The sequence below is a fragment of the Pseudomonas sp. CAN1 genome (genome assembly GCF_030462585.1).
Classification (GTDB): domain Bacteria; phylum Pseudomonadota; class Gammaproteobacteria; order Pseudomonadales; family Pseudomonadaceae; genus Pseudomonas.
Map to the genome: position 1 here is coordinate 1 of NZ_JASMRU010000027.1, position 56930 is coordinate 56930.

The 56930-nt window shown below is 66.5% G+C and carries 48 protein-coding genes (1 of these 48 running past the window's edge); 28 read left to right on the forward strand and 20 right to left on the reverse strand.

Translation table 11 applies throughout. The features are described from left to right. The coding region (locus QO207_RS25000; RefSeq protein ID WP_301534958.1) for a LysR substrate-binding domain-containing protein at nucleotides 1–651 on the forward strand (651 nt) is incomplete at its 5' end. 319 nt (nucleotides 652–970) lie between these two features. On the opposite strand, the gene QO207_RS25005 is transcribed toward QO207_RS25000, so the two are convergent. Then, nucleotides 971–1879, reverse strand: a complete 909-nt coding sequence (locus QO207_RS25005) for an MBL fold metallo-hydrolase (protein ID WP_301534959.1) — start codon at nucleotides 1877–1879, stop codon at nucleotides 971–973. 306 nt (nucleotides 1880–2185) lie between these two features. On the opposite strand from QO207_RS25005, the gene QO207_RS25010 reads away from it, so the two are divergent. The 3 genes from QO207_RS25010 to fos all read left to right on the forward strand — a co-directional run bounded on the left by QO207_RS25010 (nucleotide 2186) and on the right by fos (nucleotide 6343). Next, on the forward strand, nucleotides 2186–4864 hold the full coding sequence (locus tag QO207_RS25010; protein ID WP_301534960.1) for an autotransporter outer membrane beta-barrel domain-containing protein: 2679 nt from the start codon (nucleotides 2186–2188) through the stop codon (nucleotides 4862–4864). Nucleotides 4865–5168: 304 nt separating this feature from the next. Further along, nucleotides 5169–5864, forward strand: coding sequence for a B3/4 domain-containing protein (locus QO207_RS25015; protein ID WP_301534961.1), 696 nt, complete (start codon nucleotides 5169–5171; stop codon nucleotides 5862–5864). A gap of 68 nt (nucleotides 5865–5932) precedes the next feature. Further along, nucleotides 5933–6343 carry a fosfomycin resistance glutathione transferase gene (fos, locus tag QO207_RS25020; protein WP_301534962.1) on the forward strand — a complete coding sequence of 137 codons (411 nt, stop codon included), beginning with the start codon at nucleotides 5933–5935 and terminating at the stop codon, nucleotides 6341–6343. A gap of 18 nt (nucleotides 6344–6361) precedes the next feature. Here the strand turns inward: fos and QO207_RS25025 are convergent, their stop codons facing one another. Then, the gene (locus QO207_RS25025; RefSeq protein ID WP_301534963.1) at nucleotides 6362–7006 is read right to left on the reverse strand and encodes a TetR family transcriptional regulator; all 645 of its coding nucleotides are present in this window, start codon (nucleotides 7004–7006) and stop codon (nucleotides 6362–6364) included. Nucleotides 7007–7102: 96 nt separating this feature from the next. On the opposite strand from QO207_RS25025, the gene QO207_RS25030 reads away from it, so the two are divergent. Further along, nucleotides 7103–7768 (forward strand): O-methyltransferase, encoded by a 666-nt coding sequence (locus QO207_RS25030; RefSeq protein WP_301534964.1) that lies wholly within the window; start codon nucleotides 7103–7105, stop codon nucleotides 7766–7768. Nucleotides 7769–7779: 11 nt separating this feature from the next. On the opposite strand, the gene QO207_RS25035 is transcribed toward QO207_RS25030, so the two are convergent. Continuing rightward, nucleotides 7780–8703, reverse strand: coding sequence for a LysR family transcriptional regulator (locus QO207_RS25035; protein WP_301534965.1), 924 nt, complete (start codon nucleotides 8701–8703; stop codon nucleotides 7780–7782). Between the two features lie 164 nt (nucleotides 8704–8867). Between QO207_RS25035 and QO207_RS25040 the strand changes: the two genes are divergently transcribed. Next, nucleotides 8868–9266: a RidA family protein gene (locus QO207_RS25040; RefSeq protein ID WP_301534966.1), complete on the forward strand. Its 399-nt coding sequence runs from the start codon at nucleotides 8868–8870 to the stop codon at nucleotides 9264–9266. Here QO207_RS25040 and QO207_RS25045 read toward each other — a convergent pair. Continuing rightward, nucleotides 9263–10219: a LysR family transcriptional regulator gene (locus QO207_RS25045; protein ID WP_367620489.1), complete on the reverse strand. Its 957-nt coding sequence runs from the start codon at nucleotides 10217–10219 to the stop codon at nucleotides 9263–9265. The genes QO207_RS25040 and QO207_RS25045 overlap by 4 nt on opposite strands. A 56-nt stretch (nucleotides 10220–10275) precedes the next feature. On the opposite strand from QO207_RS25045, the gene QO207_RS25050 reads away from it, so the two are divergent. Continuing rightward, nucleotides 10276–10776 (forward strand): GNAT family N-acetyltransferase, encoded by a 501-nt coding sequence (locus QO207_RS25050; protein ID WP_301534967.1) that lies wholly within the window; start codon nucleotides 10276–10278, stop codon nucleotides 10774–10776. A gap of 25 nt (nucleotides 10777–10801) precedes the next feature. Here QO207_RS25050 and QO207_RS25055 read toward each other — a convergent pair whose 3' ends face one another. Further along, complete coding sequence (locus QO207_RS25055; RefSeq protein ID WP_301534968.1) at nucleotides 10802–11221, reverse strand: transcriptional regulator; 420 nt, start codon at nucleotides 11219–11221, stop codon at nucleotides 10802–10804. A gap of 236 nt (nucleotides 11222–11457) precedes the next feature. Between QO207_RS25055 and QO207_RS25060 the strand changes: the two genes are divergently transcribed. Further along, on the forward strand, nucleotides 11458–11841 hold the full coding sequence (locus tag QO207_RS25060; protein ID WP_301534969.1) for a hypothetical protein: 384 nt from the start codon (nucleotides 11458–11460) through the stop codon (nucleotides 11839–11841). A gap of 434 nt (nucleotides 11842–12275) precedes the next feature. Beyond that, entirely contained in the window at nucleotides 12276–13970 is a 1695-nt protein-coding gene (locus QO207_RS25065; protein ID WP_301534970.1) for an amidase, read from the forward strand. A gap of 336 nt (nucleotides 13971–14306) precedes the next feature. On the opposite strand, the gene QO207_RS25070 is transcribed toward QO207_RS25065, so the two are convergent. Beyond that, the gene (locus QO207_RS25070) at nucleotides 14307–15308 is read right to left on the reverse strand and encodes a trans-aconitate 2-methyltransferase (protein WP_301534971.1); all 1002 of its coding nucleotides are present in this window, start codon (nucleotides 15306–15308) and stop codon (nucleotides 14307–14309) included. A 121-nt stretch (nucleotides 15309–15429) separates the two neighbouring features. Between QO207_RS25070 and QO207_RS25075 the strand changes: the two genes are divergently transcribed. Next, nucleotides 15430–16332, forward strand: a complete 903-nt coding sequence (locus tag QO207_RS25075; RefSeq protein WP_301534972.1) for an AraC family transcriptional regulator — start codon at nucleotides 15430–15432, stop codon at nucleotides 16330–16332. A 40-nt stretch (nucleotides 16333–16372) separates the two neighbouring features. Here QO207_RS25075 and QO207_RS25080 read toward each other — a convergent pair whose 3' ends face one another. From QO207_RS25080 to QO207_RS25090, 3 genes are all read right to left on the reverse strand, one after another. Continuing rightward, nucleotides 16373–17377, reverse strand: a complete 1005-nt coding sequence (locus QO207_RS25080; protein ID WP_301535011.1) for a GlxA family transcriptional regulator — start codon at nucleotides 17375–17377, stop codon at nucleotides 16373–16375. 63 nt (nucleotides 17378–17440) lie between these two features. After that, a complete protein-coding gene (gene gabP, locus QO207_RS25085; protein ID WP_301534973.1) occupies nucleotides 17441–18853 on the reverse strand; it encodes a GABA permease in 1413 nt (470 codons plus the stop codon). Nucleotides 18854–19128: 275 nt separating this feature from the next. Then, complete coding sequence (locus QO207_RS25090) at nucleotides 19129–19626, reverse strand: MarR family winged helix-turn-helix transcriptional regulator (RefSeq protein WP_301534974.1); 498 nt, start codon at nucleotides 19624–19626, stop codon at nucleotides 19129–19131. 115 nt (nucleotides 19627–19741) lie between these two features. On the opposite strand from QO207_RS25090, the gene QO207_RS25095 reads away from it, so the two are divergent. Together QO207_RS25095 and QO207_RS25100 are read left to right on the forward strand one after the other, a co-directional pair. Further along, nucleotides 19742–20911 carry an MFS transporter gene (locus tag QO207_RS25095; protein WP_301534975.1) on the forward strand — a complete coding sequence of 390 codons (1170 nt, stop codon included), beginning with the start codon at nucleotides 19742–19744 and terminating at the stop codon, nucleotides 20909–20911. Between the two features lie 64 nt (nucleotides 20912–20975). Continuing rightward, on the forward strand, nucleotides 20976–21635 hold the full coding sequence (locus QO207_RS25100; RefSeq protein WP_301534976.1) for a glutathione S-transferase family protein: 660 nt from the start codon (nucleotides 20976–20978) through the stop codon (nucleotides 21633–21635). Nucleotides 21636–21850: 215 nt separating this feature from the next. Here the strand turns inward: QO207_RS25100 and QO207_RS25105 are convergent, their stop codons facing one another. Further along, entirely contained in the window at nucleotides 21851–23344 is a 1494-nt protein-coding gene (locus QO207_RS25105; RefSeq protein WP_301534977.1) for an aldehyde dehydrogenase, read from the reverse strand. Between the two features lie 374 nt (nucleotides 23345–23718). Continuing rightward, entirely contained in the window at nucleotides 23719–25392 is a 1674-nt protein-coding gene (locus QO207_RS25110) for an MFS transporter (protein WP_301534978.1), read from the reverse strand. Between the two features lie 489 nt (nucleotides 25393–25881). Between QO207_RS25110 and ccsA the strand changes: the two genes are divergently transcribed. From ccsA to peaD, 5 genes are all read left to right on the forward strand, one after another. Continuing rightward, entirely contained in the window at nucleotides 25882–28065 is a 2184-nt protein-coding gene (gene ccsA, locus QO207_RS25115; RefSeq protein ID WP_301535012.1) for a cytochrome c biogenesis protein CcsA, read from the forward strand. A gap of 198 nt (nucleotides 28066–28263) precedes the next feature. Further along, nucleotides 28264–29835, forward strand: a complete 1572-nt coding sequence (gene peaA, locus QO207_RS25120; protein ID WP_301535013.1) for a quinohemoprotein amine dehydrogenase subunit alpha — start codon at nucleotides 28264–28266, stop codon at nucleotides 29833–29835. Nucleotides 29836–29911: 76 nt separating this feature from the next. Next, on the forward strand, nucleotides 29912–31342 hold the full coding sequence (peaB, locus tag QO207_RS25125; protein WP_301534979.1) for a quinohemoprotein amine dehydrogenase maturation protein: 1431 nt from the start codon (nucleotides 29912–29914) through the stop codon (nucleotides 31340–31342). A 1-nt stretch (nucleotide 31343) separates the two neighbouring features. Continuing rightward, nucleotides 31344–31667 carry a quinohemoprotein amine dehydrogenase subunit gamma gene (qhpC, locus tag QO207_RS25130; RefSeq protein WP_015477047.1) on the forward strand — a complete coding sequence of 108 codons (324 nt, stop codon included), beginning with the start codon at nucleotides 31344–31346 and terminating at the stop codon, nucleotides 31665–31667. 59 nt (nucleotides 31668–31726) lie between these two features. Beyond that, on the forward strand, nucleotides 31727–32860 hold the full coding sequence (gene peaD, locus QO207_RS25135) for a quinohemoprotein amine dehydrogenase subunit beta (protein ID WP_301534980.1): 1134 nt from the start codon (nucleotides 31727–31729) through the stop codon (nucleotides 32858–32860). 66 nt (nucleotides 32861–32926) lie between these two features. On the opposite strand, the gene QO207_RS25140 is transcribed toward peaD, so the two are convergent. Then, nucleotides 32927–33079 (reverse strand): PSPA7_2676 family Cys-rich small protein, encoded by a 153-nt coding sequence (locus tag QO207_RS25140; RefSeq protein WP_301534981.1) that lies wholly within the window; start codon nucleotides 33077–33079, stop codon nucleotides 32927–32929. Nucleotides 33080–33416: 337 nt separating this feature from the next. Between QO207_RS25140 and QO207_RS25145 the strand changes: the two genes are divergently transcribed. Then, nucleotides 33417–34223, forward strand: coding sequence for an SDR family oxidoreductase (locus QO207_RS25145; RefSeq protein ID WP_301534982.1), 807 nt, complete (start codon nucleotides 33417–33419; stop codon nucleotides 34221–34223). Between the two features lie 313 nt (nucleotides 34224–34536). Here the strand turns inward: QO207_RS25145 and QO207_RS25150 are convergent, their stop codons facing one another. From QO207_RS25150 to pbpG, 4 genes are all read right to left on the reverse strand, one after another. Beyond that, nucleotides 34537–35103, reverse strand: a complete 567-nt coding sequence (locus tag QO207_RS25150) for a TetR/AcrR family transcriptional regulator (RefSeq protein ID WP_301534983.1) — start codon at nucleotides 35101–35103, stop codon at nucleotides 34537–34539. A 210-nt stretch (nucleotides 35104–35313) separates the two neighbouring features. Then, nucleotides 35314–36447 carry a thiolase family protein gene (locus QO207_RS25155; RefSeq protein WP_301534984.1) on the reverse strand — a complete coding sequence of 378 codons (1134 nt, stop codon included), beginning with the start codon at nucleotides 36445–36447 and terminating at the stop codon, nucleotides 35314–35316. Nucleotides 36448–36464: 17 nt separating this feature from the next. Then, nucleotides 36465–36941, reverse strand: coding sequence for a PaaI family thioesterase (locus QO207_RS25160; protein ID WP_301535014.1), 477 nt, complete (start codon nucleotides 36939–36941; stop codon nucleotides 36465–36467). A 226-nt stretch (nucleotides 36942–37167) separates the two neighbouring features. Further along, nucleotides 37168–38100: a D-alanyl-D-alanine endopeptidase gene (gene pbpG / locus QO207_RS25165; protein ID WP_301534985.1), complete on the reverse strand. Its 933-nt coding sequence runs from the start codon at nucleotides 38098–38100 to the stop codon at nucleotides 37168–37170. Nucleotides 38101–38624: 524 nt separating this feature from the next. On the opposite strand from pbpG, the gene QO207_RS25170 reads away from it, so the two are divergent. The 7 genes from QO207_RS25170 (at nucleotide 38625) to QO207_RS25200 (ending at nucleotide 48854) form a co-directional block, all read left to right on the forward strand. Continuing rightward, the gene (locus QO207_RS25170; RefSeq protein WP_301534986.1) at nucleotides 38625–40304 is read left to right on the forward strand and encodes an AMP-binding protein; all 1680 of its coding nucleotides are present in this window, start codon (nucleotides 38625–38627) and stop codon (nucleotides 40302–40304) included. A 51-nt stretch (nucleotides 40305–40355) separates the two neighbouring features. Continuing rightward, nucleotides 40356–41372 (forward strand): AraC family transcriptional regulator, encoded by a 1017-nt coding sequence (locus QO207_RS25175; RefSeq protein WP_301534987.1) that lies wholly within the window; start codon nucleotides 40356–40358, stop codon nucleotides 41370–41372. Nucleotides 41373–41454: 82 nt separating this feature from the next. Beyond that, on the forward strand, nucleotides 41455–43602 hold the full coding sequence (locus tag QO207_RS25180; RefSeq protein ID WP_301534988.1) for a methyl-accepting chemotaxis protein: 2148 nt from the start codon (nucleotides 41455–41457) through the stop codon (nucleotides 43600–43602). A gap of 459 nt (nucleotides 43603–44061) precedes the next feature. Next, nucleotides 44062–45726 carry an acyl-CoA synthetase gene (locus QO207_RS25185; protein ID WP_301534989.1) on the forward strand — a complete coding sequence of 555 codons (1665 nt, stop codon included), beginning with the start codon at nucleotides 44062–44064 and terminating at the stop codon, nucleotides 45724–45726. A gap of 18 nt (nucleotides 45727–45744) precedes the next feature. Next, complete coding sequence (locus QO207_RS25190) at nucleotides 45745–46515, forward strand: 3-hydroxyacyl-CoA dehydrogenase (RefSeq protein ID WP_301534990.1); 771 nt, start codon at nucleotides 45745–45747, stop codon at nucleotides 46513–46515. A gap of 16 nt (nucleotides 46516–46531) precedes the next feature. After that, a complete protein-coding gene (locus QO207_RS25195) occupies nucleotides 46532–47716 on the forward strand; it encodes an acetyl-CoA C-acyltransferase (protein WP_301534991.1) in 1185 nt (394 codons plus the stop codon). Nucleotides 47717–47726: 10 nt separating this feature from the next. Then, a complete protein-coding gene (locus QO207_RS25200) occupies nucleotides 47727–48854 on the forward strand; it encodes an acyl-CoA dehydrogenase family protein (protein ID WP_138216671.1) in 1128 nt (375 codons plus the stop codon). Between the two features lie 537 nt (nucleotides 48855–49391). On the opposite strand, the gene QO207_RS25205 is transcribed toward QO207_RS25200, so the two are convergent. Further along, on the reverse strand, nucleotides 49392–50324 hold the full coding sequence (locus QO207_RS25205; RefSeq protein ID WP_301534992.1) for a LysR family transcriptional regulator: 933 nt from the start codon (nucleotides 50322–50324) through the stop codon (nucleotides 49392–49394). Between the two features lie 167 nt (nucleotides 50325–50491). Here QO207_RS25205 and QO207_RS25210 point away from each other — a divergent pair, with 167 nt between their 5' ends. Beyond that, nucleotides 50492–51721 carry an acyl-CoA dehydrogenase gene (locus QO207_RS25210; protein WP_301534993.1) on the forward strand — a complete coding sequence of 410 codons (1230 nt, stop codon included), beginning with the start codon at nucleotides 50492–50494 and terminating at the stop codon, nucleotides 51719–51721. Between the two features lie 310 nt (nucleotides 51722–52031). Here QO207_RS25210 and QO207_RS25215 read toward each other — a convergent pair whose 3' ends face one another. Continuing rightward, entirely contained in the window at nucleotides 52032–52232 is a 201-nt protein-coding gene (locus QO207_RS25215; RefSeq protein WP_301534994.1) for a hypothetical protein, read from the reverse strand. Then, nucleotides 52198–53241, reverse strand: coding sequence for a TerC family protein (locus QO207_RS25220; RefSeq protein WP_301534995.1), 1044 nt, complete (start codon nucleotides 53239–53241; stop codon nucleotides 52198–52200). Before QO207_RS25220 ends, QO207_RS25215 begins: the two co-directional genes overlap by 35 nt. A 343-nt stretch (nucleotides 53242–53584) precedes the next feature. Between QO207_RS25220 and QO207_RS25225 the strand changes: the two genes are divergently transcribed. Together QO207_RS25225 and QO207_RS25230 are read left to right on the forward strand one after the other, a co-directional pair. Further along, nucleotides 53585–54487, forward strand: a complete 903-nt coding sequence (locus QO207_RS25225) for a hypothetical protein (RefSeq protein ID WP_301534996.1) — start codon at nucleotides 53585–53587, stop codon at nucleotides 54485–54487. Between the two features lie 27 nt (nucleotides 54488–54514). Then, nucleotides 54515–56152 (forward strand): tetratricopeptide repeat-containing glycosyltransferase family protein, encoded by a 1638-nt coding sequence (locus QO207_RS25230; protein ID WP_301534997.1) that lies wholly within the window; start codon nucleotides 54515–54517, stop codon nucleotides 56150–56152. Between the two features lie 58 nt (nucleotides 56153–56210). Here QO207_RS25230 and QO207_RS25235 read toward each other — a convergent pair whose 3' ends face one another. After that, on the reverse strand, nucleotides 56211–56930 hold the 3' portion of the coding sequence (locus QO207_RS25235) for a substrate-binding domain-containing protein (protein WP_301534998.1). Its footprint extends 663 nt past the window's final position; 720 of the gene's 1383 nt are visible here — the last part of the coding sequence; its start codon lies off the right edge, out of view — the gene reads right to left on this strand; it ends in the stop codon at nucleotides 56211–56213.

The window sequence follows — 56930 nt, forward strand, 5'->3', positions numbered from 1 at the left end:
ACCGAAGCCGTCCAGGCATTGCAGGCGGGAGCCCGGCTGGAAGAGGAGCGGGTGGACATCTGCCTGTCGATCCCGCCGGCCGAAGGTGTGGAATGGCTGACCCGGCCGCTGCTGCGCTTCATGGAGGAATCGCGCTCGGTGCGGGTGAGCGTGATCACCGCGCCGGGCATGCCCCAGGTGGACTGGCGCCGCGCCGACGTGGCGGTGATCTACGGCACGCCACCGTGGCCGGGAGTCTGGTGGAGCCTGCTGCATGGCATCCGCATGACGCCGGTGTGCAGCCCGCAGTACCTGCGCGGACCGCTGGCCATCGCCGAGGCCGCCGACCTGGCGCAGCACCGGCTGCTGCACGAGGACGACGGCAGCCAGTGGCAGCAATGGCTGGCCGAGGCTGGATACAGTCGAGTTGGTGCCGAGGACATCCATTTCGAGGATTTCGGCATGGTCCTGCAGGCGGCGCGCGATGGTTTCGGCGTGGCGCTCAGCGACGAGACGGTATCCCAGCGGGACCTCGACGAAGGCCGGCTGGTGCGCCCGCTGCCGATTTCGGTGGCGGCGGTGCACAACTACTACGTGGTCTGCCCCGAGGCGAAGCGCGAACGCCCGGAGGTCCGGGCGTTCATCGAGTGGTTGTTGTCGATTGGCGAGTAGGGGGCGACGGGCTCGGCATGAGCCTGTAGGAGCGAGCTTGCTCGCGAACCCGAGTCAACCCGACGCGCCAGTGCAGATTGATCGGTCGTTGTTCGCGAGCAATGACGATGGTGTCCCCCTCGCTCCTACAAGGATCAGGTGACTCCGTGCCTGGGTTTCCCTCTCCCTAACCCTCTCCCTGAAGGGAGAGGGGACCGTTCGGTGCAGGCGGGAACCATGGCGTCAGCCGGTGCGAACAGCTCCCTCTCCCTTCGGAGCGGGGCGCGCAGCCAGGGCGGGGGGAGAGGGCCGGGCGTGCGCCGGGCGCCACCTGGAACCATCAATACCCGTAACCCCGCCCATCGGTGAACTGGATGTCGGTCAGGATGCTGATGTCCTTCTCCACCTTGTACAGCTCCGAGCTCCTGATCAGTTCCGGATCGCTGAAGGCTTCGCCCTTGGCGCGGCCGGCCTGGATCTGCTGCATCTTGTCGCGCACCGCGACGACATCGGAGTAAGTCATGGCTGGCACCTTGCTCGGGTCCTCGTCGGCGTGGGCGCCGTAGAGGGTGGTCTGCGGGTTGATCACCTTCAGCGTGGAGTCCAGCGAGGCGACGTAGTCCTTGAGGTTCCCGGCCAGCAGCCAGGACGGGTAGAGGTGGTCGCCGGAGAGCAGGATGTTGTGTGCTTCGTCGTACAGCGCGACTTCGTCCGGGGTGTGGCCGGGCATGCTCAGCAACCGTAGCTTGAGGCCGCCCAGGTCGATTACCTCGTCGGGCTTGACCAGCCGCGAGACCTTGAAGGGCGGCAGGGTCATGTGGTCGATGTTGCCCAGGTAGACCGGCTCGGGCACATGGTAGAGGCCATCGGCGCGGCGGAATTTCGCGGTGAACGGCGTATCCACCAGGTAGATGCTCTGGAAGTTGTGCAACCCGCCCAGGTGGTCGAAGTGCAGGTGCGAGGGCAGCACCGAAAGCGGCTTGTCGGTGATCTGCCGGGCGACCTGGGTGATGTCTTCCTTCTGGTTGGCGCCCGAGTCGAACATCAGCGCCTGGTTCGCGCCCACCAGCAGGTACGAATAGTTCTTCTGGTAGTAGTTCGGCTCGCCGATGGCGTAGAGGAAGTCCGACAGCTTGTGCACCACGAAGGCCTGTTTCTCAACATTGGGCGCCTCGGCGGCAGTGGCGGCGAGCGGGGCGCCGAGCAGGGTGGTGGAAGCCAGGGCCAGGACTTTGATCAGCGTGCGCATGGGGCGCGAACCTCTTTCTCGTTGTTGTCGGTGACGGGTCGGCGGCGCTGTGGCCGCCCGCTCATCTCAACGCCGAGAAGGGGGCAGTTCAATCGACGATTTCTAAAGCCTGGGGCTTCAGCCTGGCTAAAGTTTCCCGTCCGGTGAGTGTATCGCCTGCGTTACATGGCTCTAGCACGGGCCTGTGCGGCTCGTCGGAGCAGCGTGATATCGATTTGGCTATATCCGATCAATCAACTAAGACTTTCAGGGAGCCCCTACCAGGATTCGGACAGAACCATGGCATGGCAACGCTTGCGGTGCGCATTGAATGCGGTACTCCCGCTCACGTTTCTGCTGCCGGGTAGCGAGCCTCGCGCCGACTGCAGTCTCTCCCCGGGGCCGGGGAACGATGCCCATGTCTGCAGTTCCGGCACTGCCACATCACTGACCGACCCTTCCGGCGACAACAGCCTGAGCTTCCCCGCAGGCGGCACCGGCACCATCACCGGCAGCGTCACCTTCGGCAACGGCGCTGATAGCGTGGTCATGGACTCGGGCAACATTGGCGGCGGCCTCAGCCAGGGCGGCGGCGCCGACAGTTTCCGCATGAGCGCCGGGATCATCCAGGGCGCGGTCAGCCAGGGCGATGGCGTCGATGACTTCGTCATGACCGGCGGCAGCATTGGCTCGCTGGCCCAGGGCGACCAGCGCGATTTCTTCAGCATGAGCGGCGGCATCATCATCGGTGCCTTCGAGGATGGCGACACCGCGCGCATGAGCGGCGGCACCATCGGCCGGGTCGACATGAAGCTGGACAACAACCTGTTCGACATGTCCGGCGGCGCAATCATCGGCAACCTGGTCACCGGCTTCGGCCAGGACACCGTCATCCTCTCCGCCGGCAGCATCGGTGGCAACGTCAGCCTGAGCGGCGGCGACGACAGCATGACGATCACCGGCGGCGGTATTCGCGGGCAGGTCCTGCTGAGCTTCGGCAACGACCGCCTGACCTGGGACGGTGGTGGCACCGTGCGTAGCGCCATCTTCATGGGCGATGGCGATGATACGGCGCTGCTGCGCAACCTCAGCGAAACCCAGCTCTCCAGCACACCTTCCGTCGATGGCGGGCCGGGCAACGACAGCCTCACCTTCGTCAGCACCCGCACCAACCGGGGCGGGCGCTACGTCGGCTGGGAAAATATCGCGCTGACCGGAGGCTCGCGGCTGGACCTCAACGACATCCTCGGGCTGGGCGACGCCGGCAGTGGTACCGGCAGCCTGCTGATCGACTCCAGCAGCCTGCTGACTTCCAGCCGCGGACGCATCCTGCCGTTCACTGCATCTTCCCATGCGCGGCTGGTGAATGCCGGCGTCATCGACCTGACCGCCTCCGGCGCACGAGTTGACGACCGGCTGACGATCAACGGTGACTACCAGGGCGAGAACGGCACCCTGCGCCTGCAGAGCGTGCTGGCCGGTGACGATGCGCCGTCGGATCGCCTGGTGGTCAACCAGGGCAGCATCTCGGGCAACACCCAGCTGGCAATCAGCAACCTCGGCGGTGCCGGCGCGCTTACCGAACTCAACGGCATCCAGGTGGTGGAGGCCGGGCAGGGCGCGGTCAGCAGCAACGATGCGTTCCACCTGGCCCAGGGGCTTTCCGTCGGGCCTTATCAGTACTACCTGTTCAAGGGCGGCTATACCGCGGGTTCGGAGAACAGCTGGTACCTGCGCTCCAGCGTGGCCAATACGCCGGAGCCGCCGGTCGCGCCGCCCGAGCCGCCGGTGTCTCCGCCGGAACCGCCCGTAGCCCCGCCCGAACCGCCGGTGGAGCCGCCGGCGATCCTGCCGGAGCAGCCGGAAAACCCGCCCGGCACGCCGCCAGAGCCGCCGCCGACAGCCGCCGTGACCGCGCCGCCGGAACCGCCCGTCGCACCACCGGCCCAACCGGGCACCCCGCCAGCACCGCTGGAGCCAGCGGCCACGGCACCGGTGGCCGCGCCGGGCACGCCTGCGCTGCCAACGCCGAGTGTGGGCGAAGCCATCACTATCTACCGCCCGGAGGTGCCGCTCTATTCCGCCGTACCGCCGGTGGCTGCGCTGCTGGTCAGCAGCGCCATCGGCACCTTCCACGAGCGCCAGGGCGAGCAGAGCCTGCTCGGCGAAACCGGCGCAGTACCCGCCGGCTGGGTGCGGGTGATGGGGCAGAGCCTGCGGCAGAGCTGGGCCGGCACCGTCTCGCCGAGCTTCGACGGCAACCTCGACGGCTTCCAGGTCGGCCATGACCTGTTCGGCCTGGCCATGGACAACGGCTACACCCAGCGTGCCGGCCTGTTCGTCGGCCATTCCAGCCTCGATGGCGACGTGAAGGGCTTCAGCCTCGGCTTCGAGAACCGCCACAGCGGCGACCTCGACCTGGATGGCGACAGCTTGGGCGCCTACTGGACCTTGAGCAGCCCCACCGGTGGTTACCTCGACCTGGTCGCCATGGGTACACGCCTGGACGGCCGCAGCCGCTCCGACCGTGGTTACAAGATCGACCTCGACGGCCACGCCTGGGCGGTATCCGCCGAGGCTGGCCAACCGTTCCCGGTCAGCCCGCGCTGGGTGGTCGAGCCGCAGGCGCAGCTGATCGTGCAGAAGGTCTCGCTGGACAGCGACAACGACGGCATCTCGCACATTGCCTTCGACACCCAGGAGCAATACACCGGCCGCGTCGGCGCGCGCCTCAAGGGCCGCTACCTGGTCAACGGCACGGCGCTGGAGCCCTGGCTGCGGACCAACCTCTGGCACAACTTCGGTGGCCGCGACGCGGTGGTCTACGACCATGCCGATGCCATTCGCACCGACCACCAGAGCAGTTCCATGGACATCGGTGGCGGCGTCGCCGCGCGCCTGTCCGAAGCGGTCGCGCTGTACGCGTCGGCCACTTACAGCGGGAACATCGACAGCGAGAACCAGGAGTCGCAGAGCGGCAGCATCGGCTTGCGGATCAGCTGGTGAAAGCCATTAGCGGAAGTGATTCCAGCGATTCTCCATAAGGGCCGCTAATCCTTCATTCGGGGATTTCATGGCAGCCACCGGGCCATGCCGGTAGAACTGTATGGGTCGGGCGCGCTGTTCGTGCCCATTCCCACCCTTCCCGGAGCTATTCCAATGACGTCCAGATGGACCGCCTTGCTGTGTGTGCTGAAAACCCTGTCCGTCGCCTGGGGCGACTACAACAAGCGCAACTTCGTCCGCCGCTGAGGCCGGCGATTTGCCCAACTGCTCCACCTCGTTTCCGCCGTACCCCAAGGATTCCGCCATGCAAGCTGTCACCCCGCAGATCGCCCCCGCCATTGCCACCATCGCTCCCGGTTTTCGTGCCCTGAGCATCACCGTGGAAGCCGCACCGATCCTCCATCCGGAGGTGGCCGCGCAGGCCCTGCAGCGAGCCTGTGCGGCACTGGCGGCTGGCGAACCGGCCTGGGGCGACACGCACCTGGCGGCCTGGGCCGAAGTGTTCCGCCGCTTCGGCGCCAAACCCCAGCGCACGCCCTGTTCGGCGGAGGCGCTGCGCAAGCGCGCGTTGCGCGACGGCGGCCTGCCGAGCATCGATCCTGTGGTGGACCTGTACAACGCCATCAGCGTGCAGTTCGCCATTCCGGTCGGCGGGGAAAACCTCGCCGCCTACGCCGGCACTCCGCGTCTGCTGATCGCCGACGGCAGCGAGACCTTCGACACCATGAAGGACGGCGCGCCGGCCCATGAATCCCCCGATGCCGGCGAAGTCATCTGGCGCGACGATTTCGGCGTCACCTGCCGCCGCTGGAACTGGCGCCAGGGCGTGCGCACCCGCCTGGACGCCGAGGCGCAGCGCATGTGGTTCATCCTCGAAAGCCTGCCGGAGATGCCGCTGGAAGCCCTGCATGAAGCCGGCGACCAGCTCGTCGCCGGGTTGTTGGCGATGATGCCGGGTGCACGGGCCGAAACGCTGTTGGTGGGAACGGACGCTCGATAGACGGGTGAAGGCAACCGGCGCCGCGAAACCTCTGGCATGCTCGACGTTCTCGATTACGGATGCCTGCCATGCTCGCCGGACTGAATCACCTCACCCTGGCCACCGCCGATCTTTCGCGCAGCATCCGGTTCTACCAGGAGGCTCTGGGGGCTCGGCTGCGAGCGCGCTGGGCGGCTGGGGCCTATCTGGCCGTGGGGGATCTGTGGCTCTGCCTGTCCCTGGATGAAGCTCGCCAGCAGGGAGCGGGCCGGGATTACACCCATTACGCCTTTTCCGTTGCGCCAGCTGATTTCGCCGCCCTGCGTGAGCGCCTGCTCGCCGTCCCGGTCCAGGCCTGGAAGGACAATTCCAGCGAAGGCGACTCCTTTTACTTCCTCGACCCGGACGGCCACCGCCTGGAAATTCACGTTGGCACCCTGGAGTCGCGTCTCGCCGAGTGTCGGCGACACCCCTACCGCGACATGCAGTTCTTCGACTGATTCAGTAGGGGAGCGCGGTCAGGCTGTGCGCGCCGTGTCGGTCAGCTTTTCCAGATACGCGCAGAACATGTCCGCCATGGCCTCGCTGAAGGCCTGGATTTCCTCCGCGCTGCGTGGGCTTTCCGAGAACTGCTTGCCCACCGAACCCAGTGTCGTGGTGATCAGTTCGCGGGCCAGCGTGCGCTGTGCATCGCTGGCGTGCGGCAGGACCTCGGCGATGAACGCCTGGAAGATGCCTTCGCTGGCGGCCTTGGCTTCCCTGGCCTCGGGGGCGTCGCGGTAGAGCGGGGCGGCGTCGCTCAGGGCGATGCGCATGCGCGCTTCCTCGCACTCGGAGCGGACGAAGGCGTGTACCAGGTTGCGCAGGCGTTGCAGCGGCGCCTGGGCCGTATCGCTGAGCAGGCCGCAGAGCATTTCGGTGGTCTGCCGCCACTCGTCGCTCTGCAGGCGGAAGAGGATCGCGGCCTTGTTCGGGAAGTACTGGTACAGCGAGCCGACACTGACGCCGGCGCGCTCGGCGACCCGTGCGGTGGTGAAACGCTGGGCGCCTTCCTTCTCCAGAACCTGAACAGCGGCGTCGAGAATGGCCGTCACGAGGTCGTTGGAACGGGCCTGTTTCGGCTCCTTGCGCGTGGAAATACGCGGGCTGCGGCGTTCGCTCATGGCTGGCTCCGGCAATGCGAATAGTAAAACCTGACGAAAAGATCGCATTCTAGTCGGGAGCTGTTTCGCACTCAAATGCCACAAGGAAAACCCAGCATGACGACTCTCACTTCCGCCCCCATCGCACCCTTGCTGCAACACCTGTTCGAGGAGGCCGACGCGGCTTCTCCGCAGTCCAGCCCGGCGTTCGCCAATCTCGACCAGGCCGCGCTGACCCGCCTGATGCAGAGCAAGACCCAGTACCGCGAACTCTACGGCCAACTGAAGGACCAGCCGCTGCCGGTATCGCGGGAAACCGGTGCGCTGCTGTACATGCTGGCGCGCAGCATCGGCGCGAAGCACATCGTCGAGTTCGGCACTTCGTTCGGCATCTCCACGTTGCATCTGGCCGCAGCGCTGCGCGACAACGGCGGCGGCCGGCTGATCACCAGCGAGTTCGAGTCTTCGAAGGTGGCTCGGGCCCAGGCCAACCTGGTGGCCGGCGGTGTCGCCGACCTGGTGGAGATCCGCCAGGGCGACGCGCTGCAGACCCTGGCCCGCGACCTGCCGGAGAGCATCGACTTGCTGCTGCTCGATGGCGCCAAGTCGCTCTATCCGGAAATCCTCGCGCTGGTGGAAAGCCGCCTGCGCCCCGGCGCGATGATCATCGCGGACAACGCCGATTACTGCCCCGAGTACCTGGCCGAAGTTCGCATGCCGGGCGGGCGCTACCTGTCGATTCCCTTTGCCGACGACGTGGAGCTGTCCATGCGCCTGGGCTGAGGCCGCGCTGGCTAAAGCGGCGGCAGGGCTACCGGTGCGTGCCGCGCCATCAGCTCGGTGACCCAGTCAATGAACACCCGCAGCTTGGCGCTGACGTGGCGGTTGGGCGGGAAGGCCAGGTACAGCGGCATGCTCTGCAGGCTCCAGTCGCCGAACAGCTCCACCAGCTCGCCGCGCGCCAGGGCGTCCAGCGCCATGTAGCGCGGCAACCAGAGCACGCCCATGCCGGCGATCCCGGCAGCCAGGTAGGCGTTGCCGTCGTCCACCGTGAGCACCGGGCGGCCATGCACCTGCAGGTTTTCGCCAGCCTTGTGCATGGCGTAGGACAGCGGCTTGCCAGTGCGCGCCCAGAGGTAACCGACGACGCGGTGCTGGCTGTTCTCCAGCTCGCTCGGGTGCTGCGGCACACCGGCGCGTTGCAGGTAGGCGGGCGCTGCGAAAACCCCCAGTTGCAGGTCGCCAATCTTGCGCGCCATCAGCGACAGGTCGGTCAGCTCGCCGCCGCGCACCACGCAGTCGACGCTCTGGTCGATCAGGTCGACCATGCGGTCGCTGACGCCCAGGTCGATCTGGATGTCCGGATAGCGCTCGTGGAAGTCGGGCAGGGCGGGGATCAGCAGGAGGCGCGCCAGCGGGCTGGGCACGTCCACCCGCAGGCGCCCGCGCGGCACGGCGGCAGCGGTGGAGAGGCTGGTTTCGGCGTCATCCATGTCCGCCAGCAGGCGCACCACGCGCTCGTAGTACGCGGCACCATCGGCGGTAAGGTTGAGCTTGCGGGTAGTGCGGTTGAGCAGGCGCACGCGCAGCCGCGCTTCCAGCTGCTGGATCAGCTGGGTGACGCTGGTGCGGCTCATGTGCAGGGTGTCGGCGGCCTTGGTGAAGCTGCCGGTTTCCACCACGCGGGCGAAGGCTTGCATCGCATCGAAACGGTCCATGGCGGCTCCGGCTGGCATGAATAGAGGGCGCTGACCCAGGGCTGATTGTTTGGATTCTACAAACAATGCTGACCCGTGTTGCCCGATTATCGCCGGCGCGCTGCGCCTTAACCTGACTCCATCGTTGAAACCGGGGCTGTGGCCCCCTCTGATGGAGCAAGTCCATGACTACCCGTGATGTGGTTTTCCCCGCTGGCCGCCAGGCCCTCTATGAACGCAACCGCTATTCCCCGGCGATTCGCAGCAACGGCCTGCTGTTCGTCTCCGGCCAGGTCGGCAGCCGCGAGGACGGCTCGCCCGAGCCCGAGCTGGAAGCCCAGGTGCGCCGGGCCTTCGGCAATCTCAACGCGATCCTGGCCGCCGCCGGCTGCAGCTTCGAGGACGTGATCGACGTGACGGTATTCATGGTCGATCCGCAGGCGAATTTCGAGCGTGCCTGGCAGGTCGCTGCCGACTACTGGGGCTCAGCTCCCTATCCGACGGTGACGGCGGTGGGAGTGACCTGGCTGTATGGCTTCGACTTCGAGATCAAGGTGATCGCCAGGCTGCCGGAAGGCTGCTAGGCGTCGCCCAGCGCCTGCAGCATCTGCTCGCGCAGCCAGCGGTGTGCCGGGCGGCTGGCGTGGCGCGGGTGGTAGAGGATGCGCAGGCTGTAGCGCGGCAGCTCGATGGGCGCCGGGTACAACACCAGCGCACCGTCGGCATTGAGTTGTTGCGCCACGCGACGGGGCAGGGTGAGCAGGTAGTCGGAGGCGGCGACCAGGCTCGGCGCGGCCAGCAGGCTGGGCAACTGCACCGCCACGTCGCGCTGGATGCCCTGGCGCGCCAGGGCGCTGTCGATCACGCCGACGGCGTCGCTCCAGGGCAGCACCACCACGTGCCGCTCGGCGAGGTATTGCTGCAGCGACAGCCCATCGCTGATTCGTGAATGGCCCTTGCGCGCCACCACCACGTAGTCGTCGCTGAAGCAGTCGATGGCCTCCAGGGCATCGTCTGCGGCGCGCTCGTGGAGAACGCCCAGGGCGAAGTGCACGCGGCCTTCGCGCAGGTCATCCAGCGAATCCTGCTGGGTGGCGTAGACGACCTTGATACGCAGGTGCGGAGCGAGCTTTTCGGTGCGCGAGATCAGCCCCGGCAGCAGGGTGAAGCTGGTGTAGTCGGTGGCGGCGAATACGAAGGTCTGGGTGGTGCTGGCCGGGTCGAAAGGCGCGGCGCTGGACAGCCGTTCGGCCAGTAACGCCAGGGCCTCGCCGACGCCTTCGGCCATCAGCTCGGCCTGGGCGGTCGGCTGCATGGCGCTGCCGGCGCGGACGAACAGTTCATCGCCCAGGCTGTCGCGCAGGCGGCCCAGGGCGTGGCTGCAGGCCGACGGGCTCATGGCCAGTTCGTCGGCGGCGGCCACTACGCTGCGCAGGCGGAACAGGGCGTCGAACACCAGCAGCAGGTTGAGGTCGAGGCGGCGCAGGTTGGCGTGCACGATGTTCAGTATCCGGTGAAGAAAATGCAGTACGTGCATTCTGCGCTTTGCTTATCCTGCTGTCTCCGATCCACCTGATTCGCCGGACCCTCACCATGAGCCAACCGACTTTCCGCACCGCCACCCTGGCTGACACCGACCGCTGCTTCGAGATCGAGATTTCCGCCTACGAAGGCGACGAGGCCGCCACTCGGGAGAAGATCGCCACGCGCATCGCGCAGTATCCCGAGGGCTTCCTGATCATGGAGCTGGACGGCCAGATCATCGGTTTCATCAACAGCGGCTGCGCGTTCGAGGTGGTGATGTCCGACGAGGAGTTCAAGGAACTCATCGGCCACGACGCGGCAGCGCCCAACGTGGTGATCATGTCGGTGGTGGTCGATCCTGCGCAGCAGGGCAAGAGCTACGCCACGCTGCTGATGCGTACCTTCATCGAGCGCATGCGCGGTGCGGGCAAGCGCACCATTCACCTGATGTGCAAGGATCGCCACGTGCCGCTCTACGAGCGCTTCGGTTACCGCTACGTGAAGCCGTCGGCGTCCGACCACGGCGGCATGGCGTGGCACGAGATGGTGATGGAACTGCCTGCCGCCTGATCCCTGATGCCTGGCGGCCGGCGCTTCAGCGCTCCGGCCGGTCGTTCACCCGGTCGCGGGTGGCGCGTTCGGCCAGCAGGTCGAAGGACTCCGGCAGCAGCGCGGCTTCGCCCTGTTCGTCGAGCAGCTGGCGGAACACCAGGTGGTCCGGGAAGCTGCGGCTGATCAGCGTCAGCAGCTCGGTGCCGCGCTCAGTCAGCTCGAAGTTGTTGCCGGTGCCGCCGTGCTCGCGCGGCCGTTCCTGGATGTAGCCATTGGCGAGCAGGTCGCCCTCCAGATCACCGGCCATCTTCTTCAGATGGTCCGCGCTGCCGTCCACCGGCTCGCCCTGCAGCCGGTGCTGCTCGGCCACTTCCTCGCCGCACTCGCGGGCCTTGTAGGGTTGGTCGGCGCATTCCTGGGCGCGCAGCAGCAGGCGTTCGATCAGGTCCCAGTCGTAGCTCATGGCGTGTCCTCCGGGGTCATCAATGCAGGGCCTTCCTGAGTTGCGACCCGGCCGTGCGGGGAGGGTTCGAACTTCCTGCGCAGCGGGGCGTTGTTCTGGGGCTGCGTGAAGTCGGAGCTGCCCAACCATCAATGCCGTCGAGCTTCACTATCGATGCAATCGAGTGGTGCGCGTGCCGCTCGCGCCCGACTATCTGTCCCACGAACCCGCTGAACCGCGACCAGGGAACAGAACCCATGAACACTTCGCGCCTTGCCTACCGCCAACTGCTGGCACCGCTGCTGCTGGCGCTGGCCAGCCTGACCGGCTGCGCCGCCACTTCGGCCACCTCCGAGAACCAGCTGAGCTGGGACAGCCTCGGCGGCACCACCGCACAAAGCAGCGACGCCTACCTGAGTTGCGTGGATGGCCGGGTGAATGCTCGCACGCCGATCTTCTTCAGCGAGCAAGGTGCCACCCGCCAACTGCTCACCGGCAGCGCCGACCCGCTGCAGGCCAGCGGTATCGTCGAGGTGACCCCGATCGCCGGCGGCAACCACTTCAGCGCCTACCAGCGCAGCGCCTGGCAGGACAAGGGCGAGCTGCTGGACGCCGCCTACCAGTGCTCGCAGCACAGTTGAATCGTCTTCGAGCGGGTCGCTCCCCCCAGCAACCCGCACAGCGCCGGCAGGCGGCGAATAGCCTGCGTCAGCTTCTGCCATCGGGTGGTCGCTGATTCACTCTCCAGGGGCGCTCCCCCCAGCGCCCGACTATCGCCCGGCGAGTCCCCCACTCGGCGGGCGTTTTTTTTAATTTACGACTGTTGTGTATTCTGATCGGGCATGCCAGTGTGTGCGCCCTGGCGGCTGTATTCGCCCTTCACAGCCTGTCGATGCGCATCCGGTTTGTCCGCCGGGCGCTGAACCCTGCCGCCGGCCGACGGTACACTCACTCCCGTCGCGTAACAGAAGTACAAGAGAATCGAGATGAACACGCATTTTCCGACTTGCGCCGTCTGGGTCCGTCGCGACGCAGACCTGCCCCTTCCCACCAACCTTCAGCCGACGGTGAAAGCATGATCGAGGTAACCGAAGTTTCCATTGCGCAGCTGCGTGAAGCCCTGGAGTCGGGCCGCACCACCGCGGTCGAACTGGTCAAGGCCTACCTCGCGCGCATCGACGCCTACGATGGCCCGACCAAGCTCAATGCGCTGGTCGTGCGCAACACCGAGGCCCTGAAGGAAGCCGAAGCCTCCGACGCCCGTCGCGCCCGTGGCGAGACCCTCGGCCCGCTGGACGGCATCCCCTATACCGCCAAGGACAGCTACCTGGTCAAGGGCCTGACCGCCGCCTCCGGCAGCCCCGCCTTCAAGGACCTGGTCGCCTACCGCGATGCCTTCACCGTCGAGCGCCTGCGCGCTGGCGGCGCCATCTGCCTGGGCAAGACCAACATGCCGCCCATGGCCAACGGTGGCATGCAGCGCGGCGTCTACGGCCGTGCGGAAAGCCCGTACAACCGCAAGTTCCTCACCGCACCCTTCGCCTCCGGCTCCTCCAACGGTGCCGGCACCGCGACCGCCGCGAGCTTCTCGGCCTTCGGCCTGGCGGAAGAAACCTGGTCCAGCGGTCGTGGCCCGGCCTCGAACAATGGCCTGTGCGCCTACACCCCGTCCCGTGGGGTGATCTCGGTGCGCGGCAACTGGCCGCTGACCCCGACCATGGACGTGGTGGTGCCCTACGCGCGCACCATGGCCGACCTGCTGGAAGTGCTCGACGTGGTGGTCGCCGAAGACGCCGACAAGCGTGGTGACCTCTGGCGGCTGCAGCCGTGGGTACCGATCCCCGCCGTTGCCGAAGTGCGCCCGGAATCGTACCTGGATCTCGCCGCCGGCCCGGAAGCCCTCAAGGGCAAGCGTCTGGGCGTGCCGCGCATGTTCATCAACAAGGACGAACTGGCCGGCACCAGCGAGAAGCCCGGCATCGGCGGCCCGACCGGCCAGCGCATCAACACCCGCGCCTCGGTCATCGACCTCTGGGAACAGGCCCGCAAGGCCCTGGAAGCCGCCGGCGCCGAAGTCGTCGAAGTGGACTTCCCGCTGGTCTCCAACTGCGAGGGCGACCGCCCTGGCGCGCCGACCGTGTTCAACCGTGGCTTCGTCACCGAGCAGTTCATGCATGACGAGCTGTGGGAACTCTCCGGCTGGGGCTTCGACGATTTCCTCCGCGCCAACGGCGACCCCAAGCTGAACCAACTGGCCGACGTCGACGGCCCGAAGATATTCCCCCACGACCCGGGCACCCTGCCGAATCGCGAGGACGACCTGGTCGCCGGCATGGACGAGTACGTCAACATGGCCAAGCGCGGCCTGAAGACCTGGGATCAGATCGAGTCGCTGCCCGACGGCCTGCGCGGCCTGGAAAAGACCCGCAAGCTCGACCTGGAAGACTGGATGGACGGCCTGAAGCTCGACGCCGTGCTGTTCCCCACCGTGGCCGACGTCGGCCCGGCGGACGCCGACGTCAACCCGGAATCGGCCGACATCGCCTGGAGCAACGGCATCTGGGTCGCCAACGGCAACCTGGCGATCCGTCACCTGGGCGTGCCGACCGTCACCGTGCCGATGGGCGTGATGGCCGATATTGGCATGCCGGTGGGCCTGACCTTCGCCGGTCGCGCCTATGACGACTCCGCGCTGCTGCGCTTCGCCGCCGCCTTCGAGGCCACCGGCTCCAAGCGTCTGGTGCCGCCGAGCACGCCGCCGCTGGGCTGATTGCTCAGTCGCTGCAAGCAGACAGAAAAGCCGCGGCCCCATGGGGCCGCGGCTTTTTTCTGGGCGATGGTTCGCCGGCCTTGCCGGCGAATCGCGGAGAAGCTCCGCTCCTACAAGTGCGGCTCGGAGCCGCCTATTGCGTTAGGGTCAGCCTGTAGGAGCGAGCTTGCTCGCGAACCGACCGGGCGCCGGCCTTGCCGGCGAATCGCGGAGAAGCTCCGCTCCTACACGAGCGGCACCGGAGCCGGCCGGTACGCCGGGCTTCCCCCGTAGGAGCGGACCTTGTCCGCGAATCCCGCCGTCCACTGGGACATCCCCGGCCGGCTCACCCACCGCTCAACGCGCAAGCAACACCTGCACCGGCGCCAACGGAATATCGACATGGCCAAGGTCCTCCACCGAGTCAAACCCCGCCTCACGCAATAGCGTCTGCAGTTCCCCCGGTTGCGGCACCCAATGGCCACGCAGGCGCAGCGGCAGGTAGTAGGGCATTACCCGTGCGGCCAACTCCGGCTGCGTTTCCCATTGCGCGTGCAGGCAGAGAAAGCGGCCGCCCGGCTTGAGCGCCGAACGGATGCGCCGCAGCAGCGCCAGCCGATCCTCGACGAAGTGCAGCACCGAAGCGCACCAGACCAGCTCGAAACCCTCGCCTAAATCAGCGTCACGCAGGTCGGCGCCGATGGCCTGCAGCCGTCCATCCATGTCGGCCGCGCGGATATTCTCCTGAGCCACGGCAGCACTCTGCGGGAAATCCATCACCACGCCACGGGACTGCGGCCAGGCCTGCGCCAAGGCAAGCGCCTGCAAGCCCGGGCCGCCACCGAGATCGAGAAAGCGCGCCGCTCCCGCAAGACCGCCGCAGCGCTCCACCAGCTGCACCGCCGTCCCGGCAGTCACCGCCTGCTGCTCCTGCGCCAGTTGCCGCCGCGCCGCCTCGGCCCAGCCACTGCGCACCGCTTCGGGAGGTGGGGCGAACTCGATGCCTGTCCCCAGCGCCGCGCCGACCCGGTGCAAAGCTTCCAGGCGCAACAGCCAGGCCTCGCCACAGTAGTGCGGGGAGGAGGGCTCGAAGTGCTGGCGGGCCACCTCACTGGCTCGATAGCACTCGCCGGCGCGCTCCAGCAGGCCGAGGCTCCACAGGCAGTCCAGCAGCGGCGCCAGAGTGGCGGGTGGAATGTCCGTGTGCAGGCGCAGCTGCTCAGCGCTGATCAGCTCCTGCAGCTGGCTGAAAAGGTCGTGCTCCAGCGCCGCCCGCAGGCAGTCCGCGCTGACGCTGGCCAGCAGCAGGTCCCAGCTGCGTCGCAGGGGGTGTGGCTGGAAGTGGTCCGGGGGATTCATGGGGTGTCTCCAGGTCGATTGACGTGAAGGACAGGCTGCGCGGTAATAGGAATGACTTTCATCGAAGAAGTCTGCGCGACGCTGGATTTCGTCTGCGCAACGTCACACAGGGAGGGTTCGCATGCAGCCAGACGGGACCATCGAAAGCCGGCAACTGGCGCCGGGGTTGCTGCTGGTGCGCTCGCGGCTGCATCCGCTGCAGGACTGCCGCGAGCCCAGCTCATCGCCCCATGGGCGCGCGGCACTGGTCATCACCCTCGGGCTGGAAGGGCGTTCCGCCTTCGTCGGCCGCGACGGCAACCGGGTCGATTTCCAGCCGGGCCACACCACCATCACCAGCTTCCGCCACAGCGACGGCCAGCGCTGCTATCGCGGCGGGGAAACCCTGAGCCAACTGCGGCTGGTCGTCGATGAACCTCTCCTGGCGAACTACCTGGGCGAGGCGAGTGCCCGGCAGCTGCTGGGCAACGGCCAGTTGCGCCGCCTGGCGCATCGCCGCACGTCCAGCGCCAGCCTCGACCTGGCCCGTGCGCTGGTGCGGCCGGGGCAGGGGCTGCTGGACCTGCACCTGAATGGCCTGGCGCTGCTGCGCGAGCAGTTGCACGGCCTGATCCCTACGTCCTTTGCCGCCGCGCGATCGCTGAAAAGCACCGAGGTCGAGCGCCTGGAGCGCGGCCGTGATTGGCTGCTGGAACGCCTGGAGCAACCGGTGACCCTGGCGCTGCTGGCCGTCGCCGCCGGCATGGGCGAGTCGAGCCTGAAGGCCGGCTGGAAGCGCCACTTCGGCTGCACGCCGCAGCAGTCACTTGCCGAGTTGCGCATGCGCCGCGCCCACGCGTTGCTCGAAGGCGGCTGCCAGGTGGCGCAGGCGGCCTGGGCCGTGGGCTATGGGCACCCGAACAACTTCAGTGTCGCCTTTGCTCGTTACTTTGGTTATTCGCCCAGTGCCGTGAGCAGTGGAGCGGGGGATTGTTCGCGAGCAAGCTCGCTCCTACAGGGTGCTCCGCGCACGAGGTCTTCGTAGAAGCGAGCTTGCTCGCGAACCGCATGGCACGGTATTCCTCCTACATGGCGCGCTGCGCTTTCACGCATCCAAAGCGCGCTTCCTTCGAAGGCGAGTAACCATAGAACGACGTGTAGCACTTGCTGAAATGGCTGGGCGAGACGAAGCCGCAGGCCAGCGCCACCTCATACATCGGCAGGCTGGAGTGCTGCAGCAGGCGGCGGCTTTCGGTGATGCGCAGTTCCAGGTAATAGCGCACCGGCGTGGTGCCCAGTTGCTCCTGGAACAGCCGCTCGATCTGCCGTTTCGAACGCCCCACGTAGCGCGACAGCTGGTCCTGGTTCAGCGGCTCCTCGATGTTCGCGCTCATCAGGTTGATCGCCTCGCGCAGCGGCTCGCTGAGCTTCTCGTGCAGCGCCGGGCGGGTGCGGCGGAAGCGCGACTCCTCGAAGGCGAGGATGTCGACGATGGCTTCCACCAGTTCGCGACCGTGGCGCTGGTTGATCCACTCCAGCACCAGGTTGAAGGCACCGGTGGGGCTGGCGGCGGTGAGGCGGTCGCGGTCGGCCTGGTAGCTTTCGCTGGTGACTTCGCTGTGCCGGGCGATCTCCGCCAGCGCCGCGCGGTTCTCCGGGTGGATGGCGCAGCGGTAGCCGTCGAGCAGGCCGGCCTGGCCGAGGAACCAGGCGCCGTTCCACAGGCCGGCGAGGGCGATGCCCCTGTCGGCGGCACCCTGCAACAGGCGGGTCAGTTCCGGGAGCGCCCGCAGTGGGGTGCGCAGGCCGCCGCAGACCACCAGCAGGTCCAGCTCGGCGAGCTGTGTCGAGTTCAGTGTGGCGCCAGGGCAGATCACCAAACCAAGGTCGCTGGCGACCGACTCGCCGTCCAGGCTGAAGGTCTCGCTGGCGAAGGTCTGCGCGCGAATCAGGTTGGCGGTCACCAGTGTGTCCAGCGCCTGGGTAAAGGCTGGCAGGGAGAAGTGTTCCAGCAGCAGGAAGCCCACCCGCGCGAGGCGGCTGGTCTCCTTCGGTTCACCGTCGAGATAGCGGAGGTTGCGGCCCTGCATGGCCCCACTGAACTGTCGGCGTTCGACCAAGCGGCACCTCGTCTGCGTGAGTGGGCGGGCGCTTCAGCCGCGCACGGTGCGGCGGCTGAGGGAGGTCTGGGCGTGGGGCGAACCGCGTCGGCTGGTCTGGCTGAGTAGGATGATAATCACCGTCAGCGCCAGGGTCGAACTCACCTCGATACGGTGCGACGGCATGATGAACATCACCGCGAGGATGAAGCTGATGATCCCGATCACCAGCCAGGTCAGCCAGGGGAACAGCCACATGCGGAACACCAGTTCGTGGTTGCGCCGGCGCAGGATGCCGCGCATGCGCAGTTGCGACACGGCGATGGCCAGGTAGACCAGCAGGGCGATGGAGCCCGAGCTGGCCAGCAGGAACTCGAACAGCCGCCCCGGCGCAAAGAAGTTGAGCAGGGTGGTGAACATGCCGATCAGCGTGCTGGCGATCACCGCCGCGCGCGGCACGCCGGCCTTCGAGGTGCGCTGGATGAAGGCCGGCGCGTCGTGGCGGCGGCTCAGCGAGTAGATCATCCGCGAGGCGATGTACACCGAGGAATTCAGGCAGCTGGCCACGGCCACCAGTACCACCAGGTCCATCAGCAGCTGCGCGTTGGGGATGTGCAGCAGCTCCAGGGCGCGCTGGTAGGAGCCGATCTCCACCAGACGCGGATCGTTCCACGGAACCACCGAGATGATCACCAGGATCGACAGCAGGTAGAACACGCTGATGCGCCAGATCACCGAACGCGTGGCCTTGGCGATATTGCGGCTGGGGTCGCTGGATTCGGCGGCGGCGATGGTCACCGCTTCGGTGCCGATGAAGCTGAACAGGGTGGTGATCAGCGCGCTGAAGATGGCCGTCCAGCCGTTGGGCATGAAGCCGCCGTGCTCGTGCATCAACTTGCCCAGGCCACTGGCCTCGCGCCCCGGCAGCAGGCCGAACAGCGCGGCGCCGCCAAGGCCGATGAAGGCGACGATGGCGACCACCTTGAGCATGGCGAACCAGAATTCGAACTCGCCGTACTTGGCCACGCTGAACAGGTTGGTGACGGTGAGCAGCAGCGTCATCGACAGGGCGAATACCCAGGTCTCGACCTGCGGGAACCAGTTGTTGAGGATGACCCCGGCGGCGATCGCCTCGATGGGGATCACCAGTACCCAGAACCACCAGTACAGCCAGCCAATGGTGAAGCCGGCCCAGCGGCCGATGGCCTGGTCGGCGTAGGCGGAGAAGGAGCCGGTATCCGGGCTGGCCACGGCCATCTCGCCGAGCATGCGCATCACCAGTACCACCAGCAGCCCGGAGAGGGCGTAGGCGACGATGGCGGAAGGGCCGGCGGCGGCAATCGCGTGGCCGGAGCCGACGAACAGGCCCGCCCCGATGATTCCCGCGATGGAAAGCATGGTTACGTGGCGGGGCTTGAAGCCCTGCACCAGATCGCCATTGGCGCCTTTTGCACTGGGAGCACTCATCTGTCGGCCTTTTATTGAAATTGTTATGTAGGGCGCGATGACGCGTGGCCGGGTGCAGCTTCCCCGCAGCGCTGGCTCCTGATGTGGAGGCTGGGGAATCCGCGTGGCGGCAATGCGCTTCACGCGGGGCTCAAGCTAAGGCAGTGGGTGAGCGGCGAGTTGCTCGAAATCGCCATGGGCATGACCAAAAGCGACATGGCCGGCCGGCGGGATGCTGGCCAGAAGCCGCTCCGGGACGATGGTTCCTCTACGCGCAGGACTAGGAATACGGTCGCTCAGCGAGTGGTTTCGGGCAGGCTGGCGAGGAGTTTTTCCAGCAGGGCGCAGAGCTTCTTCTGCTCGGCGGCGCTCAGGCCAGAAAGCACCTGGCGCTGGTTGTCAGCATGGGCGCCGACGGCCTGGTCGATCAGCGCCAGGCCCGCCTCACTGAGGCCGACCAGCGAACCGCGGCCGTCCTCTGGGTTGGGCATGCGCTGGATCAGGCCCTGCTTTTCCAGGCGGTCGAGGCGGTTGGTCATGCTACCGGAGGAGATCATCGCCGCCTCGTAGAGCACCGTTGGCGTGAGGCGGAAAGGCGCGCCGCTGCGGCGCAGGGTGGCGAGCACGTCGAACTCGCCCGGTTGCAGGCCGTACTCGGCGAACAGCGGGTTGAGGTGGTCGCGGGCGATCAGCTGGGCGGCCTCGCCGAGGCGGCCGAGCAGCAGCATGCCGTCGGTATCCAGCTCGGGGAGTTGCTGGCGCCATTGCTCGACGGCGAACGCGGCTCTGTCCATGGCGGCTTCCTTTTTATCTTGATGTCGAGATACATTGAATTTGTCTTGATGTAGAGATATTCGCCTGCGCCGTCCTCGCGATCAAGTGCTGGCGCCCACTGAAAGGATGTTTGCCATGTCTCGAACCGTCTCCCTTGCCGCCTGCCTGCTCGCCGTCGTGCTGGCCGGCCTCAACCTGCGCCCGGCGCTGGCCTCCATCGGCCCGCTGCTGGACGCGCTGCAGGCTTCCGCGCAGTTGTCCGACAGCCTCGCCAGCCTGCTCACCAGCCTGCCGGTGCTGCTGATGGGCCTCGGCGCGCTGGGTGCCGCCCAGTTGCTGCGCCACTTCGGCGTGCGTCGTGGCGTGGCGTTCGGCCTGCTGCTGATCGCATGTGCCTGCGTGCTGCGCCTGTTGCCGGGGCAGGTCGGGTTGCTTGGCGGCGCAGTGCTCGCCGGCCTGGGCATTGCTGCCTGCCAGGCGCTGCTGCCGGTGTTCATCCGCCAGCGCTTCGGCGCGCGGGTCGGTGGGGCGATGGGCGCTTATTCCACCGCAATCATGGGCGGCGCGGTGCTGGCCAGCGTGGCCTCGCCGTGGCTGGCGCAAGCCTGGGGCGAGCTGCCGGCGCTGGCGTTCTGGGCTTTGCCGGCCTTGCTGGCGCTGCCGATTTGGAGCCGCGCGGCGCAGGGCGAGGTACCCGTCAGCTCCGCCGCTCCGGCCTTTGCCGGCATCGCCCGGCGCGCGGCGTGGCTGGCGCTGTTCTTCGGCCTGGGCACCGGCGCCTATGTGCTGGTGCTCGCCTGGCTGCCGCCGTACTACACGGCGCTCGGTTGGACGCCCGCCCAGGCAGGTGCGTTGCTCGGTGGGCTGACGCTGACCGAGGTGGTCGCAGGTTTGCTGGTCTCGGCCTTCATCGACCGCCTGCCGGACCGCCGCCCGGCGCTCGTGCTGGCCATCGGGCTGCTGTTCGGCGGCCTGGTCGTGCTGGTGATGTGGCCGCAGCAACTGGTGCTGGTGGCGATGATCGGGCTCGGCCTGGGCATCGGCGCGCTGTTCCCGCTGTCGCTGATCGTCGCCATGGACCGCGCCCGCAGCCCCGCCGAGGCCGGCGCACTGGTGGGCTTCGTGCAGGGCGTCGGCTACCTGATCGCGGCGCTGTTTCCGCTGCTGGCGGGGCTGGCGCGGCAGTCCATGGCCAGCTTGGCGCCGGCCTGGATCGGCATGGCGTTGGTGTGCCTGGTGATGCTCGTCCTGGCCAGCCGCTTCGCACCATCGCGGCCGGAGGCGGGGCAGGCGCAGGGCTGCTGAGAAATCCATGGCGCGCTCATTCGGGTCTAGGCTGAGTACTTTCGTCTGCCCCTGGTGACCCGCCATGTCCCTCGTCCTGTTCGGCCATCCGTTTTCCTCCTACACGCAGAAGGTGCTGATCGCCCTCTACGAGAACGCCACGCCCTTCGAGTTCCGCGGCCTCGGCCCGGACCAGCCGGAGAACGGCGCGCACTGGCTGCGCCTGTGGCCGATTGCGAAGTTTCCGGTGCTGCTGGATGGCGAGCACAGCGTCGCCGAGACCAGCATCGTCATCGAGTACCTGCACCTCAAGCACCCCGGCCCGGTGCGCCTGCTGCCGGACGATCCGCTGAAGGCGCTGGATGTGCGCTTCCTCGACCGCTTCTTCGACTGGCACGTGATGACCCCGGTGCAGCATGCCGTTCTCGGTGCCATGAGCGGCGAAGCAGGCAAGCGCGCCGAAGGGCTGGCCCACGCCGTGAGCAAACTCGAACTGGCCTATGCCTGGCTGGAAGCAGAACTGGGCGGGCGCGCCTGGGCGGCGGGCGACAGCTTCAGCCTCGCCGACTGCGCGGCGGCACCGTCACTGTTCTATGCGGACTGGACCCATCCCATCGGCGACCAGTATCCGACGCTGCGCGCCTACCGCTCGCGATTACTGGCGCGTCCGTCCTTCGCTCGCGCGGTGGAGGAGGCGCGGCCGCACCGGCCACTGTTCCCGCTGGGTGCGCCGGATCGGGATTGAGGGCAAAAAAATCCCCCGTGCGCTGCCGCGACCGGGGGATGCAAGACCCGCGCAGGGGGATCGCGCGGGTGAGGTAGACGGTTTGATATCGGCAGCAAGCCGCGGTGCCACCTGATGGCGTAGGAGCGGACTCTGTCCGCGATGATTTCCGGCGCGATGCGGACCTATCGCGGACGGAGTCCGCTCCTACCCAGCTTGCAAGTTCTGGTGCGGGCTTACAGGCGGATCAGCACCGACTTCAGCTCGGTGTAATGCTCGATGGCGGCGGCGCCCATCTCGCGGCCGACGCCGGACATCTTGAAGCCGCCGAAGGGCAGCGCCGGGTCCAGTGCGCTGTGGCAGTTGACCCACACCGAGCCGGACTTGATGCGCGGCACCATGCGGTGCACCGCCGCCAGGTCGTTGGACCAGACGCTGGCGCCCAGGCCGTAGGGGCTGTCGTTGGCCAGGCGCAGGGCGTCGTCGATGTCGTCGAAGGGCATGGCGACCAGCACCGGGCCGAAGATTTCCTCCTGCACCAGCGGGTTCTTCTGGTCGACGTCGACGATCACCGTGGGTTTGACGAAGTAGCCGGGGCCGAACTGTTCGCCGCCGCAGGCGATGGTGGCGCCCTTGTCGCGGCCCAGTTCGATGTAGTCGAACACGCGCTTCTGCTGCTTGGCGGAGATCAGCGGGCCCATGTCGATGCTCGGGTCCAGGCCGTTGCCCAGCTTCATGCCGTTGGCGATGCCGGAGATATCGGCGATGACGTTGTCGAAGTGCTTGCGCTGCACGTACAGGCGCGAGCCAGCGCAGCAGACCTGGCCCTGGTTGAAGAAGATCGCCTGGGCGGCGCCGGCGGCGGCGGTGGCGAGATCGGCGTCGGCCATGACGATGGTCGGCGACTTGCCACCCAGCTCCAGGGTCACGCGGGTCATGTTGTCCATGGCCGCCTTGCCGATTTCCTTGCCTACCGGGGTCGAGCCGGTGAAGGTCAGCTTGTCCACCAGCGGGTGGTGGGAGAGGGCGGCGCCGGCGGTGATACCGGCGCCGGTGACGACGTTGAATACGCCGGCCGGGTAGCCGGCTTCGAGCACCAACTCGGCGAGTTTCAGCGCGGACAGCGGCGTCTCGTCGGCGGGTTTGAGCACCACGCTGCAGCCGGTGGCCAGCGCCGGGCCGAGTTTCCAGCAGGCCAGCAGCAGCGGGAAGTTCCAGGCGACGATGGCGCCAACCACGCCGACCGCTTCGCGGCGGATATAGCCGTGGAATTCGCCATCGGGCATCAGCGGCATGGACACGTCGACGGTGGTGCCTTCGATCTTGGTGGCGTAGCCGGCCATGTAGCGCAGGAAGTCGATGGCCAGTTGCACGTCCATGACGCGGGCGACGGCGGCGCTCTTGCCGTTGTTCAGGCATTCCAGCTCGGCCAGCAGGTCGGCGTCGCGCTCCATCAGGTCGGCGAGTTTCCACAACAGGTTCTGCCGTTCGCGCGGGCGGGTGCGGCTCCAGGCCGAATCATCGAAGGCCTGGCGCGCGGCGCGCACGGCGCGGTCGACGTCGGCAGCGGTGCCGGCCGGCACCTGGCAGAGCACTTCGCCGGTGGCCGGGTTGCGCAGGTCCATCAGTGCGCCGTCGCTGGCGGAGCTCCAGTCGGCACCGATCAGCATCTTCGGGGCGCGCTGCAGGAAGGCGCGGGATTCGGGCTTGATGGGCAGGGATGCAAGCATTGCGTTGGCCTCTTGTTGTCTGTTCGTGCTCCCGGTCCGGGAGGCGCTGAGGCGAGGTATCGCAACGGCTGTGCCAAGGCTGTCTTGTTGTTACAACTTATTGAATTAAAAGAATTTAATGGAGATTTGTGGCGAGCGGGAGAAAAAGCCGCTGTCGCATTGTGCGACAGCGGCTGAGACGGTCCTGGCTTGTTTTCAGATGAGAGTTCGGAGCTGGGCGTTCCCTCTCCCTAACCCTGGCTGCGCGCCCCGCTCCGAAGGGAGAGGGGACCGTTCGGAGCAGGTTGAAACCGTGATGTCAGCCGGCACGGATAGCTCCCTCTCCCTTCAGGGAGAGGGCTGGGGAGAGGGGCTCTCCGGCGAGGCACAACCCCTCAGTCGGTAATATCCCGATCCTTGGTCTCCGGCAGGAAGAAGATGCCGAGGATGGCCGTCATCACCGCGATGACGATGGGGTACCAGAGGCCGTAGTAGATGTCCCCGGTGGCCGCCACCATGGCGAAGGCGACGGTGGGCAGGAAGCCGCCGAACCAGCCGTTGCCGATGTGGTAGGGCAGCGACATGGAGGTGTAGCGGATGCGCGTCGGGAACAGCTCCACCAGCCACGCGGCAATCGGCCCGTAGACCATGGTCACGTAGATCACCAGCACGGTCAGCAGCACCAGCATCATCAGGTGGTTGATCTTCGCCGGGTCGGCTTTCTCCGGGTAGCCGGCTTCCTTCAGCGTGGCAGCCAGCTGCGCGGTGAAGACCTCGGACTGTACCTTGAACTCCGCAGCCGGCATGCCGGCCCCTTCGAAGCTGGCGATGACCTTGTCGCCAATGTGTACCTGGGCCGTCGCGCCGGTCTCGGCCCTGATGTTCTCGTAAGGGATGGCGCGCTTGGCCAGCAGGCTCTTGGCCATGTCGCAGGAGCTGACGAATTTCGCCTTGCCCACCGGATCGAACTGGAAGGAGCAGGCGTTCGGGTCGGCGACCACGGTTACCGGGTTCTTCTCCTGGGCGGCGAACACGTCCGGGTTACCGTACTGCGTCAGGCCGTGGAAGATCGGGAAGTAGGTCAGCGCGGCGAGGATGCAGCCGGCCATGATGATCTTCTTGCGGCCGATGCGGTCGGACAAGCTGCCGAAGAACACGAAGAACGGTGTGCCCAGCAGCAGGGAGCCGGCGATCAGCAGGTTGGCGGTCTGCGCGTCGATCTTCAGCGTCTGCAGCAGGAAGAACAGCGCGTAGAACTGCCCGGTGTACCAGACCACGGCCTGGCCGGCGGTGCCGCCGAGCAGCGACATGATCACCACCTTGAGGTTGTCCCAGCGGCCGAAGGATTCGGTCAGCGGCGCCTTGGACGCCTTGCCTTCCTCCTTCATCTTCAGGAACACCGGCGACTCGGAAAGCTGCAGGCGGATGTACACCGAGACGATCAGCAGCAAGATCGACAGCAGGAAGGGAATCCGCCAGCCCCAGGCCTCGAACGCCTCGTTGCCCATCACCGAGCGGCAGGCCATGATCACCAGCAGCGAGAGGAACAGGCCCAGGGTCGCGGTGGTCTGGATCCACGAGGTGAAGAAGCCGCGCTTGCCCTTGGGCGCGTGCTCCGCGACGTAGGTCGCCGCGCCGCCGTACTCGCCGCCCAGGGCCAGGCCCTGCAGCAGGCGCAGGGTGATCAGGATGATCGGCGCCGCCACGCCAATGGTGGCGTAGGCGGGCAGCAGGCCGACGATGGCGGTGGAGACGCCCATGATGATGATGGTGATGAGGAAGGTGTGCTTGCGCCCGATCATGTCGCCCAGGCGGCCGAACACGATGGCGCCGAAGGGCCGCACCGCGAAGCCGGCGGCGAAGGCCAGCAGGGCGAAGATGAAGGCGGTGGTTTCATTGACCCCGGCGAAGAAGTGCTTGGCGATGATCGCCGCCAGGGAGCCGTAGAGGTAGAAGTCGTACCACTCGAACACTGTGCCCAGGGACGAGGCAAAGATGACCTTGCGTTCCTCCTTGGTGATCCCGCTGTGAGGAGCGTTGCCCGCGGCCGGGCTGTATGTCTGCGCCATGTTCGTCTCCGTCTTGTTGTTGTTTTGGGCCGGAGTCCCTCAATACCGTTACCGCGCTCGAGCCCAGGGCTGATGTCAGGTCGTACGGATTGCGCAAAGCTGGAATACAGGCAGCCCTGCGAAAGGCCGCAAGGTCATCTGAAAGCATAATCGTTCTCAGGTATTCGGCCACTTGCCGAACCCGGCAACGCCACGGCTGGCGCGGATTGGCGCCTGTTCTGGACAGGTCGGATGACGCGAGGCGTCTGGCTGGCACCTCGATGGCAGGCATTCCCTCGCTGGAAAGTCGCGCAATTAGACCATCGTCTATAACGGCTGGAGTCGTCTCAGACTGCTACAGCTGTCGCGATCTGCCACGCGATGGCGCTCGCGGAAGCTGTGCAGCCTGCTGTTTCGCAAGGTTTTTTCCGCCTGGCACGCAACGTGAAACGCCCTGGGTTTCGCCCTGCGCCACGTCGGCGCTGCACAAGGAGGCCTGGCTTGAAGAGGATGCACCTGTCGTCGCCGTGGATCGCGGGGCCGTTGGCCGCTGCGCTGACCTGCCTGCTGTTGTGGTTGCTGCCCGGCGTGGGCAACGTTTTGCTCTGGGCCCTGGCGGCGCTGATTGCCCTGGGCGCCATCCGCCAGGAGTGGCGCGGGCTGGCCTGGCCGCTGGCCCTCGGCGCGCTGTGCGGTGCCTGCCTGGCGCTGGGGCTGCACCTGGTGGCCGACCACTTCCAGCTGCGCTACGCGTGGCTCTACAGCAGCGCGGCGCTGCCGGCCTACCTGAAGTTCTCCAACCTCTGGGGTGGCGACGAGGGCACGGTGCTGCTGCTGGCGACCTTCTGCATGGCCATCGCCCAGAAGGGCGCGCCGCTGCCGGGCTGGTCCGGGCGCGGCATGGCGCTGATCGCCGCCTGGTATGTCGCCACCGCTGCCTGGCTCGGGCCGTTCAGCGTGACGCCGGCCGACTGGCTGGCGGCGCAGCCGAGCCAGGGCATGAACGCCCATCTGCAAACCTTCTGGATGTCGCTGCACGCGCCGCTGATTCTCTGTGCCTACTCCTGGGTGCTGGCGCCCGCCGGTGCCGCACTCGAAGCACTCGGGCGGGGCGGCCACGCCTACGCCTGGGTGATGCCGCGCTACAGCCGCCGCGCCTGGCTGATCCTCAGCGCGGGCATCGGCGTCGGCATGGCCTGGGCCATGGAGGACTTCACCTACGGCCAGCTGTGGCACTGGGACCCGGTGCAGACCTCGGCCTTCATCATCTGGGCGCTGCTCGGCGCGGTGTTGCACGGCGCCCGCCGCTGGCGCGCGGATGGCTCCTACGCACGTCTGTTGCCGGTGCTCAGCCTGCTGGCGGCGACCATGGCCTGTGGTGCGATGGCGGTGACCCGCAGCACGGTGCTGGCCAGCTCGCACCGCTACATCGGGACAACGTCCTGGCTCAGCCACCTGGCTTTGGCGGCCATCCTGCTGGCGCTCGCGGCATTCCACCTGCTGGCCGGGTGGCGCTCGCGCAAGGCGGCAGGGCGACGCCGGGGCGCGTCGGACTGGACCCTGGACGTGGCCATCTACCTGTTCGCCGGCACCGGGCTGCTGGCCCTCGGTGCGCTGCTTCAGGCGCATCTCTACGAATGGCTGGGGATGGAGCGCCCCAGCGAACTGAAACCCTTCTTCGAGACCCTGACCGCCTGGGCCACCACCGCCGAGATGGACAGCCTGCGCCGCGCCTTCGACCAGTGGGACGTCAACGGCTATGGCCTGGCGCACTGGGTGGTGCCGCTGCTGGCGGCGCTCGGCCTGATGGGCGGCTACAGCTTCCTGCGCCGTTGCGGACGACCCCGGCTGGCTTTGCTGGCGACTGTGCTGATGGCGGCCGTGATGCTCTGGACCGGCTGGCACGGTGGTTGGCTGAACGACAGTTACAACGGCGACGGCATGCTCTCGCAGAACATCGTGCGGGTGCTGCCCTGGCTGGACGCGGCGCTGCTGGGCGGCGCCTTCCTGATGGGCAGTTGCCTGCTCTGGGGCGTACTGACCCTGTGGCGTAGCCGGCGCCTGGGCAACCTGCGCTACAGCGGCGGCCTGGCGCTGGTCCACGGCGGCGCAGTGATCGCGCTGGTGGGCGGGCTGGCCGCCACGGCGCTGAACAGCTACCAGCAGATCAGCATCCCGCCGGGCACTTCCTTCGAGCAATGGCATGCGGTGATCGGTGGCATGCAGATGCGCGTCTCGCCGGATGCCAGCCGGCCGGATTTCTCCGGCTACCACGCGGTCGCCAAGGTGGAGCTGCGCGACGGCGAGCGCACGCTGGCCGGCCACGCGCTGTTCCAGGACAGCCGCGGCAACCCGCCGGCCTATCAGGGCCCGGTGCGCCAGCTCTGCGAAATCCTCGACTACCACTACGCGCGTTTTGCCTCGGATCGCGGCTACGTGCTGCACCCGTTCATCGTGCGTGGCTGGAGCGGCGACCTGCAGATCTGGGTACCGGCGTCCGCGCGGCTGCTCAAGCAGCCCGGCGACGACATCGAGAGCGTGGTGGTGGTGCGGCGCTTCCCGTTCCTCTCGCTGGTCTGGGTCGGCCTGCTGACCATGCTGTTCGGCGCCTTGTTGCTGCCGGCGGGCGGCGCTTTGCGCAAGCCGGACCATACTGCTTCGCAGGGTGTCGCACAGCCCCTGTCTCAGAGTTAGACAGCAATCGCGAAATGTGACGGCGCAACCCCGGCAGCCACTGCCGGGAGTGCCCGCAAATACCGCCGAAAGCCTGAATCGGCGGGGTATGCGCAGTAGTGGCACACAACCTGCAAAACTGCTTTTCAAGAGCTCGCTCTTAGCCCATCGGTGGGCGCGAATAACCAACAAGAATACCGAGGAGGCCTGACCTTGAAGATGACACGACTTCGGCACTATCTGGGTGCCGGAACCCTGGCCGCACTGGCCCTTGCGCTGCACCAGACGGCCCAGGCCGCACCCGAGGGCCAGGCGATCATCAACGCCAAGTGCCAGGCGTGCCATACGCCCGAAGGCAACAACTCCCTCAGCCGCATCAGCCACCAGCGCAAGACCCCCGAAGGCTGGCTGATGAGCATCGCTCGCATGCAGGTGATGTATGGCCTGAAGATCACCGACGAGGAGCGTCGCTCGGTGGTCAAGTTCCTCGCCGACAAGCAGGGCCTGGCGCCCAGCGAGACCGACGGCGTGCGCTACGCCCTGGAGCGCCGGCTGAACACCGTCGAGGACTTCGATACCCACTTCGAGCAGATGTGCGCGCGTTGCCACTCGGCTGCGCGCATCGCCCTGCAGCGCCGCCCGGCGGCGGAATGGGAGAAGCTGGTGAACTTCCACCTCGGCCGCTGGCCGTCGCTGGAATACCAGGCCCTGGCCCGCGACCGCGACTGGTTCGACCTGGCGAAGAAAGAGATGGTGCCGGAACTGGCCAAGCGCTTCCCGCTGGACAGCAAGGCCTGGTCCGACTGGCAGAAGAACCGGCCCAAGGCCGAGACCCTGGCCGGCGACTGGAGCTTCGCCGGGCACATGCCGGGCAAGGGCGACCTGGCCGGCAGCATGAGCGTGAGCAAGGACGGCGACGACGCCTTCAAGGTCAGCGTGAAGGGCCAGTACGCCGACGGCTCGCCGTTCAGCGGCGAGGGCAGCGCAGTGCTTTACAACGGCTACGAGTGGCGCGGCGCGGTCAAGGTCGGTGACGTGACCATGCGTCAGGTGTTCGCTGCCCTGAATGGCCAGATGCAAGGGCGCATGTTCGACAAGGCCCACGATGAGCGCGGCCTCGACTTCGTCGCGGCGAAGGACGGCACCAGCCACGTGCTGGGCGTGCAGCCGGCCTACATCAAGGCGGGTGCGGAGACCGAAGTCAGCGTGGTCGGCACCGGCCTGAAGGGCAAGCCGTCGTTCGGCAAGGGCGTGGAGGTGGTGTCGGTGGTCTCCGAGACGCCCGAGCGCGTGACCGTCAAGGTCAAGGCCAGCGATGCGGCCGCCGCTGGTGAGCGCGATGTCAGCGTCGGCACTGCCAAGGGCGGCAGCCTCGCGGTGTACAAGGACATCGCCGAAGTGAAGGTGGTGCCGGAGTTCTCCATCGCCCGCATCGGCGGCAATGGCGGCTCCACGCCCAAGGTCCAGGGCAGCTTCGATGCCGAGGCCTGGGGCAAGGGCGCCGACGGCAAGCCGTTCCGCATCGGCGTGTTCCCGGCGCAGTGGTCGGTCGAGCCTTTCGATGACCGCGCCAAGGAAGACCAGGACGTGAAGTTCGCCGGAGCGATGGATGCTGCCAGCGGCATCTTCACCCCGGGCGACGCCGGCCCGAACCCGGAACGCAAGATGATGACCAACAACGCCGGCAACCTGAAGGTGATCGCCGCGGTGGATGACGCCGGCCAATCGCACAAGGGCGAAGGGCACATGATCGTCACCGTGCAGCGTTGGAACAACCCGCCGATCCCGTAACTGTCGGTATCGGATGAACTGAACGCATGAGCCCCGCCTGCGGGCGGGCGTACCAAGCAAGTTCCGGGAGGTCGCCATGGGCGCCATCTTGAATCTGGTCGAACGCAACCTGCATGAAGTGCAGGTCGACGCCGACCGCCTGTTGTTCCACATACCCAGCTCCTCGCTGTTCGCCAGCGACGAGCTGACCGGCGGGATCATCGACGCGCTGCGCGGGCATGCCTGCTCGCCGGACGAGCTGACCCAGCGTCTGAGTGGCCGTTTCGCCGCCGCGGATATCGACGAGACCCTGCGCGAGCTGATCGCGCTGGAACTGGTCAGCGACGGCTCGCCGCTGACCCCTGAAATCGGCATCAAGAAGGTTGACCGCACCGCGCTCAACACCGTGGTGCTGAACGTCAACACCGGCTGCAACCTCAGCTGCACCTACTGCTACAAGGAAGACCTGGACAAGCCCTCCGCCGGCAAGAAGATGGGCGCGGAAACCGCCGAGGCTTCGGTGGAAATGCTGATCCAGGAATCCCCCGAAGAGCAGCGCTACACCGTGGTGTTCTTCGGTGGCGAACCGCTGTCCAACCGGCCGTTGATCGAGCACATGGTCGCGTACTGCGAGCGCCGATTCGGCGCGCTGGGCAAGACGGTGGACTTCGTCATGACCACCAACGCCACGCTGCTCACCGAGGAAATCGTCGACTGGCTCAACGCCCATCGCTTCGGGCTGTCCATCAGCATCGACGGGCCGAAGACGGTGCACGACCGCAACCGCATCACCGTGGGCGGGCAGGGCACCTACGACGTGGTACGGCGCAAGGCCGACATGCTGCTGTCGCGCTACACCGCGCGGCCGGTGGGCGCACGGGTGACCCTGACCACCGGCGTCACCGACGTCGAGACCATCTGGAACCACCTGTTCAACGAGATGGGCTTTGCCGAAGTCGGTTTCGCCCCGGTCACCTCGGGCGACATCAGCAGCTACAACCTCACCACCGACGAGCTGAAGGCTGTCTTCGCCGGCATGAAGGCCCTCGGCCGCCGCTACCTGGACGAGGCGCTGGAAGGGCGCAACATCGGCTTCTCCAACCTGCACCAGCTGATCACCGACATCCACGAAGGGCAGAAGAAGGCCCTGCCGTGCGGCGCCGGCCTGAAGATGCTGGCGGTGGACCACAAGGGCGAGCTGAACCTGTGCCACCGCTTCACCGGCTCTTCGTTGCCGACCTTCGGCAACGTCCATGAAGGGGTGAAGCAGGCCGAGCTGAACGAGTTCCTCTCGCAGCGCCTGGACCGCACCGACACCGGCTGCGCCAGCTGCCACATCCGCAACCTCTGCTCCGGCGGCTGCTACCACGAGAGCTACGCGCGCTACGGCGACCCGGCGCACCCCACCTACCACTACTGCGAACTGATGAGGGACTGGGTCGACTTCGGCATCGAGGTCTACAGCCGGATCATGGCCTCCAACCCCAGCTTCATCGACCGCCACATCACTCCGCGGAAGGCGCACTGACATGAAACATCTGAAAGCGATCAACACCAAAGCACAGAAGCTCGAACAGGCTGCCGCCGAGGATCGCATCGAAGACGTGGTGGCGATGAACTCCGTGGCCGGCTGCGCGGCGACCACCGACCCGGGCTGGGAAGTCGACGTGTTCGGCGGCGTGTCCTCGCTCTGCCAGCCGATGGAAGCGGACCTCTACGGCTGCTCCGACCCCTGCTGGTGGCCGGCCCAGGTGCCGGACATGATGAGCACCTACCCCGACTGGAACAAGGATGCGCAGGCCTCGGCCGAGAACTGGCGCAACCTCGGCACCGTATTCCCGGACGACAAATGATCGGACTGACGAATATCGGCCCAACGAGCATGGACCAGAAGAACAAGAGGAAAACCTGCATGTCCAGAAAAGCATTCGCCGCCGCGCTCGGCGGCCTCTCGCTGGCCTGCGCGCTGCAAGCTCTCGCCGCCGACGCTGGCGCAGACGTGAGCAAGGCGCTGGAAAGTGGCCACGAGTACCTGATCAGCACCAACTACCCGAACAACCTGCACGTCATCGACATGCAGACCGACAAGCTGTTCAAGACCTGCACCATCCCCGGCGCCTACGGCCCGGGCATGACCCAGTTGTCGCCGGACCGCAAGACCGTCTACATCCTCAGCAACCACTACGCGGACATCTACGGCATCCAGCTCGATGACTGCAAGCCGGTGTTCCACGCCACCATCGCGCAGAAGCCGGGCGAGAACGCACGGGCGATGTTCTCCATGACCGTCAGCCATGACGGCAAGGAAATCTACGCCATTGCCAACCCGACGCTGATCCTCGCCGAGCACTACGAGGTGCAGCAGCCGCGCCTGCAGGTGTACTCCGTTGCGGACGGCATGGAGGCCAAGCCGGTGCGCACCTTCCCGGCGCCGCGCCAGCTGACCATCATGCAGAGCGGCGACGACGGCACCCTCTACGTGGCGGGCCCGGACATCTACAAGGTGGACGTGAAGACCGGCAAGTTCGACGTGGTGATTCCCAGCCGCAACTGGAAGCGTCCCAACTACGCGCCGCCAGATGTGCTCTACGTGTGGAACCAGCAGACCTATCCGCGTGACTTCTCGCTGCTCTACACCACGGCGAAGTTCAAGGACGCCAAGCAGGACCCGGCCACGGCTGACTTCCTCTACGGCTTCTTCAACATCGACCTGGCGACCGGCAAGACCGAGACCGTCGACTTCGGCCCGGTCACCGAGGTGTACTTCAGCGGCATCCGCTCGGCCAAGGACCGCAACATCATCTACGGCGTGCTGAATCGCCTGGCGAAGTACGACATCAAGGAGCAGAAGCTGGTCAAGGCGGCGAACCTGGACCACTCCTACTACTGCCTGTCGACCAACAAGGCCGGCAACAAGCTGTACCTGACCGGCACCCTGAACGACGTGGCGATCTTCGATGCCGACAGCCTGGAGCGTATCGGCGATCTGAAGCTGCCCGGCGGCGACATGGCGATCACCACCAGCCAGGCGTTCGTGGCCAACTGATCTTTATCGAGCCACACCCCATGCCCGGAGCACGAACGTGCTCCGGGCATTTTCTTTGGGCCGACTTCAGATTTCCGGCTCGGGGCTCCCGCTCTTCATGGCCAGATACCTCTGTGCACCGCAGCGCGCACAGCGCTGGCAGAGCATCGGCACGCGGCCGACTTCGGTCAGATTCCCTTCATCCCAAACACATCCCAGGAAAAAGCAGCGCAATCGCATGTGTCCTCCTCCGGATCGCTCCGGTGCATAGACAGGCAGCAGGGTGCAGGTGACGCTCCGGGATTGTTCTTGTGTGGAGACGTTCGCGAGCCTCTCGCGGAGGCTCTGGAATGGGCAACCTAAACTGCCGGATGGTGCCTGACGACCGTATCGCAAGGCTTTCCAGCCACTTCCAGGCCGTTCGTCAGCGCTGAATGGCAGGCCTTGACATATAATATGATGAGCATAATATTCGCAATCAGATGACGGTCATCATTCCAGTGGCCGGACATTCCAGACGGCCATCCGGCCCACTCAATCCTGCAAGCGGGGCGACTGCCTCCCTGGAGCAAGAACCATGAATGCCAAATCCGAACTGGGCCGTGCACTGATCACCGGTGCTTCCTCCGGCATCGGCGCCACCTACGCCCAGCGCCTTGCCGCCCAGGGCTACGACCTGCTGCTGGTGGCCCGCGACCAGCAGCGCCTGGAAGCCCTGGCCACGCGTCTGGCCGAGGAATACGGCGTCTCGGTGGACGTGTTGAAGGCCGACTTGACCCGTCGCGAAGACCGCGCCCGCATCGAGGCCCGCCTGGCCGAAGACGCCAGCCTCAGCCTGCTGCTGAACAACGCCGGCGTGGCGATCAACGGCACGCTGCTGGAGACCGACCTGGACCGCCTGGAAAGCATGATCGAGCTGAACGTCATCGCCACCGCGCGCCTGGCCGGCGCTGCCGCCAAGGCCTTCGCCGGGCGTGGGCGCGGCACCATCATCAACGTGGCCTCGGTGCTGGCCCTGGCGCCGGAACTGTTCAACGGCAGCTACAGCGCCACCAAGGCCTTCGTGCTCAACCTGACCCAGTCCATGCAGCAGGAACTGGCGCCGCTGGGCCTGCGCATCCAGGCCGTGTTGCCGGGTGCCACCCGTACCGAAATCTGGGACCGCGCCGGCACTGATATCTCCGCACTGCCGGCGGAGATGCTGATGGATGTGAACCACATGGTCGACGCCGCGCTGGCCGGCCTGGCCCAGGGCGAAGTGGTGACCTTGCCGGCGCTGCCGGATGCGGGCGAATTCGATGCCTTCACCGCCGCGCGCCTGAAGATGGCACCGAACCTGTCGCGCAGCGCCCCGGCGCAGCGTTATGGCGTGGCGCTGGCCTGATCGAGTAACTGAGTGGCGAAAAGCTTGCCCCGGCCTTGCGCCGGGGCTTTTTTATGCGGGTTCGAAATGGCGTGGACGCTTTTCGTAGGAGCGAGCTTGCTCGCGAACCCGCAAGGCACGGTTGCTGGGCGATTCGCGAGCAAGAACGATGGCGTCCCCCTCGCTCCTACAGGTGTCGATCGGCGCTGAAATTGGTGCGTGGGAGCGTAGGGCGAATAACCTGGAACAGGTTATCCGCCGGCCCTTGAGCGGCGGATAACGCTGGCGCGTTATCCGCCCTACAGAAGCGCCGCAGGTGCCTGCTGTGGGTGATTCACTCCGCTGCGCCGATCTCGCGCTTCAGGTGCCGGCGGGTGCTCTCCAGGATGCGGTCGGACATCTCCGGATCAGCCACGCTGCGCGCCAGCACCAGCGCACCGATCAGGGTGGCGAGCATGGCGACGCTCTCGTCCTCGGCATGCTCGCTGGGCAGCGCCTTCTCAATGGCGTCGATCCGTGCCTGGACGATGGCGTCGGTGGTGGCGCTGGCAWGGCCGCGCGCGCCCAGTTCGGCCGAGATGGTCGGCAGCGGGCAGCCCTTGCCGGGCGCGTTGCGGTGGCCGGGGGAGAGGTACTGGTCGATGAAGCCGGGCAGCGGCTCGGCCTTCTCGAACTGCTGGTCGACGACCGGGCGCAGTTGCTCGGCGGCCTGCTGCAGGGCGATCTCCACCAGCTCGTCCTTGGACTTGAAGTGCGCGTAGAAACCGCCGTGGGTCAGGCCCAGCGCCTTCATCAGCGTCTGCAGGCCGGTGGCGTCCACACCCTCGCTGCGGAAGCGCTGCGCCGCCTCGTTGATGATGCGTTCGCGGGTCTGGGCCTTGTGGTCTTCGGAGTAACGCATGACCGGTCTCCTGCGGATCATGGAATGCTGGATGTCATTCTAACGCAGGGTTGGCGAGGGGAGGTGATTCAGGACAGACAGGGCATGCGCGGAAAGAGGATCGCGGACGGAGTCCGCTCCTACGATCAACCTCGACCGCGTAGGAGCGGACTCCGTCCGCGATGTCTTCGCCCAATATCGGGCCCTCAGTGGCACGGTAAGGCGTGACAATCAGCTAACGGCTTCGAGCAAGGTCGCCACACCTTGCCCACCGCCAATGCACTGGGTCGCGATGGCATAGCGCCCGCCGGTTTCCTTCAGCAGTGCCGCCGCCTTGCCGGTGATGCGCGCGCCGGTGGCGCCCAGCGGGTGGCCGATGGCGAGGGCGCCGCCGTGCAGGTTGACCCGGTCGCTATCTAGCTCCAGCCCGCGCAGGCAGGCCAGTGCCTGGCTGGAGAAGGCCTCGTTGATCTCCACCAGGTCGATGTCGGCCATGCGCAGTCCGGCGCGGTCGAGCAGCTTGCGGGTCGCATAGAGCGGGCCCATGCCCATGATTTCCGGCGGGCAGCCGACCACGGCGACGGCCTTCACTCGCGCCAGGATGTCCAGCCCGTTGGCGCGGGCGAAGTCCTCGCTGCACACCAGTACGGCCGCCGCGCCATCGGTGAGCGGCGAGGCGGTGCCGGCGGTAACGCTGCCGCCGAAGGCCGGCTTGAGCTGCGTCAGCGCCTCCAGGTTGGTGCCGGGGCGGATGCAGCCATCCTCGCTGACAACGCCATTGGGCGTGTCGACGGGCACGATTTCCGCCGCCAGCAGGCCCTGCTCGCGGGCGCGGGCAGCCTTGGCGTGGGAGTCCACGGCCATGGCTTCCTGGTCCGCGCGGGAGATGCCGAAGCGCTCGGCGACGATCTCGGCAGTTTGCCCCATGGGCATGTAGGCCTGGGGGAACTCCGCCAGCAGGCGCGGGTTGGGCGAGAGGTTGAAGCCGCCCATGGGCACGCGGGTCATGGATTCCACGCCCGCGCAGATGAAGGCATCCCCCGCGCCGAGCTGGATCTGCCCGGCGGCGAAGTGAATGGAGGTCATGGACGAGCCGCAGAAGCGGTTCACCGTGGCGCCGGCCACCGTTTCCGGCAGCCCGGCGAGGAAGCCGGTGATGCGCGCCAAGTTCATGCCCTGTTCGGCCTCGGGGTAGGCGCAGCCCATGATCAGGTCTTCGATCAGCCGGGCGTCCAGGCCACTGCGCGCTACCAGGCCCTTGACCGTCTGCGCGGCGAGGTCGTCCGGGCGCACGTCGATCAGCGCGCCTTTTTTCGCGAAGTGGAACGGGGAGCGGGCATAACCCGCGATGACGACGGAAGTCATGGTCGTTCTCCTGAATGTCAGCGCCCGAGGATCAGGCAGGTGGTGGAGCCGGTGGCGTAGAGCCGGCCGTCCACGTCGTAGAGGCGGCCCTCGGCCAGGGCGGTGGAGCGGCCGATGTGCACCAGGGTGCCTTCGGCGCGGATCGGCCCGGTGTCGCGGGTCAGTGCGCGGATGTAGCTGATGCGCAGGTCGGTGGTGGTGTAGCCCAGCCCCGGTTCGAGCATGGTGTGCACCGCGCAGCCCATGGCCGAGTCCAGCAGCGTCGCCGCGTAGCCGCCGTGCACGGTGCCCAGCGGGTTGTAGTGGCGCATGTCCGGGGTGCCCTGGAAGATGAAGCGGCCCTGGCCCCATTCCAGCGGGACGAAGCCGATCAGCGCATTGATCGGCGGGGCGGGCAGCTCGCCGGCGCCGATGCCGTCGAAGAACTCCTGGGGCGTCTTGCCGCGCAATTCCTGCAGCGACACCACGCCAGGTTCGGCCAGGCGCTGGCGCATCTGCGCGGCCGCCGCTTCCCAGGCGGCAATCTTCTGTTCACGGGTGAGTGTCAGTTCGGTCATCGCAAGGCTCCGGCAATCAAATATTACGGTCGTCATACTAGCATTGAATGACGATCGGCATATAAGTGGCGGAAGCGCCATCCAGCAGGGCTGAAGCGACAGGCTGAAAAGAGGAAGGAGAGGGCGGCTGGCGGAGCGGACTCCGCCAGCGCGGGGGAGGAGCTTACTCGGCGTTGGCCGTGATGTTGGCCGCACGCGCCTGACTGCGCTGGGCCTTGTACTGCAGGGCGACGGCGGGCACCGGCGAGGCGACACCGGTTTCCACCCAGCGGCGGATGCGGCTGGCGTCGGCCACGTGGGTGCGCTTGCCGAAGGCATCGAGCAGGGCCAGGGCGACCGGGCGGCCGTTCATCATGGTGACCATCACCAGGCAGTGGCCGGCGTCGTTGGTGAAGCCGGTCTTGGTCAGGCGGATGTCCCACTTGCCGTTGCGCACCAGCGGGTTGGTGTTGAAGAAGCTCAGGGAGTAGCTGGGCTTGCTGAAGCGTGCGTCGCTGGTCGCGGTGGTGCTCATCGCGCGGATCTGCGGGTAGGTGTAGGCGGCCTTGGCCAGGCGGATCAGGTCGTTGGCGTCGGAGACGTTGTGGATCGACAGGCCGGTGGGCTCGACGTAGTGGGTGCTGGTCATGCCGAGGGATTTCGCCTTGGCGTTCATCGCCGCGACGAAGGCTTTCGAGCCGCCCGGATAGTTGTGGGCGAGGCTCGCGGCCGCGCGGTTCTCCGAGGACATCAGCGCCAGCAGCAGCATGTTCTGGCGGCTGATCATGCTGCCCAGGTGGACGCGGGAGAACACGCCCTTCATCTCGGCGGTCTCGGAGATGTCCACGGGGATCAGCTCGTTCATCGGCAGCTTGGCGTCCAGGGTGACCATGGCGGTCATCAGCTTGGTCACCGAGGCGATGGGCACCACCAGGTTGGGATTGCTGGAGTAGAGGGTCTTGCCGTTTTCCAGGTCGACCACCAGGGCGCTGCCGGAGGCGAGCACCAGCTCCTTGGGCGATGCCGCCTTGGCGGGGGAGGCGGCGAAGGTGTTCGATGAACAGACAACAGCGGCACAGGCAAACAGCAGGCTCAGTATCGAACGACGACTAGGCATGGATGTAATTCGCAAGATTATGGTGGGAATGTGTCTACATCCATGTAGGCAATTTCCGCGAATTCTAATGCAAGGTCCGCCATAGCGCACGTGGTGCGGGGCGTCTCAGATTGCGACAGCCTGAGACGTACCGGCACCTGTTTCAGCAAGGCCGCAACCCGCGCTGGACATCGCGGCGCGGCAGCTTGCCCGAGCTGTTGCGAAATGCAACCGGAACGGCGTCCGCTTGAACGGCTGAAAACCTTCTGAAAGCCGCGCCGTATATGGCGTTCAGGCCGGATGGCACGCTTTGTGAGTAGCTATCCTTCAATGAGCGGAGGCGCCCGGCCCGCTGCGCTGCCAATGGTCGGGCAATGGTCGGGGTTGCGTTTACCTTTACGTTAACGTAAACATGTCCCGCAGCCTGCGACCGGCCAGTCAGCCGCGTGGCTGCCGGTAAGCAAGCGCGGTTCCCGACGCCCGACGTCGCTGCCTGAACCGCTCGTTCAGCGTTGATCCCAGAACAAGCACAACAAGGGAAAGCCATGAACCACCTGAGTTACACCCGCGGCCCGCAGGACAAGCCCCTGCTGGCCATGACCGTCGGCGCAGCCTTCGACGCCACCGTCGAGCGTTTCGCCCCGCGCGAGGCGCTGGTCGTGCGTCACCAGAACCTGCGCTACACTTGGGCCGAACTGGCCGAGGTGGTCAATGGCATCGCCCGCGCTTTTCTAGCCCTCGGCCTGCGTCCCGGCGACCGCCTGGGAATCTGGGCGCCCAACTGCGCGCAGTGGTGCGTCACCCAGTTCGCCAGCGCCAAGGTCGGCGCCGTGCTGGTCAACATCAACCCGGCCTACCGGGTGAACGAACTCGAATATGCGCTCAAGCAGTCCGGCTGCCGCTGGCTGGTGTGCGCCGACTCCTTCAAGTCCTCGGATTACCACGGCATGCTCGCCGACCTGCTGCCTGAACTGGGGCAGGGCCGGCCGGGCGAGCTGTCCAGCGACCGCCTGCCGGAGCTGCGCGGGGTGATCAGCCTGTCCGACAGCGCGCCCACCGGCTTCCTGCGCTGGAGCCAGCTGGAGCCGCTGGGCCGAGGCATCGCCGCCGGCGAACTCGCCGAGCGCCAGGCGCTGCTGCAGTTCGACGAGCCGATCAACATCCAGTACACCTCCGGCACCACCGGCTTCCCCAAGGGCGCCACGCTCAGCCACTACAACATCCTCAACAACGGCCTGATGGTCGGCGACAGCCTCGGCCTCACCGAGCACGACCGCCTGGTGATCCCGGTGCCGCTGTACCACTGCTTCGGCATGGTGATGGGCAACCTCGGCTGCCTGACCCACGGCTCCACCATGATCTACCCCGCGCCGAGCTTCGAGCCCGAGGCGACCCTGGCGGCGGTGGCGGAAGAAAAGGCCACCGCGCTGTACGGCGTACCGACCATGTTCATCGCCGAACTGGACCACCCGACCCGCCGCGACTTCGACCTGTCGAGCCTGCGCACCGGCATCATGGCCGGCGCCACCTGCCCGATCGAAGTGATGCGCCGGGTCATCGACGAGATGCACATGGCCGAAGTGCAGATCGCCTACGGTATGACCGAGACCAGCCCGGTGTCGCTGCAGACCGGCCCGGAAGACGACCTGGAAACCCGCGTCACCACGGTCGGCCGCACCCAGCCGCACCTGGAAAGCAAGATCATCGACGCCGACGGCCGCATCGTCCCGCGCGGCACCATCGGCGAGCTGTGTACCCGTGGCTACAGCGTGATGCTCGGCTACTGGAACAACCCGCAGGCGACCTCCGAGGCCATCAGCCCGGCGCGCTGGATGCTCACCGGCGACCTCGCCGAGATGGACGAAGCCGGCAACGTGCGCATCGTCGGGCGCAGCAAGGACATGATCATCCGCGGCGGCGAGAACATCTATCCGCGCGAGATCGAGGAATTCCTCTACACCCACCACGCCGTCGCTGACGCCCAGGTGATCGGCATCCCCGACGAGAAGTACGGCGAGGAACTGGTGGCCTGGGTCAAGTTCCACCCCGGCCACAGCGTCGTCGAAGACGAGCTGCGCGCCTTCTGCAAGAACGCCATCGCCCACTTCAAGGTGCCGCGCCACTTCCGCTTCTGCGACGAGTTCCCGATGACGGTGACCGGCAAGATCCAGAAGTTCCGCATGCGCGAGATCAGCATCGAAGAGGTGCGCAGCAAGCGTGGTTGATCACCCGATGCCTGCCTGCGCCCTGGCGCGCGCCCGGAATGCCGGGGCGCCATGGGCGTAGAGAAGGGCACCATCTCCATCCGCCTGGTCAGCGAAGCGCTGGCCGAGTTTCGTCGCGCCGGCCGCGATGACGCTCCGCTATTGTCCGCCGCCGGCATCGCCCCGGAGCTGTTCGGCAAGCCCTATGCGCGGGTTTCCAGCCAGGCCTACGCACGGCTCTGGCTGCGCCTGGCGAAGGAGATGGACGACGAGTTCTTCGGCATGAACGCGCGACGGATGAAATCCGGCAGCTTCAACTTCATGACCGCCGCGGCGGTGCGCGAGCCGACCCTGGAAGCGGCGATGAACGCTGCACTGCGTTTCATGGGACTGGTGTTCGACGACTTCACCCCGCGCCTGACGCGCCAGGAAGGCTTGGCCGCCATCGTCCTCGATGAACCCGAGGGCCCGGCGCCGCGCGCCTTCTGCTACTTCACCCTGTGGCTGATGCTGCACGGCCTGGCCTGCTGGCTGGTGGGTCGGCGCATCCCGGTGCTGGCCATCGAGCTGCGCTGCCCGCAGCCGGACTTCATCGCCGACTACCGGGTGATGTTCAGCGAGAACCTCAACTTTTCCCGCCGCCAGTCGCGCCTGCTATTCAACGCCGAGGCGCTCGACCTGCCGGTGCGCCGCGATGAACGCGAGCTGCGGCGCTTCCTCGGTGGCGCGCCGGCCAACATCCTGGTGCGCTACCGCGACCCGCAGAGCCTCGCCGCACGTACCAAGGCCTACCTGCGCAGCCTGAAGTTCGAGCGCTGGCCGGACCTCGACGCCCTTGCCGGGCACTTCTACATGGCGCCCTCGACCCTGCGCCGCAAGCTCGCCGCCGAAGGGCAGTCCTACCAGGCGCTCAAGGACCAGCTGCGCCGCGACCTCGCCATCGCGCGGCTGGACAGCGGCGACGGCAACTTCGCCGACCTCGCGGAAGAGCTGGGTTTTGCCGACACCAGTGCCTTCTACAAGGCCTTCCGCAAATGGACCGGATCGACGCCCGGGCAGTACCGCGCGCTGATCCGCCAGGAGCCCTGAAATTTAAGGGCTCGGCTCAAGTAGCCGCCTTACAAGCCGATAAAACTCCCAAGAACTGCTTGTTGCTCAAGGACGCCACTCCATGCCCCTTTCCCGCCTTTCGATCCAGTGGAAGATCACGCTGCTGACCGGCCTCTGCCTGCTCTGCATCGTCTGCCTGCTGGTCGGCCTCTCGCTGTTCCGGATGAGCCACGACGCGCAGCTGATCAAGGCGGCCAACGCGGACATGCTCAAGGACGCGGCCAAGTCGCGGATGCAGGCGCGCAGTGAGCAGCAGGCGGAGATCATCCAGCGCTTCTTCACCGACGTTTACCACTTCGGCAACCAGTTCTCCCGCCAGGTCGCCCAGCTGCGCGAGCAGTCGATCAGGCACGGCGCAGAAGCCGGTGGCGTGCGCAAGGACCTCAACCAGCTGGTGCGCGACGGGCTGAAGAGCAACCCGAACCTGCTCAGTCTCTACGTGGTCTTCGAGCCCGATGCACTGGACGGCCAGGACGCCGCCTTCCATGACCAGCCCGATGCCGGCAGCAACGAGAAAGGCCGCTTCGGCGCCTACTGGGCGCAGAAGGCCTCCGGCGAGATGACCGGTCTTGCGGTCACCGAGGACATGATCGCCGACACCTCCGTCATGCTCGACGGCAGCCCGTTCAACACCTGGCAGCTGTGCCCGCTGCAGACCCGCAAGGCCTGCGTGCTCAACCCGTATTTCGACAGCGCCTCGGGCAGCAAGGTGCTGATGACCACCGTGACCTTCCCGCTGATCGACCAGGGCAAGGTCATCGCCGTGATCGGCATCGACATCAGCCTGAGCCGCCTGCAGCAGCTCAGCGTGGATGGCGACCGCCAGCTCTACGACGGCGCCGGTAGCGTCAGCATCGTCAGCCCGGCCGGCCTGCTCGCCGGCTACAGCAGCGATGAAGCGCTGCTCGGTCAGCCGCTGGCCAAGGCCATCCCCGGCCAGGCTGCCGAGCTGCTGTCCCTGCAGGCCGGCGGTCGTCCGCAGGTGCTGGAGCAGGATGGCCAGCTGCGCGTGCTGCAACCGCTGCTGCCGATCCCGGATGCCACCAAGCCCTGGGCCGTGGTCCTCGATGTACCGCAGGACGTGCTGCTGGCCCCGGCGCTGGAACTGCAGAAACAGCTGGATGAACGCAACTCCAGTGGCGCCCTGTGGCAGACCCTGTTCGGCCTCGCTGCCGCCATCGTCGGCCTGCTGCTGGTCTGGCTCACCGCCCGCGGCGTGACCCGGCCGATCCTCAATGTCGCCGCCATGCTGCGCAACATTGCCAGCGGCGAAGGCGACCTGACCAAACGCCTGGACTACGCCGGCAAGGACGAACTGGGCGAGCTGGCCGGCTGGTTCAACCGCTTCCTCGACAAGCTGCAGCCGATCATCCGCGACGTGAAGTCCTCGGTGCAGGACGCCCGCGCCACCGCCGACCAATCCTCGGAAATCGCCAGCCAGACCAGCGCCGGCATGCAGCAGCAGTTCCGCGAAGTCGACCAGGTGGCCACCGCCTCGCAAGAGATGAGCGCCACCGCCCACGACGTCGCCAACAGCGCCGCCATGGCCGCCGATGCCGCCCGCGGCGCCGATGGGGCGACCCGTGATGGCTTGAGCGTCATCGACAGCACCACCCGCTTGATCGACGAACTGGCCAGCGACATGAGCAGCGCCATGAGTCAGGTGGAAGGTCTGGCGGCGAGCAGCGAGCAGATCGGCTCGGTGCTGGAAGTGATCCGCGGCATCGCCGAGCAGACCAACCTGCTGGCGCTCAACGCCGCCATCGAAGCCGCCCGCGCCGGTGAGGCCGGGCGTGGCTTTGCGGTGGTCGCCGACGAAGTGCGCAACCTCGCCAAGCGCACCCAGGACTCGGTGGAGGAAATCCGCCAGGTCATCGAAGGCTTGCAGAACGGCACCCGCGATGTAGTCGGTGCCATGAGCAACAGCCACCGTCAGGCGCAGGACAGCGTGAGTCAGGTCGAGCAGGCGGTTGCTGCGCTGAAGCGCATCGGCGACGCGGTGGGCGTGATCACCGACATGAACCTGCAGATCGCCAGCGCCGCCGAGGAACAGAGCGCGGTGGCCGAGGAGATCAACCGCAACGTCGCCGGCATCCGCGACGTGACCGAATCGCTGTCCAGCCAGGCGCAGGAATCGGCGCAGGTGAGCCAGTCGCTGAACAAGCTGGCCAATCATCAGCAGGGGTTGATGGATCAATTCCGCGTTTGACCGCCTAACTCTGCCGCATGAGGCTCTTGTAGGAGCGGAGCTTCTCCGCGAAATCCCGGCGCAGCCGGGACATGGGTTGACCGGCCTGACGGCCGGTTCGCGGATAAGATCCGCTCCTACAGGTGAGCACGGTATTTAGCCGGTTGAGGTAGGAGCGGGCCATGCCTGGGATCGACCGGCGATACCGCAGTTCGGGCGGGTTCGCGAGCAAGCTCGCTCCTACAGGATTGCACCGTGCGCTCTTCGTAGGACCGAGGGGGACGCCTAGTTCTTGCTCGCGAACCGCACGGCACCTGACCCATCGCGGACGAAGTCCGCTCCTACGTATTTCCAACCATCGCGCTAAACCCTGGCTGTCCAATCCGCTCATCCAGATTGGCGGCTTTCGACATTGCCCGCGGGCCAGCGCGGCGGGAACATCAGGGGACTCCAGACAAGAACAAACCCAGGAGTTCCGCGATGCGTCCCCATACCGCCGCCACGGCCGAGTTCGACTACCGCGCCACCGCCGATGCCGTCCTGGCCGGCAACCTCGATGCCCTCAATGCCTGTGTCGAATGCTGCGACCGCCACGCCATCCCCGGCCGTGTTGCGCTGTTCTGGGAGGGCAAGGACGGCGACAGCGCCTCCTACACCTTCACCCAGCTCAAGGAGCTTTCCGGCCGCTGCGCCAGCTTCCTCCATGGCCTTGGCGTGCGCCCCGGCGACGTCGTCTCCGGCATGCTGCCGCGCACCCCGGAACTGCTGATCACCGTCCTCGGCACCTGGCGCCTGGGCGCGGTCTACCAGCCGTTGTTCACCGCCTTCGGCCCCAAGGCCATCGAGCACCGGGTCAAGCTGGCCGGCAGCAAGGTGGTGGTCACCGACGGCGCCAACCGCAGCAAGCTCGACGAGGTGCCCGACGCGCCCACGCTGGTGACTGTCGGCGGGCCGAAGGGGCAGGGCATCCGCCACGGCGACTACAGCTTCTGGGCCGAACTGGAACGCCACTCGCCGGACTTCGAACCGGTGCTGCGCAGCGGTGAAGACACCTTCCTGCTGATGTTCACCTCCGGCACCACCGGGCTGGCCAAGCCGCTGGCCGTGCCGCTCAAGGCCATCGTCGCGTTCGTCGGCTACATGCGCGATGCGGTGGGGCTGCGCGAGGAAGATTCGTTCTGGAACCTCGCCGATCCGGGCTGGGCCTACGGGCTCTACTACGGTGTCACCGGGCCGCTGGCCATGGGGCACCCGATCACCTTCTACGAAGGCGCGTTCACGGTGGAAAGCACCTGCCGCATCGTGCGCAAGTACGCCATCACCAACCTGACCGGCTCGCCCACTGCTTACCGGCTGCTGATCGCCGCTGGCGAGGCGGTGTCGAAACCGCTCAAGGGCCGCCTGCGCGCGGTGAGCAGCGCCGGTGAACCGCTGACGCCGGAAGTGATCCGCTGGTTCGCCAGCGAGCTGGGCGTGACCATCCACGACCACTACGGCCAGACCGAGCTGGGCATGGTGCTGGCCAACCACCACGAGCTGCAGCACCCGGTGCACATGGGCGCGGCCGGCTTCTCCATCCCCGGCCACCGCGTGGTGGTGCTGGACGAGCAGGGCAACGAGCTGCCCGCCGGCCAGCCCGGCGTGCTGGCCATGGACCGCCGCCAGTCGCCGCTGATGTGGTTCGCCGGCTACCAGGGCATGCAGACGAAATCCTTCGTCGGCGACTACTACCTGAGCGGCGACACCGTGGAGCTGAACGCCGACGGCAGCATCAGCTTCGTCGGTCGCGCCGACGACCTGATTACCACCTCCGGCTACCGCGTCGGCCCGTTCGACGTGGAGAGCGCGCTGATCGAGCACCCGGCGGTGATCGAGGCGGCGGTGATCGGCAAGCCGGACCCGGAGCGCACCGAACTGGTCAAGGCCTTCGTGGTGCTCTGTTCGTCCTTCCGGCCGGGCGCGGAGCTGGCCGAGGAACTACAACAGTACGTGCGCAAGCGACTGTCGGCGCACAGCTACCCGCGGGAAGTGGAGTTCGTCGACGAACTGCCCAAGACCCCCAGCGGCAAAATTCAGCGCTTCCTCCTGCGCAACCAGGAGATCGCCAAACAACGCGACGCAGCCGAGAAAGCGGCGGCTCACTAAGCACAGCGGAGAGACTTCATGCAGATCCAGAACAAGGTATTCCTCATCACCGGCGGCGGTTCCGGCCTCGGCGCAGCCACCGCAAAGCTGCTGGTGAGCGCCGGCGCCAAGGTAGTGCTGGCCGACGTCAATGCCGAAGCCGGCGCGGCCCAGGCCGCCGAACTGGGCGAGGCGAGCGCGCGCTTCATCCGCACCGACGTGTGCAGCGAGGCGGATGGCAAAGCCGCCGTGCAACTCGCGCTGGACGCCTTCGGTGCGCTGCACGGCCTCGCCAACTGCGCGGGCGTGGCTCCGGCGGAAAAGGTCATCGGCCGTAACGGCGTGCACGGGCTGGAAAGCTTCACCCGCACCATCAACATCAACCTGATCGGCACCTTCAACATGCTGCGCCTGGCCGCCGAAGCCATGGCCCGCAACGAGCCGGATGCCGGTGGCGAGCGCGGCATCATCATCAACACCGCCTCGGTCGCTGCCTTCGACGGGCAGATTGGCCAGGCCGCGTACTCCGCGTCGAAGAGCGCGGTGGTCGGTATGACCCTGCCGATCGCCCGCGAACTGGCGCGCTCGGGCATCCGCGTGATGACCATCGCCCCCGGCATCTTCGAGACGCCGATGATGGCCGCGATGCCCCAGGAAGTACGCGATTCCCTCGGCGCCAGCGTGCCGTTCCCGCCGCGCCTCGGCCGCCCGGACGAGTACGCCGCGCTGGCCCGCCACATCATCGAGAACACCATGCTCAACGGCGAGGTCATCCGCCTCGACGGCGCCATCCGCATGGCCGCGAAGTAAGCAGGAGGTCAGAGTCATGAACGATCCCATCGTCATCGTCAGCGCCACCCGTACCCCCATGGGCGGCTTCCTCGGCGACTTCAAGGACGTCACCGCCGCCACCCTCGGCGCAGCAGCGATCCGCGCGGCCGTCGAGCGTGCCCGCCTGGGCGCGGAAGAAGTGGATGAAGCCGTGCTCGGCTGCGTGCTCGCCGCCGGGCAGGGCCAGGCGCCGGCGCGCCAGGCCGTGCTGGGTGCAGGTCTGGCGCGTGGCACCCCGTGCTCCACGGTGAACAAGATGTGCGGCTCCGGCATGAAAGCCGCGATGATGGCCCACGACGCCATCCTCGCCGGCAGCGCCCGCGTTGCCCTGGCCGGCGGCATGGAGAGCATGTCCAACGCGCCGTTCCTGCTGGATCGCGCCCGCAGCGGCTACCGCATGGGCCACGGCCGGGTGCTCGACCACATGTTCCTCGACGGCCTCGAGGACGCCTACGACAAGGGCCGCCTGATGGGCACCTTCGCCGAGGATTGCGCCGAGAAATATGGCTTCACCCGCGAGCAGCAGGACGAGTACGCGATCACCTCGCTGACCCGCGCGCAGAAGGCCATGAGCGAAGGCCGCTTCAAGGACGAGATCGTCGCGGTCACCGTGAAGGCCGGCAAGGAACTGCGCGCCATCAGCGAAGACGAGCAGCCGCCGAAGGCCAGGCTGGACAAGATCCCCACCCTGAAACCGGCGTTCCGCGACAGCGGCACCGTGACCGCAGCCAACGCCAGCTCCATCTCCGATGGCGCCGCCGCGCTGGTGCTGATGCGCCTGTCCGAAGCCGAGAAGCGCGGTTTGACGCCGCTGGCGGCAATCCGTGGGCATTCGTCCTTCGCCGACGCACCGAACCTGTTCCCGACTGCCCCCGTGGGCGCGGTCGAACGCCTGATGCAGCGCACCGGCTGGGCGCTGGGCGATGTCGACCTGTTCGAGGTCAACGAGGCCTTCGCCGTGGTCGCCATGGCCGCCATGCGCGACCTGGACATTCCCCACGACAAGCTCAACGTCCACGGCGGCGCCTGCGCCCTCGGCCACCCCATTGGCGCTTCCGGCGCGCGGGTGATCGTCACCCTGCTGTCGGCGCTCAAGCAGTACGACCTCAAGCGCGGCGTGGCCTCGGTGTGCATCGGTGGTGGCGAAGCCACGGCCATCGCGGTCGAGCGCCTGGCCTAAGGAGCGAGAGATGATTCCCAGCGAAGAAGACATCCAGATCCGCGACGTTGCCCGCCAGTTCGCCCAGGAGCGGCTGAAACCTTTCGCCGCCGACTGGGACCGCGAGCACCGCTTCCCGGCCGAAGCGCTGAAGGAAATGGCCGACCTCGGCTTCCTCGGCATGCTGGTGGCGGAGCAGTGGGGCGGCGCACAAACCGGCCACCTGGCCTATGCCATGGCGCTGGAGGAAATCGCCGCCGGCGACGGCGCCTGCTCGACCATCATGAGCGTGCACAACTCGGTGGGTTGCATGCCCATCGCCAAGTTCGGCAACGACGAGCAGAAGCGCCAGTTCCTCGTGCCGCTGGCCCGGGGCGAGATGATCGGTGCCTTCGCCCTGACCGAACCCCAGGCCGGCTCCGACGCCAGCTTCCTCAAGACCCGTGCGCGCCGCGACGGCGACCACTATGTGCTGAACGGCAGCAAGCAGTTCATCACCTCCGGCAAGCATGCCGGCCTGGTGATCGTCTTCGCGGTGACCGATGCGGCCGCGGGCAAGAAGGGCATCAGCGCCTTCATCGTGCCCACTGACACGCCGGGTTATCGCGTGGTGCGCGTCGAGGACAAGCTCGGCCAGCATGCGTCCGATACCTGCCAGATCGCCTTCGATGACGTGCGCATCCCGGCCAGCTACCGGTTGGGCGAGGAGGGGCAGGGCTACGCCATTGCCCTGGCGAACCTGGAAGGCGGGCGCATCGGCATCGCCTCCCAGGCGGTGGGCATGGCCCGCGCGGCCTTCGAGTATGCCCGCGACTACGCCCACGAGCGCGAGACCTTCGGCAAGCCGATCATCCAGCACCAGGCCGTGGCCTTCCGCCTGAGTGACATGGCTACCGAAATCGCCGTGGCGCGGCAGATGGTCCACCACGCCGCCAGCCTGCGCGAAGCCGGCCTGCCGTGCCTGACCGAAGCCTCCATGGCCAAGCTGTTCGCCTCGGAAATGGCCGAGCGCGTGTGCTCCGCAGCGATCCAGACGCTCGGCGGCTATGGCTACCTGCAGGACTACCCGGTGGAGCGCATCTACCGCGACGTGCGCGTGTGCCAGATCTACGAAGGCACCAGCGACGTGCAGCGGCTGGTGATCGCGCGGAGCCTGTAAAGGGTTCGCCGGCAGACCCCGGCCTGTTCGTTGGACAGGCACTTCGGCAGGGCGGGGTTTGCGGGTGGCTTGTTTTTCTGTAGGAGCAAGCTTGCTCGCGAAGCATGCTCGCTGGGGATTTCCCGGTTGCGCGGTTCGCGAGCAAAAACGATGGCGTCCCCCTCGCTCCTACAAGTCCGGCGGGCGCTGGAGTGACGGTAGGAGCGGATCTTATCCGCGAAATCCCGGCGCAGCCGGGACAGCGATTACGCCGGGAATACCGGCCTTGCGGCCGGATCGCGGAGAAGCTCCGCTCCTACAAGAGCCGCCGCGGCGCAGAGTGCCAGGAATGGCAAACGTCGACGGGTGTAGGAGCGGATCTTATCCGCGAATCCCGGCGCAGCCGGGACAGTGGTTTACTCGGGAATACCGGCCTTGCGGCCGGATCGCGGAGAAGCTCCGCTCCTACAAAAGCCGCGCGGCACAGGTTGCCAGGGATGGCAAACGCAGGATGGCGTGGAGCGCAGCGATACCCATCGATGGACATCGCCTCAAACATCAAACGCGCTCCGCCGCCTCACGCGCTTCCCGCGCCGTCACCTGCTGGCACAACTCGATGATCTGTTCGCGCATCCAGCGGTTGGCCGGGTCCTGGTCAGTGCTTTCGTGCCAGTACAGGTGGGTTTCCAGCTTGGGCACGTCATTCACCGGCAGGTCGACGAAATGCAGGCCGTGGTGGCGGGCGAAGCGCTCCGGCACGGTGACCACCATGTCGGTCTGCTGCACCACGGTGGACGCCATCAGGTAGTGCTGCGAGCGCAGGGCGATCTTGCGCTGCAGGCCCATCTTGCCCAGCGACAGGTCCACATAGCCCAGGCCGCTGCGGCGGCTGGAAATCTGGATGTGCGCCACCGACAGGTACTCGTCCAGGCTCAGCTTGTCCTTGGCCAGCGGGTGGCCCTGGCGCATGGCGCAGACGTAGCGGTCTTCCATCAGCTTGACGTGGCGCACCTGCGGGTCGGTATTCAGCGGTGCGTCCACGGCGAAGTCGAGGCGGCCGGCGGCCAGTTCCTTGGTGGTCTCGCGGCGCTTGGAGAGGAAGCTCTCGATGTGCACGTTCGGCGCCAGGCGGCGCAGGCGCTGGAACAGCGGCGGCAGGACGATGGCCTCGGTGAGGTCGGTCATGCTGATGCGGTAGGTCTTGCTCGCCTGGGTCGGGGTGAAGGTACGGCTCTCCTGCACCGAGACGCGCAGCAGCTGCAGCGCGTTGCGCACCGGCCCGATGATGTTCTGCGCCATCGGCGTGGGCACCATGCCTTGCGCGGTCCGCACGAACAGCGGGTCGTTGAAGGTTTCACGCAGGCGGGCGAGGGCGTTGGAAACGGCCGGCTGGGTAATCCCGACTATCTGTCCGGCGCGGGTCAGGTTGGCTTCCGTGTAGATCGCGTCGAAGACGATGAACAGGTTCAGATCGACCTTGCTGAGGTTCATTCCAGGGCTCCGCTTGTAGTTGTTCTGCGGCCGATCATACCCGAACGAACGCTCAGGTCCATACGGGTTATGAATGTTCATTGATTCGGATAATAGGCTGGGTAAATGCCTTGGGCTGTTCTAGCATCATCACCACACAAACAACCGCCGCCAGAAGGTTAGCCCCCATGGATTTCGCTTATTCCGCCAAGGTTCAAGACCTGCGTGAGCGCGTTACCGCGTTCATGGATGCCTATGTCTATCCCGCCGAGAAGGTGTTCGAGGAGCAAGTGGCGCAAGGCGACCGCTGGCAGCCCACGGCCATCATGGAAGAGCTCAAGGCCAAGGCCCGGGCCGAAGGCCTGTGGAACCTGTTCCTGCCCGAGTCCGAGCTGGGTGCCGGCCTGACCAACATGGAATACGCGCCGCTGGCGGAAATCATGGGTCGCTCGCTGATGGGCTCCGAGCCCTTCAACTGCTCCGCGCCGGACACCGGCAACATGGAAGTGCTGGTGCGTTACGGCACCGAAGAGCACAAGCGCACCTGGCTGGAGCCGCTGCTGCGCGGCGAGATCCGCTCTGCCTTTGCCATGACCGAGCCGGGCGTGGCTTCGTCCGACGCCACCAACATGGAAGCCAACGCGGTGCGCGACGGTGACGAGTGGGTCATCAACGGCCGCAAGTGGTGGACCTCCGGCGCTTGCGATCCGCGCTGCAAGATCATGATCTTCATGGGCCTGACCAACCCGGACGCACCGCGTCACCAGCAGCACTCGATGATCCTGGTGCCCACCGACACCCCCGGCGTGAAGATCCTCCGTCCGCTGCCGGTATTCGGCTACGACGACGCCCCGCATGGCCACGCCGAAGTACTCTTCGAGAACGTCCGCGTGCCCTACGAGAACGTGCTGCTCGGCGAAGGCCGCGGCTTCGAGATCGCCCAGGGCCGCCTCGGCCCAGGCCGCATCCACCACTGCATGCGCTCCATCGGCATGGCCGAGCGCGCGCTGGAACTGATGTGCAAGCGCTCCGTCAGCCGTACCGCCTTCGGCAAGCCGCTGGCGCGCCTGGGTGGCAACATCGACCACATCGCCAACTCGCGCATCGAGATCAACCAGGCCCGCCTGCTGACCCTGCATGCCGCGTACATGATGGACACCGCCGGCAACAAGATCGCCCAGAGCGAGATCGCCCAGATCAAGGTCGTGGCGCCCAACGTCGCCCTGCAGGTGATCGACCGCGCCATCCAGATGCACGGCGGCGCCGGTGTCTCCAACGACACCCCGCTGGCGTACTTCTATGCCATGCAGCGCACCCTGCGCCTGGCCGACGGCCCGGACGAAGTGCACCGTGCCGCCATCGGCAAGTTCGAAATCGGCAAATACGTGCCGCGTGACGCGCTGCGCAGCAGCCGCTGATCCCCGGCATTAATGAAAAAGGCCCGCTGATGCGGGCCTTTTTCATGGGCGGAAGGTAACGCTTTTCGTAGGAGCGGACTCCGTCCGCGATGGTTTCCGGCGCGAAGCGGACCTATCGCGGACGAAGTCCGCTCCTGCGTTCGGGCCATGGGTAGGGCGAATAACGCCTAAGGCGTTATCCGCCATCGCTGTCACCGGCGGATAACCCGTTCCGGGTTATGCGCCCTACGTGCAGCTTTTCGTAGGAGCGAGCTTGCTCGCGAACAGCCTCCCACAACGAACAAGGCCAGCTTGCGCTGGCCTTGTTCGTTCATTGCTCGGAAGAGGGCTCCGGCCCGTCGGTCTTCGCCCGCTGCTCGATCAGCCATTCCCGCCGCGTGTGCAACTGGGCGGCAAAGGCCCGCGCGGCGGCTTCGTGGGGGAAGCGCAGCGCGCGGCGACCGAGGCGGACCTGCCAATAGGCCTGGCCACGAAACTCAACGGTTTCGATCCTCACCTCCAGCGCTTGCATGCATCCTCTCCTGGCTGACGATTTCCAGCGGTTCCTCGCTGGCGCGGCGGGTCTTGAGCAGGGATAGCAGTATGCCACCCGCCAAAAGGCCGAAGGTTACGCCAAGGGACAGGGCTGCGGGAACCTTGCCGATGAATCCGTGGAGGAAAATCTTCGTGCCGATGAATACCAGCACCAGCGCCAGGGCGTACTTCAGGTAGACGAAGCGGTGGATCATCGCCGCTAGCGAGAAGTACAGGGCGCGCAGGCCGAGGATGGCAAAGATGTTCGAGGTGTAGACGATGAACGGGTCCTGGGTGATGGCGAAGATCGCCGGCACGCTGTCCACGGCGAACACCAGGTCGGCCAGTTCGATCAGGATCAGCGCCAGGAACAGCGGGGTGGCGTAGCGCACCAGCTTGCCCGAGGCGTCCGGCATCTTCACGAAGAAGTGGTGCTCGTGAATGGTGTCGGTCATGCGGATGCGCTTGCGCAGGAACTTCAGCACCGGGTTGTTCGCCAGGTCCGGCTCGTCGTCATGCTTGCTGAACAGCATCTTCACGCCGCTGAACAGCAGGAAGGCGCCGAACACGTACATGATCCACTCGAACTCCTTCACCAGCGCGGCGCCCAGGCCGATCATCAGCGCGCGCATGACGATGGCGCCGAGGATGCCCCAGAACAGCACCTGGTGCTGGTAGCGGCGGGGGATGCCGAAGAAGCCGAAGATCATCGCCATGACGAATACGTTGTCCATGGACAGCGACTGTTCGACGAGGAAACCGGTGTAGTACTCCACCGCGCTGGTGGCGCCGAACTCGTACCAGACCCAGCCACCGAAGGCCAGGCCGCAGGCGAAGTAGCCGGCAGACAGCATCAGGCTTTCGCGCACACCGATTTCATGGTGGTCGCGTTGCAAAACGCCCAGGTCGAGTACCAGCAGGAGAATCACGATGGCCAGGAAGGCCAGCCAGAACCAGGTGGCGGTTCCGAGGAATGGTTCGGTCAAAAAGGCGTGCAGAGCTGTCATTTGGCCCCTCCCTTAGTGTCGTTGTCGAAAAGTGACTCCGACATGGCGGTTGGCAACCGTCAGAGGGGCCCGGCGTCACTGGCGGGAAAATAGCAGAGCGGACGGCCCAGGCAAGCGAAGGAACGTAACAAGTTCCTACGCGATGGGCGATTCGCACCCGGAGCAGGGGTAGGACGATGCTGCGGGCCCCGTCTGGATTGAAGTGTAGTTAGGAATTCCCCTACCCGGTTCTCAGGTTTCGATGAGGGGCGTGCTGATTCGGGGCTCCTAGCATGGCGCCACTCGTTGCCAACGGTCATTCCGGTGGCGCTCTGCTCGTTATTCCCGCTTCCGGAGAACGCACATGAAACTCAAGCATCTCGCAATCGCCCTGCTCGTCGGCTCAACCCTGGCAGGCTGTGAATTCCCTCTGCAACAGGCACGGCCGCGCGCACCGGTCCCGCAGAACTGGGTCAGCGTGCCGGCGCTGCCTGTCATCGAGGAAGCGGTCCTGTCCCTGGCTCCGACTTTCCAGGGGCAGCGCAGTGGCGCGCTCATGGCGCAGATATGCGGTCTGGCGCGGGGCGATTTAAAGCAGGATCAGGTCAATGCACAACTGGCCGGCATGGGCATCGACTCCGCGCGGCTTCCGCGGCAGAGCAAGGATGCGACCGCACTGCTGGTCAACGGTGATCGCGCTGCCCAGGCAACGGCTTGCGCTGCCTACCAAGCCACCGATGTGCTGCTCGCTTTCAATCCTAAACCCTATCTCAAGGCCGTCCCGCAGTCCGATGAAAAGGGCAAGGACAAGGTCGCCGAAAAGCCGGTTCAGCCAACGCTCCAGGTGGACGACAAGAAACTCGGCAGTGTCCTGCCCATCCGGATTGCCCAGGCACGGACCAACGCCGATGTATTTGCCCTCATCGCCGAAAACCTCCAGCGCAAGCCGGGGCTCGATGTCGATGCCTACCGGGAGCAGGCGCGCGAACTGTTCAGCCGCCTGGCACCTACCTACATCGCCCGTGTTCCGGCGAATTTACCGTCGGCTAGCGCGAATTACCTGGTGACCGGCATGGGCGAGGGGCGCCTTGAATTCTCCAGCACTACCGGCGTTCGCTTCGACCTCTCGCTGGACAAGGGTCTGACGCTGACCCAGAACGGCGTGCTCTGGTACGGGAACGGGCAACTCCTGGGTCACCAGTACCGTTTGCGTACTGCCTATTTCCAGCCGGAAGTGGCGCAACTGCTCAACGTTCCGCAGAAGTAAGTCGAGGACGGGAAGGGGAGTTGCGTAATGCTGCAGATTGAAAATCCTGCTCTGCGCGAGTTGGCCAGCGTCGTTGGGCAGGCAGTCGGACTCCATCGGCAAGCGGTGAACTGCGCCGATCCCTGGCGCCTGCTCGGACGGATGATCGAAGCGTCGGAGCGGCTCTCGGTGGATGAGCTACTGGCGCTGCTGGAGCGACTGGCCGACGACGCCTTTCTCCAGCCGGCAGGGCTGGTGCTCGCGCGCCGTGCCTGCCAGCGCTATCCCGACCTGGCCTGGGTCTGGTTCCATCTGGGTCGTCACCTGCTGCTGGAAGACGCCAACTCGCAGGAAGCCCTGCCGGCACTGGAACGGGCCTGGCAGTTGGCACCCGAGGAGCGTGCGCAGTTCGCCGTCTGCCTTTCGGCAGCTTATCTGGCCGTCAAACGCTGGCGCGATGCGGAAAGTACCTGCCAGCTATTACTCGCGGCAGCCCCATCCAATGCTGATGCCTGGTCCAACCTGAGCATCGCCCTGCGCTCGCAGCAGCGTTGCCGCGAGGCAGTGGAGGTGGCCCGTCAAGCCTTGCACTGTGATCCGCACCACCAGCATGCCCCGAAGAATCTGGTCCTCGCCCTGACGGATGAATGCCGCTACAGCGAAGCGCTGGATACCGCGCGCGAGCTGATCACAACAAGGCACGACGACGCACAGCTGCGACTTTCCTTGGCCGAACTGGAGCTGCGCCTGGGGCACTGGGAAACGGGTTGGGCCAACATGGATTCACGCTTCGGCGCCATCGCACAGCTCGGCGCGCAGCAGGAGCTACGGGAGCGTCAACTCGGCGTCCCGCGCTGGCACGGTGAGCCGTTGGCGGGCAGGACACTGGGCATATGGCTGGAACAGGGACATGGCGACGCCATCCTGCTGGTGCGCTTTCTGCCACGTTTTGCCCGGTCGGTCCGCGAGCGGGGCGGTAGACTGGTGTTCGGCTGCTTCGGTCCGCTGGCAGAGCTGTTCCGCCTCTTGATTCCTGCGGAGGTAGAGCTGGATATCGACCACTTGCGCCTGACCGACTACCACTTGCCCCTGATGAGCGCCTGTGCCGCATTCGGTATCAGCGAAGCGGATGTTTCCGGGACGCCCTATCTGACAGCGAGTGCGGCTCTCACGAGTGAATGGCGTCGACAACTCGCCAAGGATCCGAGATTGCAGGTCGCTCTGGCCTGGACCGGCAATCCACAGCAGGTCCGCAATGCTCTCCGTTCACTGGGACATTCGGATCTGCGGAGTCTGATGCTCCTGGACAAGGTGCTGTTCCATTCGGTCAACCCGCAGGTGTCCGAGCTCGCGCAGCAGCTGGCTGCCGAAGGATTCCCGATAGTCGATCACAGCCGATCACTGGCGTCCTTCGCCGATACTGCTGCACTGCTGGCCTCGGTCGACTGCGTGGTCAGCACCTGCACCTCGACGGCTCATCTGGCTGGCGCCCTTGGCGCGCCGACGCTTTTGCTGCTCGACAGGGTCGGTTCCTATCTGTGGCGTCAGGACGAATGCATTACCCCATGGTATGACTCGGTAAGGATTGTCCGTCAGCAATGCCTTGGGGATTGGGCTGGTGTGGTAGCCCAGGTACGGCGGGAGCTGCTGGGCCGGGCGCAGGAAAAGTCCGCTTGCAGCGAGTGAGGGCAGGGCGGGCAGCAGTCGGCGCCGCCCGCCTTTTCGACGTTGATGCCGGAGGCGCTCAGTAGACCCAGACTTCGACGCGGCGATTCTTCACTCGCCCGTCATCGTCACTGTTGGCCGCGACCGGCAGGGCATCGCCCATGCCGCTGATCTCGCGGAACATCACGCCGTCCTTGGCCAGCTCGCGCCGCACTGCCATCGCGCGAAGCTTGGACAGCAGCTCGGCGCGTGCCGGGTCCTGCTTCGGATCGCCGAAGCCGACCAGTACCGTCTGCTTGTTCATCTTGCCGTTCTGCTGCAGGTACGCCAGCAGCCGGTCGATATCGCGCTGAGCCTTGTTGTCCAGCGTCGCGCTGCCCTCGCGGAAGCGGAAGTTCACGGACAGGCGCTGCGCATCGCGTGCCAGCGCCTGGTAGGACTCGGGCATGCTGGCGCGCGGGACCATCTTCACCGCCTGCACGCGCTGGCCGACGAAGCCGCTGGCGCTGACCAGCTTCTGGCCCTCGTCGCCCTGGGCGAACTGCAGCAGAGCGCGCGCCCAGCGATTGCTTTCCTCGGGTTTCATGTAGAGGAACAGCCGCCGCGACAGCGGGTAGTCCTCGGTGGCGATCAGCGTGGTCGAAGGCGGCATCGCCAGCGACTGACCGTCAGCGATCAGCAGCGGTTTGGCTTTCTGGATCGACGACAGGCCGACGAAGCCAATGCCTTGCGGATCGGAACTCACCTGTTGCGACAGCTGGTCGCTCGACTCGTAGCGCTGGGTGCCGTTGGCAAGCGC

Bases quoted from the DNA above. Each gene is read 5' to 3' on its own strand.
- QO207_RS25005 (WP_301534959.1), bottom strand. From the start codon at position 1,879: ATGCGCACGCTGATCAAAGTCCTGGCCCTGGCTTCCACCACCCTGCTC.
- QO207_RS25015 (WP_301534961.1), top strand. From the start codon at position 5,169: ATGCAAGCTGTCACCCCGCAGATCGCCCCCGCCATTGCCACCATCGCT.
- fos (WP_301534962.1), top strand. From the start codon at position 5,933: ATGCTCGCCGGACTGAATCACCTCACCCTGGCCACCGCCGATCTTTCG.
- QO207_RS25025 (WP_301534963.1), bottom strand. From the start codon at position 7,006: ATGAGCGAACGCCGCAGCCCGCGTATTTCCACGCGCAAGGAGCCGAAA.
- QO207_RS25030 (WP_301534964.1), top strand. From the start codon at position 7,103: ATGACGACTCTCACTTCCGCCCCCATCGCACCCTTGCTGCAACACCTG.
- QO207_RS25035 (WP_301534965.1), bottom strand. From the start codon at position 8,703: ATGGACCGTTTCGATGCGATGCAAGCCTTCGCCCGCGTGGTGGAAACC.
- QO207_RS25040 (WP_301534966.1), top strand. From the start codon at position 8,868: ATGACTACCCGTGATGTGGTTTTCCCCGCTGGCCGCCAGGCCCTCTAT.
- QO207_RS25045 (WP_367620489.1), bottom strand. From the start codon at position 10,219: ATGCACGTACTGCATTTTCTTCACCGGATACTGAACATCGTGCACGCC.
- QO207_RS25050 (WP_301534967.1), top strand. From the start codon at position 10,276: ATGAGCCAACCGACTTTCCGCACCGCCACCCTGGCTGACACCGACCGC.
- QO207_RS25055 (WP_301534968.1), bottom strand. From the start codon at position 11,221: ATGAGCTACGACTGGGACCTGATCGAACGCCTGCTGCTGCGCGCCCAG.
- QO207_RS25060 (WP_301534969.1), top strand. From the start codon at position 11,458: ATGAACACTTCGCGCCTTGCCTACCGCCAACTGCTGGCACCGCTGCTG.
- QO207_RS25065 (WP_301534970.1), top strand. From the start codon at position 12,276: ATGATCGAGGTAACCGAAGTTTCCATTGCGCAGCTGCGTGAAGCCCTG.
- QO207_RS25070 (WP_301534971.1), bottom strand. From the start codon at position 15,308: ATGAATCCCCCGGACCACTTCCAGCCACACCCCCTGCGACGCAGCTGG.
- QO207_RS25075 (WP_301534972.1), top strand. From the start codon at position 15,430: ATGCAGCCAGACGGGACCATCGAAAGCCGGCAACTGGCGCCGGGGTTG.
- QO207_RS25080 (WP_301535011.1), bottom strand. From the start codon at position 17,377: ATGCAGGGCCGCAACCTCCGCTATCTCGACGGTGAACCGAAGGAGACC.
- gabP (WP_301534973.1), bottom strand. From the start codon at position 18,853: ATGAGTGCTCCCAGTGCAAAAGGCGCCAATGGCGATCTGGTGCAGGGC.
- QO207_RS25090 (WP_301534974.1), bottom strand. From the start codon at position 19,626: ATGGACAGAGCCGCGTTCGCCGTCGAGCAATGGCGCCAGCAACTCCCC.
- QO207_RS25095 (WP_301534975.1), top strand. From the start codon at position 19,742: ATGTCTCGAACCGTCTCCCTTGCCGCCTGCCTGCTCGCCGTCGTGCTG.
- QO207_RS25100 (WP_301534976.1), top strand. From the start codon at position 20,976: ATGTCCCTCGTCCTGTTCGGCCATCCGTTTTCCTCCTACACGCAGAAG.
- QO207_RS25105 (WP_301534977.1), bottom strand. From the start codon at position 23,344: ATGCTTGCATCCCTGCCCATCAAGCCCGAATCCCGCGCCTTCCTGCAG.
- QO207_RS25110 (WP_301534978.1), bottom strand. From the start codon at position 25,392: ATGGCGCAGACATACAGCCCGGCCGCGGGCAACGCTCCTCACAGCGGG.
- ccsA (WP_301535012.1), top strand. From the start codon at position 25,882: ATGCACCTGTCGTCGCCGTGGATCGCGGGGCCGTTGGCCGCTGCGCTG.
- peaA (WP_301535013.1), top strand. From the start codon at position 28,264: ATGACACGACTTCGGCACTATCTGGGTGCCGGAACCCTGGCCGCACTG.
- peaB (WP_301534979.1), top strand. From the start codon at position 29,912: ATGGGCGCCATCTTGAATCTGGTCGAACGCAACCTGCATGAAGTGCAG.
- qhpC (WP_015477047.1), top strand. From the start codon at position 31,344: ATGAAACATCTGAAAGCGATCAACACCAAAGCACAGAAGCTCGAACAG.
- peaD (WP_301534980.1), top strand. From the start codon at position 31,727: ATGTCCAGAAAAGCATTCGCCGCCGCGCTCGGCGGCCTCTCGCTGGCC.
- QO207_RS25140 (WP_301534981.1), bottom strand. From the start codon at position 33,079: ATGCGATTGCGCTGCTTTTTCCTGGGATGTGTTTGGGATGAAGGGAAT.
- QO207_RS25145 (WP_301534982.1), top strand. From the start codon at position 33,417: ATGAATGCCAAATCCGAACTGGGCCGTGCACTGATCACCGGTGCTTCC.
- QO207_RS25155 (WP_301534984.1), bottom strand. From the start codon at position 36,447: ATGACTTCCGTCGTCATCGCGGGTTATGCCCGCTCCCCGTTCCACTTC.
- QO207_RS25160 (WP_301535014.1), bottom strand. From the start codon at position 36,941: ATGCGCCAGCGCCTGGCCGAACCTGGCGTGGTGTCGCTGCAGGAATTG.
- pbpG (WP_301534985.1), bottom strand. From the start codon at position 38,100: ATGCCTAGTCGTCGTTCGATACTGAGCCTGCTGTTTGCCTGTGCCGCT.
- QO207_RS25170 (WP_301534986.1), top strand. From the start codon at position 38,625: ATGAACCACCTGAGTTACACCCGCGGCCCGCAGGACAAGCCCCTGCTG.
- QO207_RS25175 (WP_301534987.1), top strand. From the start codon at position 40,356: ATGGGCGTAGAGAAGGGCACCATCTCCATCCGCCTGGTCAGCGAAGCG.
- QO207_RS25180 (WP_301534988.1), top strand. From the start codon at position 41,455: ATGCCCCTTTCCCGCCTTTCGATCCAGTGGAAGATCACGCTGCTGACC.
- QO207_RS25185 (WP_301534989.1), top strand. From the start codon at position 44,062: ATGCGTCCCCATACCGCCGCCACGGCCGAGTTCGACTACCGCGCCACC.
- QO207_RS25190 (WP_301534990.1), top strand. From the start codon at position 45,745: ATGCAGATCCAGAACAAGGTATTCCTCATCACCGGCGGCGGTTCCGGC.
- QO207_RS25195 (WP_301534991.1), top strand. From the start codon at position 46,532: ATGAACGATCCCATCGTCATCGTCAGCGCCACCCGTACCCCCATGGGC.
- QO207_RS25200 (WP_138216671.1), top strand. From the start codon at position 47,727: ATGATTCCCAGCGAAGAAGACATCCAGATCCGCGACGTTGCCCGCCAG.
- QO207_RS25205 (WP_301534992.1), bottom strand. From the start codon at position 50,324: ATGAACCTCAGCAAGGTCGATCTGAACCTGTTCATCGTCTTCGACGCG.
- QO207_RS25210 (WP_301534993.1), top strand. From the start codon at position 50,492: ATGGATTTCGCTTATTCCGCCAAGGTTCAAGACCTGCGTGAGCGCGTT.
- QO207_RS25215 (WP_301534994.1), bottom strand. From the start codon at position 52,232: ATGCAAGCGCTGGAGGTGAGGATCGAAACCGTTGAGTTTCGTGGCCAG.
- QO207_RS25220 (WP_301534995.1), bottom strand. From the start codon at position 53,241: ATGACAGCTCTGCACGCCTTTTTGACCGAACCATTCCTCGGAACCGCC.
- QO207_RS25225 (WP_301534996.1), top strand. From the start codon at position 53,585: ATGAAACTCAAGCATCTCGCAATCGCCCTGCTCGTCGGCTCAACCCTG.
- QO207_RS25230 (WP_301534997.1), top strand. From the start codon at position 54,515: ATGCTGCAGATTGAAAATCCTGCTCTGCGCGAGTTGGCCAGCGTCGTT.